Genomic DNA, 56397 nt, shown 5'->3' with positions numbered 1-56397 from the left:
AGGCGAGACCGTGACCGCCGCCAGACGCTCTACCACCACCTGGAGCCCGGTCTCCTCCGTGACCTCCCGCACCACCCCGGCGGCAGGGTCCTCGCCCGGATCCAGAATGCCGCTCAGCAGTGACCACTCCCCGGTATCCGAGCGACGGTGCAGCAGGACACGGCCGTCGCCGTCCTTGACGACCGCGTTCACTCCCGGCAGCCAGAGCAGATGATCCGGCCCGACGGCAGCACGCAACGAGGCGACGAAGTCAGGAGTCATGGGCCCGCCATCGGAATCACAGGGTCGAGTCAGGACAGGTCGGCTGCGCTGCGCGGAACTCACACGGTGCCGACCATCGACCAGCCCAACACCAGATGACCTCCCGTCCTAGTACGTCCCGACATGAACCTCATGACATCGCACGGCGGAACGTGAAGATCCGTGAAATCCCCCACCTCCCCATGTCGTGACCTAGCGTTATGACGTGGCGACTGAAAGTGTCCCCTCTCGCTCCGCCGTGCTCGCAGAAGCACTCACCCGCGCGACCTGGTCGGCCAGGGACCTGGCCAAAGCCATCAACCCACGTCTCCACGCGATGGGTCACCCCATCGTGGACCTCACCGCGGGCTATAAATGGCTCCGAGGTCATGTCCCTCGCACATCCGCAGTGCGCGACATCGTGGCCGTCGTCCTCTCCGAAACCACCGGCCACCGCTACACCTCCTCGCAACTGTGGGGCCGCAAGCAGGTCGCTACCGAGACCGGCGAGACCGGAGAACTACTCGGACCCCTGTCCCTTGAACACGTCCTGCGGACAGCGTCCGAGTGGACCAGTGACAACGTTCAACCTGCCCTCGTCCAAGCCTCCGCCGGCGAGCGGCTCACCACGGCCGTCTGGGACGCCACTCGTCAGGCTCCCGCTCCGCAGTTCACCGGCCAGGGCCGCGGGGAGACCGTCGCACCGGAGTTCGTCGACATGCTCTTCGAGCAACTCGCCGTGCTACGCCGCCTCGATGACCGCAGCGGCGGCGGCCCGCTCAGCCAGCGCCAAGCCCGGATCGCCCTCCACGAATCACTCGCCCTGATCCATACCAGCCGCTACACCGTCGCGACAGGCAATCGCCTCCTCCAACACGCCGCCGGCGCCGCACAGCTGGCCGGCTGGCTGAGCTTCGACGCCGGGCTTGCGCCCGCCGCCCACCGCTACCAGCTCCTCGCCATCCGCATCGCCCGCGCCGCCGACGACACCACCACCGTCTCCAACGTGCTCGGCATGCTCGCCTATCAGCACTCTGCTGGCGGGAATCCCCGCCGCGCCCTACGCTTCGCGCACGCTGCCGTCGAGCACTCCGCCACGGCAGTACCGCTGGTCCAAGCGCGGGCCTGGGGCCGTCTTGCCACCGCCCACGCCGGCGACGGAAACCTCGACGGCTTCCGACGTGCGACCGAGCACTGCCGACGCCTGATCCGGCAACCACACAGCGAGAACCCGCCCTCGCTGTACTACCTCACCTCCCAACAGATCGACGCCGAGTCCGGCCAGGCACTCGTCGATCTTGCTGCTCGCACTCCCGGGCGACGATCCCGTCTGCTCCGCGAGGCAGCAGAGCTCCTGGCGCCGATCGCCGCACACGGGCACGCTGCGGGCTTCCGCCGTTCCGGCGTACTCCACGGCATCCACCTGATCCGTGCCAGCATCGGTGCCCGTGACACCGATGCCACAGCGCACTGGATCAAGGCACTCGCCAGCCAGGTCCCCCACGTGCAGTCCGTTCGCTGCCGGACACTCCTAGCAGCAGTGCAGTCCAGGGCAGGCAGCCAACTCCGTGCCGCTGGCCGCAGTGATGCACTCGAGGTGCTCAGCACGGCACTATCGAAAGCATGACCGAGCTGTTCCCGAGTGCTATCCGGGCGTGGGCGATCACCGCCGTGCCCTACGACAGCCCGTCGGCTCGTAGGCTCACTCGGGCACTTCACCGCGAACAGGTCGCTACCTACGGAAGGGCCGACGCGCCTGAAGCCACCCCGGCTGAGGACTTCGCACCGCCCAACGGAGTGTTCCTCGTCGCCGCAGGCTCGGATGGGATCGCTCTCGCGTGCGGTGGGTGGCGTGCTGCCGGATCCACGACGGCAGAGGTGAAACGCATGTACGTCACACCGGCCGCCCGTGGCCGGGGTATCGGACGGCGGCTGTTGGCCGCGCTGGAGCAGGACGCATGCCTGCACGGCATGACCAAGGTGATCCTGGAGACCGGCGTCAGCAACCACGCTGCGCTCGCTCTGTACACCGCCTGCGGGTACGCCCGGGTAGAACCCTATGTCGCCGGCCGAGACCCCCGGATCAACCGGGCACTGAGCAAGGTCCTGCCCCGGTTGCGGGAAGCCAATGAGTGGCAAGGCGGGCTGACGGGCGACTTGTAACGCCGCGGGGGGCTCACCGGCGTCCCGTTTCCGTCCGTTCGTCAGGTCAACAAGCGGCTGTCGAAGCCGGATCTGACAAGGTGGTCGTACGCCGTGAGGACCTCTGTGGGGACGTTCTGCTCGATCGCGAAGCCCTTCTTCGGGTATTCGATGATCCGTTGCAGGTCGCCGATGAGCATGTCGATGACGAGTGCGCTGTCTCCGATGGACTGCACGTAGTCGAGGAGCCTGAGCGGTTCTGATGCGCAGACGACGTCGACTTCCGGCCAGGCCCGGCGACAGGTGGCGAAGGCGCGGCGCTGCATGTAGGGCTTGCAGATGAGCAGCACGGAACGCGGCCGGATGCCGTGCTCGGCGAGTACTGCCTGCGAGAACGTGATGTTCTGGGAGGTGTTGCCTGCCTGGGTCTCCACCAGGATGGCGTCCTGGGGCATGCCCAGGCTGACCGCGTGTTCGCGGTAATGGGCTGCTTCGCCGCGGGGGAAGCGTGCGCGGGTGGTCGGGCTGTTCCCGCCGCTGAACACCACGACCGGAAACAGTCCCGCCTGGTGTAGTTCGGCGGTGACGGTGGCGACGCCGAGGTCATGACTGCCCAGTCCGATGGCGGCGTCGCAGGCCCGGAGTTCATGTCCCAGCTGGTGGTAGTTCCAGATCGTCTCCGCTTCTCGCCATTGCTGCGCGGTGATGCCGTCCTGGGTCACGGAGGGTGGCTCCTTCTCGGGTATGCCTCGGGTTGAGGGACGTCTGTCGGATGTTCTCGATACTGGCGAGCTGGTGGGACATGCCGTAGGTGCGCGCGGTGTTCTCCGCCTGGTTCAAGAGTTGTGATCCGCTCTCCGTTGTCGCATCGTCGGTGAGCAGTATGTGGGCGTGTGCAGTGTCGAGCCGAACGTTCTGCATCGGCGACCCTGCCGAACGATGGGACAGCGCCACGTCGATGGCGCGCAGCGCGTTGCTGAGGTCGCCGGTCCCTCGGTGGGCGAGCGCTAGTTTCTGGTGCGCGACGGACCAGTCGTCGGGTTCGCCGAGATCGTCGAACCGCTGTGTCGCTTCGTTGATGACGTGTACGGCGTAGGCGTTGTCGCCCTCTTTGCTCAGCGCGGTACCGACCCACAGCCGAGCTCGTGCACGGTCTTGAGGACTGAGCCGTGCATCTCCTGCCAGCAGGTCGTATTTCTGGGCGGCCTGTTGCAGTCTCCCGGCCATCTCGTCGCAGACGGCGAGTGAGAGCTCGACCTGCGCGGTCCGCCGGGGCACGCCGAGATGGTGCAAGACCTGCTGGGCTTCGCGATAGGTCTGCCGCGCCGACAACGGCCCTCGGACGTCTCCCTGATCGCGCCGGATATCGCCGAGCAGAACCAGTGAACGGGCGTGCAGGTACAGCCCGTGGTGGTCCAAGCCGTGCGGATCGAAGCGCCGGAGCCAACGATCAACGAGGTTCGCGGCGAAGGCGAAGTCCTGGCGAGCCAGGCAGGCCGCTGCTCTGCCGAGGTCGTCGGTCCAGGTCTCGTAGTCCCACTCACGCGGGCCACTCTGATAGTAGGCCTGGACGGGCGGGCCGCCGTCTTCCCGGAGCAGCAACTCGAAGCGCAACTTGGCATCCGAGTCAGCCTGACCCAGCGCGGTATCCAGGATGGCCTGCGTATCCGGCCGAGGCGACGTCTGCGCCCCGAGGGATTCCCACTTGGTAACGGTGCGCACTGCCACCCCGAGGTGATCAGCGAAAGACCGCACGCTGAGACGCAGTGCACGCCGGAGCGCTCGAGCCTCCTTCCCGCTCCACTGCCGGACTGACGCCACCTACTGCACCTCCTTCGGCACCTATGCAACCACTCCTGCATCGGGAAGTGCATCGCAAGTGCAACAGAAGTGCCACACCCGTTCGTTCCCAGCCGGATGACCGCTGAGCAGGATCTTCCTTAGACGTCCGGTACTAGGGGAGTGACGGGTTCTGCTTCCGAGAGTCCTCTTCGCTGGAGTGGACTCGGTACGGGGCGTCTCCCAGCAGAGTCCGGTAGGCGAGGGGATGCGGAGATGGACAGATCGAAGCCCGTGGCGACAGCGGTCGATCCGGCGAATTTCAGGTCGGGCCCGTCTCGTTGTCGCGAACACCTCCGCCTGGACCGGCTGGAAGACGGAGCGTTCAACGCGGGGGATCTGATCACACCCTGCCTGCTCACCGCTGCCTTTGCTCTTGGGCTTGCCGACCCCAGCCCGCAGTCACTTCACGCTGGCGGCCCTGACGTCGTGGTTGGGGACCGACGAATCAGACGGCGGAAATTGGGCCACTCGAACGACCGAACCGCCAGCCTGTCATGACGGTTCTCTGGGTGGGTCTGGGCCTCACCGCGCTTGCTGAGATCGGGGTTGCGGCGTGGTTGCTTCGTCCGGTGTCGGTTGTTCGATCCAAGAAGGGAGACGACTGTGTCCGAAGGACATCATGAGGTTCCGCGCTGCCCGGATTCGATCGCGTTGTGGGAGGTGTGGTCCGCTGCGGGCAGGCACCTGGAGGAGACGTTGCGGCAGGTGCTTCGTGTCCGTTTCGAGAAGATGCCGTTGAGTGAGTATCGGATCTTGTCGTTGCTGGCGACGGCGTCGGAGCCGTTGAGCGTCGGGTATGTCACTGAGCGGCTGCTGCTCTCAGCTGCGGTGCACGACCGTGTTCGCAGGATGATGGCGAGCGGCTTCGTTCAGGGTGTTGGTGGTGGCCGCGACAGGATGCTGACGATCACCGTGTATGGCGTCGATCGACTCGTCGAGGCCCGCAGTGTCCTGGCGGAAGCGGCCGAGGCGCACCTCGCTGCGGTGGACGGGCCCGCGCGGCGGTGCCTGATCGCGCTTCTCGAACAGATGAGCCACGCGAGCACGTCGTTGCGTACGGCGTCCTGACTCGTGCTCGGTCGTCAACGTCACCGTCCACTTCACATCCGGGTGGATAGCGGAATCGATGGCAGGGGAGTTCGTCTCACCACCACGAGCAGTGATCTTGCCAGCGGCCGGGCACGGACCGGGCGTTCGGCCGGGGCCGACGAGTTCTCGGCCGGACGCCCATCCATAGCCGAGTGGTGGGAACGGGGCGGGCCACCTGGCGGGCCGCCCACCCCTTCCCACGGAAAGGAGCGACGAGATGACCGTCGCGTCACTGTCCGTAGCAAGAGTAGCCGGTGTCCTCGGGCGCCTGACGTTCTGGGTTCGACGAGTCGACCGACGGCGGGCGTCCCGCCTGCCACGGATCGCCGAGGAGCCGGTCACCTTCGGGATGGAGAACACCCTCGTCATCAGACGGGTGTCCGCGCGGGTGCGGCCCTACGTGCTGTCGAGCGGGGGCACGTGGTGAGCGTGGTGATCACGGCGGTGCTGCTGGCGACGGTGCTGCTCGTGCTCGATCTGATCGGCGAACGACAGGCGGCGAGGTCATGACGGCGGCCCACGCCGAGGAGGTGTGGCCCGGGGAGGAACCCCGTCTTCTGCGTGCTGTTGCCGATGAGCGGTCGGTGGTGTGGGCGGGGATGTTCCGTCGGCTGCGGCATACCTGGGATGGGTCCTACCGATCGGTGGGGGTCGCGGTGTGCGGGGCGGTGGTCGTCCGGATCACCACCGAGCTGATCACCTTGAACGACTGTCCTGCCTGTTTCCCGTCGGCGGTGGGCACATGACCGGAACTACTGGACCGGGGTTCTTCGTGGTGGGTGTGCCGTTGGCTGCGGGCCTGGTGGTGGAGCACCACCGCGTCGCGGGCGAACGTACCGAGCCGACCTCGGCGGTCGTGGCGTTGTGTGGGCTGTCGATGCCTGCGGCCATGCCCACCGCGCAGGTGTCGGAGGAGCGTCCTGTTCTGCTGGATCGGGACTGCTGGACGTGTGTCGCGGTGTCCGAGGGAAGGACGCTGCCGCCACCGCGTCAGCTGGAGGTTGAGGCGGTGTGGCTCGTGCAGCTCAGAGCAGATCGGGCTCCTGTGTCGCGGCGGGTGGTGCATGTGTGTCCCATCCCGGCAGCCACGTCGCCTCTGCTGCGGGCGAGGTGCGGAACGCCGATTCCCGTGTCCGATATCGACATCGTCGGTGTCGGTACGGGAATGCCGTGCGGGCCGTGCCTGGGGGCGTCGCTGTTACCGAGAACCGAGCATCGACCACCCGTGCTGTCGGCAGCGCCCACCTGCTGACAGCACGCTGCCGGGCCCGAGCTTTCCCCGATGCGGTGCTCCCGCCCGCACGCTCGGGCCGCAGGGGGCGCGGGCGGGCCTGGTGACCCGGAGGCCCGCTCGCGCCGCTCTGCCTCGGAGGAAAACCTGCGCCCGAGCGATGGAACATGCCGACGCTCCGGCGGCGGGAGTCCGAGCGTCGTGACTGTGCCGCCCCTGAACAGCTCGGCCATGGCGCTTCCTCTCGCCGCTTCCGGGCGACTCCGTTACGAACCTCAGGAGAACTGTTGACGAGTCAGATGTCGAAGAACGGGCCGGTGGACTGGAAACCGGTGTTGGTGTTGAGGCGAGTGCATCAACTCGTCGGCGGGCTGCGCTGGGCGCGGGTCGACGGTGCCGGGTTGTTGCGTGTCCGAGGAATCAGCCTCAGGGAGCTGGAGGTGCTGAGCCTCCTCGACCGCTCACACCAGACCCGCTTGTGGTCGGTGGCCGAGCACCTGGGCCGCTCACCATGGTCGGTGGTCCTGGTCGTGCTCCGGCTCTGGACGGCGAGCCACGTCAGCCTCGGGCTGGTCAGTGAACCGCGCGACGAACGTGCCCTGCTGGCCCGTGTCACCGCTCGCCTGACGGGTCGCGGCGCAGACCTGCTCGACCGCACCGCCGAGACTTACCTCTTCACGCTCTCCGGGATGTGCCACTTCGACGTCCACGGCACGGACACGCCCCGCGTCACCCTCGAGGGCACGACCTCCGACGCAGGCCTCACCCCGATCCCGCCCCTCACCTCCCCGGCTGCACAGGGATGAGCGCGTCGACGAGCACACCGCTGACGGTGCTGTCCGGGAAGACGGACCGGGCGGTGTCGGGACGCCGTTCCCTTGATCGGAAGTCCAGGTCGACGCGGAGCCCAGCAGGTTCGGTTCTGGTGGCGAGTGTCGTGGTGGCGCACGGCAACGCTCGGACACTCACCGAGTCTTGGGAGTGTCGGGACTTCGGCGACGGCGCCGAGCCGGCCATTGTCGACGGCTGCTCGACCTTTCGCGCGCCGCATGTCCTGGCCGGGACACGCAGCTCGTCAACACTCGTTGGTCACGAGCTGCTCCCAGGGGGAACGACGCTCTTCAGCGGGTTTGCTGCCGAGGTGTCCCGGTGAGTGGAGTCTTCGGTGTTGCCGCCGCGTTGCGTGCCACCACCTCGTCATTGCCCCGGGCAGTGATCGTCCGGCTGGACGAGGAACTGGGCGCGATCCTCGCCATGCTGGCCGAACTGCTGCGAACGAGCCGCCACGAACACGTCGTCGACGAGATACACGGCCTGCGCGAGCACCTCTGCGCCTCGTTGACCGCAGGCATCAGTGAGGTCGAGGCACTGATCTTGGCCAAGGCCGACGCGCTGGCCGACGAGCACGGACCGATCCCGTCGGCGACGACGACCGCGCCAACGCCGGTGGAGGGGTCGTCGGGTCGTAAGGTCGACGAGCTGCGGGGCATGCCGCCGCCCCGGGTCTCCGGCAAGGAGACGAACCACTATCTACAGGAGATCACCCGCCGCGGCTGGGTGGCTGAGAAGGGTGGCGGCGGCCACGTGAAGGTCTGGGGTCCTCATGGAGAAGCACACGTGTTCTCCTCCACCCCGAGCACTCAGGGCAGCGTGCGCAGGCTGCGGCGCCTGCTGGAACAGATCGACCACCAACGGAAGGACACCTCTGACGATGAATGACGCCCCCCAGACCCCGGTGACGACCCCCGACGCCAATGGCCACGATGCCGGCCAGGACGAGTGGCTCGTGGTCTCCACACATCCCGCCTCCGCAGCCGACGGCCACGACTTCGCGAACCTGGTGACCGCCGCCTACGGCGAGGAACCCAGCCCGCCGCCCGCCCTGCCGGACTCGACGTACTTCGTGCGCTTCACCTGCACCTTCCTCACCGAAGACGACCAGGTGTTCCGCGATTTCCTCGACGCCCTGGGCGACGCCTGGATCGACCACAGCGGCCTCGACCCCCACTTCGCCCACGGCACCGTGTCCGCCCGCCGCGTGATGTTCCACAAGGCGGTCGAAGGCGAAACCTCCGCGACCGAGGCCATCCGAGTGGTGCAGGACGGCGTCGACCGCGCACTCGCGACACTCAGCGAACACCCCGTGCGCCGCCGCGCGGCGTTCACCGCCACCGTGATCCCCGCCGCCGAGACCGGAAAGGGCTACGACCACGGTGACCTCTGACATCGGCGACGTGATCAGCCAACTCCAGACACTCAAGGAATCCCTGCCCACCACCTCCGCCGAGGAATACAGCGCAGGACTCGACGCCGTACACGCCCAAGCACAGGCAGCACTGAGCACCTCCCGGGACGAGGCCACGGTCCTGGCCAGGATCCAGCACACCCGCGACGAAGGCGTGGCGGAGATCCACACCACCCTCACCACCATCGACCAACTCATCGGCAACGTCATCACCTCCCTGTGAGGACCACTACCGACGACACAGCCGTGAACCGCATGACGGAGGGTTAGTGCTTTCACGGTGCTGCATGGCCTAGCCGCAAGTTTATGGCCGCGAAGCCGTCTGGTTTCGACAGAAGATTGTGAGTGCTCGGTTGGCAGCGCGATTGATGCGGAGACGGAACACCCACCAAATGGGGTGCCGCGCCGCCACTTGCGAGCGTGTGCTCAGGGACGACAGGTCCTCAGAAGAGTGCTGTATTGCTACCCCGGCACCGTCGGGGAGCGGTGGCCGGCGATGAGCGGTATTGCCGTGCATCGGACACAGCCGAGGATCCGCCGGGGCGCGGGCGGCTGATCCGTTCCTGGCCGAGAGCATCGTCCTGTCGAGTGCACTGCCCAGCGCAGGGGGCGGTAGCACCGCCGAGCCGCTTCTGCTCGCCCCGTTGTCTGAGCCGTTCGGCCCTGTAACGCCGTGCACTCGGCCGAAGATGATCCCAACATTGATCGTCTCGTCGCGAGGTCGCCATGTTCATTTCCGAAGTGCGGTTGACGAACTTCCGGGCGTGCCGCGAGGTGACGGTGCCGCTGCGGCCGGACGTCACGCTGCTGGCCGGTGAGAACAACAGCGGGAAGACCAGTGTCATCGACGCCGTTCGGCTGTTGACCGGGTCGGTGCACGGCCGGGTGCCCACACCGGACCGGCAGGATCTCTGCGGTGCCGCCGCCTCGGGCGAGGCGCTGCGGGTGGAGGCTGATCTGAAGGACATCGCCCCGACCATGGCCGGTGCTTACCTCGAAGGGCTGCTGCCCGCCGACGCTCCCGGTGGTTCCCGCAGCGCCCGGTGGGGCCTGACCTTCCGGCCGCCCGAGGATGATCGAGGTCGGGGTGCGACGACCTGGTCGGTCGGTCGGGATCACTTGGCTGCGGGAGAACCGGCACTGCGTCACGGGGTTCGCCACGTCTACCTACCTCCCTTGCGGGACGCGGTGCGGGAGCTGGGCAGCGGCAGCGGCGACCGGATCCGTCTGATGCTGGCCACGCTGCTGGGCAGCCGGGAGGCCGTCAAGGCGTTCGTCGACCACGCCGAGGCCAGGCTGGGGGAACTCACCGAGGAACCGGTGATCACCAACCTGCTGACGAAGATCAACGATCCGCTGCGGACGGTCACGGCCGGAGCGCATCCTCAGCAGGCCGCCGCTCGATTTGCCGAGCCCACCCTGGCGTCGCTGGCCAGGGCCGTCCACCTGCATCTGGGCGACACCGACGGCGCTCCCGCACCGCTGGGGTCCTCAGGTCTGGGCTATGCCAACGCCCTGTTCATCGCGACCGTGCTGGCCGAGCTCAGCACCGCCGGGCAGGCCGACCTGACCGTGCTGCTCGTCGAGGAACCGGAGTCCCACCTGCACCCGCAGCTGCAGACCCTGCTCATGCGTCATCTGCGCCGCCGCGCAGAGGACTCCCGTCGGGCGCCGCATGTCGATCCCGCCGAACCGGCAGGGCACATTCAGGTCCTGGTGACCACGCACTCACCGGTGCTCGCAGCGGCGGCTAGCGTGCGGGACCTGATCGTGTGCACCCGCCACCGCAGTCACGGCCCACAGTGGGAGAGCAAGGTCGTCGCCTTGGCCGACCTCGGGATGAGCGGGCGGGAGACACGCGAGCTGGACCGCTATCTGGACATCACCAAGAGCACGCTGCTGTTCGCGCCCCGAGCAGTGCTGGTCGAAGGATTGTCTGAGGCGCTGCTGCTACCGATCTTCGCCGAACTGCTGCTGCACACCGACGACCCCGAGGACCTCCCCGCGTCACAGGAGGCGGTGGAACGCTTCCACGGCGCTACCCTGGCCATCGTGGGCGGTGTCGCCTTCACACCGTATGTCACGGTCCTGCTGAAACCTGGGAGTGGGCAGGCCTCCGTTGCACAACGGGTGGCAGTGATCACCGATGCCGATGACTTCGCAGGGCGGCGGGCCGCCTCTCGGGTCGAGGAGATCCCCGCTCTGGTGTCAGGGTGGGGCGCCGCGGACCGGCTATTCATGGCCATCGGGCATCCCACCTTCGAATACATGCTCTGGAGTCAGGAGAACATCGGCTTTTTGGAGAAGGCTTTCCTCGCCTCCTGCTCGTCGAATCCTGCCGATCGGTGGAAGGCGGTCGTGGACGACGCGGATCCGGCGCAGGCATTCCTTGATCAGTTCGTGAAGAAGAAGAAGCGGCTGACCGAGGTGGTCGGTGCACCGGTGTCCAAACCGGCGTTCGCGCACGCCTTAGCCGACGAACTCTCGCCCGGATGCGGGTTCACCGTCCCTGACTACCTCGCCGAGGCGATCCGTTTCATCACTGACAATCCGGACACGGCGTCGTGACCGAACTGACCGACGAGCAACGCGACGCCGTCACAGCACCCGCCCCATTCACGCTGTATGCCTGTCCCGGAGCGGGCAAGACGCACGTCATCCAGGCCCGGCACCTCGCCGATCCGCCTGCCCTGCTGCGGGGCGGCCGGGCACTACTGTCGTTCACCCAGGTCGCGTCCGAGGAGATCCGCAGCCGCTGCGTCACCGCAGGCCGCCCCGACATGGTGAACCATCCGCACTTCGTCGGCACCCTCGACGGGTTCCTCTGGCAGTTTCTCGTCCGCCCGTATCTGCCGTCGGGAACGGAATGGCGCCGCCTGGACTCCTGGGCACGGCTGCCGGCCGCCAAGACCTCGATCCGCATCGGGTCGGATGTGATCGACCTGAACGAGGTCCCCTTCACCCTCGACCACCACGGCCGAGAGACGATCCGCTTCGACATCGCCGCCACGTCGGTGATCCAGAAGATCGGAGACGACGCCGACGTCAGGCGGGAATGGCAACGTCGTGCCCTCCGGGTGCGCAACGGTCTGCGTGGTCAGGGCTACCTCACCGGACATGACGTCCGCCAGCTGGCCCGACGCTACTTGCAGACGCGACCCGATGACGTCCTGCCCCCGGTCCGGTCCCGCTTTCGGGAGGTCGTCGTCGACGAGGCACAGGACTGCTCCCGCACCGATCTGTTCCTCCTTGACGCCCTCCACGGCGCTGGTGTCCCGCTGATCCTGGTCGCCGACCCCGACCAGGCGATCTATGCATGGCGTGACGCCGACCCGACCAGCCTGCAACAGCTGTCGGCCAAGCTGGGCCCGCCGATGCGTCTCACCCGCAATCACCGGTCCAGCCCCGTCATCTGCTCCCTCGCCGCCACCTTGCGCAGCGGCGGCCGCCCCGCCGACACGGCCGCAGGCCCGCACGCCGCCGAGGGCACCCCCGTCGTCATCCTGCCGACGACCTTCTCCACGTCAAGACGGGGGTTGGGACAGGACCAGCCGCAGCACACCACCTCGGAACGGCCCATAACGGAGGTGTTCACCGAACTGGCAGCGCAGGAGTCCATCGCCCCGGCTGACTGCGTGATCACCGCAGAGCGCCGAGCCGATCTTCCCGGAGGCAGTTCCCGCTCCTGGACCAGTGAGAACCCGGCCACCCTTCTCGCCCGCGCGTGGCGTACTGTCCGCGCCCCCCACGCCTCGGCCGCGGCCCTGCAGGAGGCCGCCCGCGCGGCGGCCTATCGGCTGACCGCGTACTGGTACCCCACGACCAAAGACAGTCTTGAGACGATCAGCACACGTCACCGGCTGCCCCTGCGCACCGCCTTGCGTCACGGCTACGCGCTGCTGCACCACTTGCCCGCGCCGACCTCGACCTGGACGGCACAGGTCAACACCGCAGTCCAGGCTTGGCCTGCGCCCGCCGACGCCACCCCGAACTCTCGCACAGGCCTGCTGAGAGGGGAACCCACCGTCCCCCGACCGTCACCGGCGGGCCTCGGCACACTCGGGGTTCGCATCGACAACGTCCACCAGCTCAAAGGCAGCGAAGCCGACGCCGTCCTGCTCCTGCTTCCGTCGAACGACGCCGTGCGACGGTGGCGGCACGGCGATGCCGCCCACGACGGGACCCTGCGCAACTGGTATGTCGCCGTCACTCGAGCCCGCAGACTGCTCGGCGTGGCCGTACCCGACGTCCTCACCCACGACCTGCAGGTTCTGTTGAGCGCAGCGGGAACGCCGCATCGCGTTCACCTCGGCGAGCCCGTAGGCCTGTGGTGACCTGGCCCTTACCAGCGGGCCTCCAACGACGACCCGCTGGTAGGGGAGGAACGACCACGCTCCTTACGGTGACGAGTGGTGGAGGCGAGCCGTTGTCACACGGTCTGAGAAACATCGCCGCCACATCTGCTCCGCGCTTCGTTCACACCGAAGAGTTCACGGGTTCGGTGAGGATGGTGTCGGCATCGGTCCTGGGCAACCAAGGTCAGTGATCTTCGTCGGCGGGCCGTCGAGCGGCTGGCGGGATTTGGGGAGTGCGCTCCCTGCGTGCCCCGGTCTGATCACGTGCTGGAAGGGTCTCTTGCCACTTCTCCGCCCCAACCCGCATCGGATACCGGGGGCAGGAGTGAACACGGGATCGTTGCCCGTTCGTGACCTGGCGTGCGTCGCTGGTGCGACCCCATATCGCGTCCGTCAAGCGGATCCTCCCAAAACCAGTTGCAAGCCGCCGAGCGGACCACAGTGGACGGACCGGGAAGATCGACATCAGAATGCAGAAAGCCCCGCTGACCTGGGCTTTCGCCTAGTTCAGCGGGGCTTCACGACCGTCGGAACGGCAGGATTTGAACCTGCGTCTCTTTGACCCCAGTCTGGGGTCAAAGAGACGCAGATCAGTGCCCTAGTGAGGTCTCCCGACAACTGTTCGCCGACGACGCTTGAGTCGCTCTCGTCCATGGTTGTTGCTTCAGTGTTGACAGAAAGAAATCCGCCAAGTGCCGGGCTTCCTGGTTGGCATTGATGTCGTTGTGGTGGTCATCGGCTGAGTGGGTGTGGTTCGTCGGTGAGGGCTGCAAGTGCGGTGGCGGTGTCGTGGGTGTCGGCGCGGACGTAGGTGGCGGTGGTTCCGGCGTCGCCGTTGGTGGTGGTGTGTCCGGCGTAGGCGCGGGCGGTGGCGTAGCCGAAGTTGCGTTCGACCCAGGTCAACGTGGTGTGGCGCAGCCAATGCGTCGAGATCTGTTGGGTGGCCACCCAAGACAGGTGTCGGCCAAGGCGGGTCCAGAGGTGGTCGTAGCGGCGGGTGGTGATGGGGCGGCCGTCGGCATAGCGCAGCAGCTGCTTCGCGGCTGGTGCGTGTCGGTCGTGGGTGTGTTGCTGGAGGTGTTCCATGAGGGTGGGGGAGACGGGTTGCCAGCGGGTCGTCTCGCCCTTCTCTCGCAGGAAGATGAGGCACTGGGTTGGGTCGAGGTCTTGGGGTCGTAGCGCGAGGGCGCCGCCCCTGCGGCAGGCGGTCTCGATGTGCAGCCGCAGGAGCAAGGTATCCAGAGCCGGATCGTTACCGGTGGTCGCGGCGACGTGGTTGATCTCAGCGAGTCGAGTGTCGGCGACCGCACGGCGGGTGGTGGGCAGGCGCCGTGGTTTGGGGACTTTGAGGGCGGGGTTGTCGGCTCGGGTGATCAGGCCGTCGTCTTCGGCATGTCGGTAGACACATCGCAGGGCGGCGATCAGATGTTCCCCGGCGCCTCGACCGCCTCGGGCGTTGCGGCGGGGGACGACATCGGCTCTGATGCGCACCACGAGCTGTTTGATCTCCGACGGGGTCGGCTCGTCCAACCGACGGTTGCCCCAGTGATGCAGGATTCGGTTCCAGTAGGAGCCGTAGACCCGCCGGGTGCCGTCGGTGACGGCGGCCGAGACGAGGGGGATGTACTCGGCGAACGTCGGTGACACCGACCGATTCGCCGGTGTCGCCATCAGGTCTTCCGGCGACAGCCCGAGGCGAGCCAGCAACAGCCGGGCGGCATCCACCTCAGCCGACGAGGCCGTGTTCGAGGAAGGCGAAGCGGAGACGGTCATCAGAGATCACCGCCGGACAACGCGGCGTGACGGGCGGCCAGCAGATCGTCCAAGACCGCCGGCGGGTGCACGACGAGTTGGTTTCTGCCGGGGTCGGCAGTCAACAGGACTCGATCGCCCGCGACCAGCCCCACCCGGTGCCGGATCGACGCCGGAACCCGAAGATGCCCTTGAACAGTGATCATCGACACGCCAGAAGCGGAGTGGTCGATCACTATCAGCCCGTCGCGGGCACACAGATCAATCCGCGTACCCGGCACCCAACCCAACGCCCGTAGGACAGAGCGGTCGGCAACACGACCCCGACTATCCACCGCAGCCATCCCGTACACCACGGTGCTACTACGCCGTACCGGAACAACCGGCAACGGAAACGCACGACGAACGCCCGACACGGCAGAACGAGAATCACAAGAAAGGGCACTCAACCCCGGAGACCCGAGATTCACCGGGCCGATCACAGCCCCACTCATGACGAACACCCCCGCCGAAAACGACGAGGGTGCGCCTCACAGACCACAACACAGTGCCCGAACACACTCAAACACTGAACACAAAACCTGGGCATAGCTGCCACAGAACTGTGTCCGAGGGGGGACTTGCGCACTAACCACACGGCTGTCTTTGGCCAGTTAGTCGGTGGTCCAGGGCGTTGCTGCCTCTACCTGGGTGGAGAGGCAGCTGTTTCTCCACGCGACTAGAGCGACGGACGACCGATGCCGGGTGACCACATGGAGTCATACGATCACTGTCTGCTACAGTCGGGTTAACTTGAGGCGAGTTTTATGGGGGTTTAAGTGGCTAAGAGATACTACAAAGCGGGTGTTCGGGAAGCGCTATTCATGCTAAGTCGTGGGCGATGCTACTTTCCTCAGTGCTCGAATCGAGTTATGAGCATCGTAGATAAAGAGCCTAGTATAAGTGTTCAAATTGCGCATATTAACGGCTTGAATCCGGGTAGTGCCAGATATGATCCGCTGCTGACGGTTCCTCAAAGAAATAGTTTCGGAAATCTCATTCTCCTGTGCTCGTCGCATCACGGCCCAGTGGATGACAAATCCAAGGAGCAAAAATATCCGAAAGCGCTCTTGATTGAATGGAAGCGTGCGCGTGAGGGGGACTACTCTACGCAACTGGCGGGTCTCGACGTGCTCGGAAAGCGCGACCTTGAGGAGATATTGGGAGGCGTCGTCGTAGAGGCAAAGGAGGATATTGCTAATTCCATCAATGAACTGGCAAAGATTAGTCAAAGTGCTGCGGAAAGTTTGAGAGAACTAGTTCGCGAAAGCTTCGAACGCCCGTACCTGGATTACGACGCAGTAGGTATCCTCGCTGAGTCTGCTTCCTACTTGCGGCATCTTCCCGACTCGGCTGAAATGCTTCTGGCTTCAGCGGGGGAACTTCGAAAGCTTGAGGATAATGTGGGCTCCTTGAATATGGCAGTTGAGAACTTCATGGAGATGCAACCATTCATCAAAGTCCTGAAAAATGCTTCCGAAGAAATGGCTGAATCTTCCTATGTTGCTGATCGAGTTCGGGAGGCAAGGGAGGAGTTAGAGGGGACTAGTGTAAAATTGACGTCCCTGGCTAGTGAAACGAGAGAATCTGTTGCCCTCATGGAGAGGAGCGGCGGGCCGATAATTCACCAGTACGATAATGGAAAGAATTGGAAGTATTTCAAGGCTGGTGTAATTGTGGGTGCCATAATTGTGGGCATCCTGGTGTATTTTGCAATGCGGGCGTTCGATGGTTCCCCGTGATGGATAAAGCGAGGGTTGACGTCAATTCATCTCTTGGAGATGAATCGAATGGGACGGATACGACATTTTCCTTCGAGCTGTCCTGCGTGTCCCGAGGCGTCGTTTGTAGCCGTGAGTGTGGCTGGTTGCTGATGGGACATGGCAACTCGGAGGCGGCTTAGTGGTGCTGATTGCCTGTAGGAAACATCTCCACCACTGGCACGCAGTCGCACTCCACGCCGCCCCGACATCGGCTGGTCAGCCAGGCGACGCAGCGTGCTCGTTGGGCGGCGGGGTTGTCCGGCGGGAGCAGTGGTGCCCACGGGTCGGAGGATCGATCGTCCGGGGTCTTCGCCATCGCGTCGGGCCTCCCGTCGAGTCGGGAGAACGCGGCCGGGGCGGGGTGTCGGTGTATGGCTGCCCGGCCGCGTTCCCGGTGCCCGACGGCTTGAGGCGGGCGCGAATGCCCTCCGTCGGTCACCTGTCCGACCAGCTCCTTTACAGCCCTGTCAGACTGAAATCATCATCACGTCAGCTCATGGTCAGCGGAATGACCTGAGTCGGACTTGATGACGACATCTACGGACCTACGGGGTGGGGTGGCTCGTGAGCGTGTACCGGACAGTGCTGGAGCAGAAGATCAAGGAGCGGCGGCAGTCCGTCGAAGAGTTCGCGGAGTTCGTCGAGACCTTCGCGCGTGAACACGGCGAGCCGGGCACGCTCAGTACACGGCACCTGCAACGGCTGCTCTCCGGGCACCGCGCGGATGGGGAGCCGCTCGGTCGGGTTCGCACGGTCACCGCACGCCTTCTCGAACGCATCTTCGGTCTTGACATCGATGTCCTGCTGTCCCCACCACGGGACACCCTCGGGACGGCCGACATCGTGGGTGGGACGGCGTTGCCGAGGACCGTTCACGTCCCCGAGACCGTGATGACTCGCTCCCACCCCGGTGATTTCGGGACCATCCCTGTGGATTTGTCCGCCGCGTTCGACTGGCTCGACACTCAATCCCGATGGACTCCGCAGACCACACAGGACCGGGTCACCGAGAGGCTGGCCGAACCGGGCGTGCGAACCGCGATCGCGGGGCGACTTCCCGCGCGAGTGGGACGTGGCGCACTGGCGGAGGCGATGGCGGCCTACTACGACCGGGCCGTTCCGGGGCACGGCTTCTATCGGACTCGGATTGACGGCCATGGAATCGACACAACCGTGTTCACCCGTCCGTCCTGGCTCGATCTGCGGTGCCCGCTCACACCGACCACGGACCTGCTTCGGCTGGATGCCGTGATGCCGGGGGCGCCCCGTGAACACGACGTGCCGCACTACGCCGTCGATCGGTTGGCCGAGGCCGTCATGGCGGGAGTCCGTGTCTCTGACCGCCCGGTGTATCGGCTGTTGTCCGTCGACGTTGAGCCCGCGCACATCGGCGGCTCGGTGGGGCTCGCCTCGTTCGTTGAATACGCCCTCACTCTGGACCTGTTGGAATCCGAGCTGTCCGACGCCGTCAGTCGCGGCGCGACGCCGTGTCATGGCAGCCAGCCGTTGCGGGACCGGTATCTTCCCTCGCTCGCCGGCATGCTTGACCTCGGTTCGCGGCTTTGCGTCGGCGGGGCCTTGGCGTTGTGTGCGATCGCGCGACCGGCCGATGCGTTTCGGGGACCCGCCGATTACGTGCTTCTCATTCAAGAACGCTCGACACAGGTGGTGAACGCCGCGCGTCGGCTGGCCGTCATCCCGAAGGGATTCCATCAGCCCTTGCGAGACTACCGGGCGGACACCCGCATCGGGGCGACGCTGCGTCGCGAGCTAGAGGAGGAACTGTTCGGGCACTCCGAGGTGGACAGTACCGAGGACGGCAATCGAGTAGCGAATCCGATGCACCCGAGCCGGCTGTCCGCGCCGATGCGCTGGCTGTCCGAGGAACCGGGACGGCTTCGGATGGAGTGCACGGGATTCGGCCTGAACACCGTCAGTGGGAACTATGAGTTCGCCAGCCTGCTTGTGATCGACGATGAGCGGTTCTGGACGCGCTTCGGTGGTGACATCGAGGCGAACTGGGAATCACGCAGCCTGCGGCAGTATTCCAGCCTGGATCGTGAACTGGTGGCCGTTCTCGCTGCTGACGAGTCGTGGAGCAACGAAGGACTCTTCGCGTTTGCCCAAGGGTTGCGACGGCTGCGGGAGATCGGCGGTGAGCGCGTCGATCTCCCGCAGATTGATGTCCTACCGGTGTGAGGATCAGGTGGGCAGCGACGGCCAGCGCACCGTGATGACCACGGAATCGGCGAGGGCTTCCCACGAGTGGTCGATGCCCGGTCCCCAGAGCACGTAGTCACCGGGCTTGGCCAGGGTGACACTGCCGTCGGTGAGATCCAGCCGGAATTCGCCCTGCACCATCAACAGCAGGGTCGTTCGCTGGTCGTCGGTGGTCCACTCGGCGCGCTTGTCGCCCGCCGGGTGGTTCGCCCATTTCACCTCGACGTCGGTCGTCGAGCGAATGTCCTTGGTGGGATTGATGAAGTGGCCGAGCAGCCAACCACGGGTCTCCTGGGTGTCATCGTTGGCGTTTCCGTGTTGCCAGCGGGCCGTCACTCCCGCACCTCCCAGTTCATCGCGGGCAGGTTCACGCGGTCCCCGCCGATCTCACTCAACCTCCGAAGGCCTTGCAACATTGCGAACAGGCCCTCATTGCTCCACGCTACCTCACCGATCAGCTCCGAGATCAATCCACTGTCCAGGCTCGAATACTGCCGAAGACCGTGCGATTCCCAGTTGGCCTCGATCTCACCGCCGAAGCGTGTCCAGAAATCTTCGTCATCCACGACGATCACTCCGGCGAACTCGAAATTGCCGCTGACGAGGTTCAGACCGAACCCCGTGCACTCCATCCGGAGCCGCCCGAACTCCTCCGACAGCCAGCGCATCGGGGCGGACAGTCGGCTGGGGTGCATCGGATCGGCTCGCCGTTGATCGGACACCGTGTTGTCGATGTCCTCTCGGCCGAACAGCTCCTCTTCCATCTCCCGCCGCAGCGTGGCACCCAGCCGGGCATCCGCCCGCACGTCGGTCATGGGCTGGTGGAAGCCCTTCGGGATGACGGCGAGCCGCCGAGCGGCGTTGACGACGTGGCCGGAGCGTTCCTGCACCAGCAAGACGTAGTCGGCCGGTCCGCGAAACGGGTCGGCTGGTCGCGCGATCGCGCACAACGCCAGCGTGCCGCCCGCGCAGAGACGTCCGGCGAGATCGAGTACCGAGGCGAGATCCGGCAGGTGTCGATCCCGCAGGGGGAGGCTGCCGGGCTCTACCGGTGCCCCGGTGGCGAGGGCGTCGACCAGTTCGCCTTCCAGAAGGTCCATGGTGCAGGCGTACTCGACGAAGCGGGACAGGGCGAGTGTTCCGCCGATGCCGCCCTGGTCGACGGCGGTCCCGGTCAGGCGATACAGCGGCATGTCGGTGAGCCGGATGTCGAGCGCCAGTGTCTCCGCGAGTCGGCGCACCCCGTGGTCAGCAGCCTCGGCATCCAGGCGAAGCGCGGCAGCCGGGGTGCCGTCTACGGCGAGGCGGTCCCCTCCGGTGGTCAGGGAACAGTTCAGGTCCAGCCAGCCCGGTCGGGTCAGGATGCTCGTCTCGGTCTCGGCGCCGCCGTCGTGTCGGACGGTGTAGCGGCCGTGATCCTCGACGACATCGCGGTAGTAGGCGGCCAGCGCGTGGGCGATGCGGCGCTGGTCGACCCTGCCGCGTCGGCTGCCTCGGTCCCGAAGCTCCCGGACGTCGAGTGCTGCCAGCCGCTCGGCGACCGCACGGCGTGCCGTGCCGGGTTCCCACCCCGCATGGTCGTCGAGCCATGCGAGCGCGTCGTTGATGCCGTGGTCGGAGTCCAGCCGCCGCAGCGCCTCGGCGGAGACCGGTTCGGCCTGTCGAGCGGGCTCGGCGGGAGAGAGCTGCGCGGGGGTCTCCGGCCGGGCGCTGAGCGCGGCGAAGCGCTCCCGCACGGCCTGGTCTGCTTGTTCCAACGTCGTGTCGAGGAGCTGTTGCATCTCCGGGCGGGGGCGAGTCGTCGACTTCTGATGCCAGCCCGCGACCGTGCGCACGGCGATTCCCAATCGGGCGGCGAACGACTCGTTGCTCAGGCGCAACGCGGCCTGTAAGGCGCACGCGCTCGCGCCGGTCCAGCCGGTCGGCCGCGCCATCAGCTCGTCCCCCCGAGATAGCCGTTCTGCGCTGCTTCTGCACTGGTCATGCATCGGAGTTGCACTGTCATCGCATGGTTTCGCAGGCGCATTCCGAGTGGAATCAATGGCATGAGAGAAACCCGATTCCGCCGCTCGAATTCACGGTCATTTCTTCGAGTCGCGGACGTGCTGTACCACCGTCGACAGATCGGTGTGCAGATCGTCGAGTCGTTCGGTGATCTCGGCAAGCCGGGTCTCGATGCCTTCCAGGCGCGACCAGACCGTGTCGGCCGGGTCGGTCACGGGTTCGTCCACTTCGGACGGCGTGCGGCCGTGAACGACGGCGTCCAGGTGTTGCGGGTGCCAGCCCAGCGTCACCGACAGGGATTCGAGGGTGCGCGGGCTGCGTCTGCGCTCGACGGTGTGGTGCTGAAGCTCGCGGACGATCGCCTGCGAGACGTGCGAACGCTCCGCGAGTTCCCGCTGGCGCCAGCCCAGCTCGTGCACACGCTCGTCAATCGCCTTGGCGACTGCCGCCCAGTCTTCCGACACCTATTCCTCCGCGCTCCGCCTCAGCGCCGAGATTAGCCGCTCCACGGTGATTCGCGAGACGACAGGGCGTTGTTCGCCAGCGCCCGTGACCTAGCGCTGCCTATTGCGCGCTGAAATCAGCACTATGTTGCTGATTTCAATACATCAGACTTCGTTGAGAGGTTTTCTCGTGGCTATTCGCCTGCCCGAATCCGGGCGAGAAACGCACTACTCCGTCCGTCAGACCGCCTGGGTTCTGAACGTCCAGCCCGCCCAGGTATCGCGCGCCGTTCGACTCGGCGCACTGCGTGCGCGGTGGCGCGACGGCTGTCCCCGAATCCCCGCGACCGAACTCGTTCGGCTGCTCGGCGAGCGCCACCTCTCCACAGACGGCGGTGACGCCTGATGACCGGCGACCAGTGGGACGACGTCCTTCGCTGCCTGGCCGAGTTCGACCCGGTGCCCTCCGACGTCCTTCGGCACGCCGTTGAGCGCGACGGCCTCTGCCACACGACGCACCGCGAAGGCGACCCGCCAGAACCCGACACCGCCGACGACCCGGATCGCGCGCTGGCCGCCCACTTCTGCGCGGGCTGCCCGGTCCAGGACGAGTGCCTGGCACTCGAACTTCACACCGCCGGGGCCGAGACCCACGGCATCTGGGGCGGCTTCGCCGAGGACGACCGGCGCGCGCTGCACCACATCTGGGCTCGACACCGCTTCGCCGACTCCGAGACCTCCGACCACGAAGGGGGATCACTGTCATGACCGCTCTCACCCTGACGCCGATCGAGGTCATGGCCGGACTCGGTGTGCTGATCGCATTCGCCTCGGTGTGGCGGGCGGGCGCACGACGTGCCCGTGTTGCGGCGGAGAAGGCCCAGACCGGCGGACGCCTGCTGTCCCTCACCGGGCGGGTGTTGTTCAACGCCGGGCTCATCGTGGCCGTGCAGTGGGTCGTGATGTCCAGCCGGGTACATGACGGCGTGGTGCTCGCGGCTCTGGCCGTCCCGGCCCTGTTCGCGGCCTACAGCCTGACCCGCGCCTTGACGGTCACCACGAAGGACCTGCCCCGCCGCCGGGGTGGTCGTCGATGAACGGAGAGAAGGAGAGGAAGCCGGGCGCCGCGCTGGACCGAACCTCGGCGGCCGGCCCGCCGGTTCCGTTTCGGGCTCGCGGTCGTCTGCTGGTCGCGCGGCTGGTCGACCGCACCCGCACTTCCCGACTGTTCCGGAGAATCCTCCCCACCCGGCGGGTGGGATGGCAGGCGGTCAAGGATGCCGTGACGTGGCTGCTTCGGTTTCCGCTGCGGATCGCCGGGGCGGTCGGCCGAGGCCTGCTGGCCGCGCTGCGGGCGTGGCGCCGCTGGGTACGGGTGCAGGACTACCGGGACGCGGTCGAGCAGGCCGAGAAGCTGGCAGAGAAGTTCGTCGAGATCCGCGCGCTGACGCTGTATCGCTGGCGCGTCACGGGGATCACGGCGCTCGCCGCTGTCGGCGGCCTGGTGGTCGTCGACCTCGTGGCGGGGCCGCCGGCGCTGTGGAGTGCGGTCGGGGCGGGCCTGCTCGCCCTGGCCGTGGCCGGCCGTCGGAAGGACGGCGCACCGGGCCGCACGGCGGCGCTGGGCGGACCGCGCACGCTCGCCTGGACGATGGATCCACAGGTGTTGGTCGACGCCTTCCGGGACGCGAAGCTGATCGGCCGAGACGAGTCGCTGCGGCTGGTCGAGCGCGCCACCCATAGTGGCGGCGGGTGGTCGATCACGGTCGACCTGCCCGCCACCCGCAAGGCGGCCGACGTGCTCAAGCATCGGGACGCGCTGGCCTCGGCGTTGGCGGTGGACGAGGTGCAGCTCGTGGCCGAGCGAGTGCGCGGCCGAGGCGGCCACGCCGGGCGGGTGTTCCTCTGGGTCGCCGACGTCGACCCTTACAGCGGTCCGCCGTTCTCCTCCCCGTTGGTGCGGGCGGAGACCTGGGACGCCTGGCGGCCGGTGCCCTTCGGGCGGGACGCGCGACGGCGCAAGGTCGACCTCCCGTTGGTGTGGACGTCGCTACTGGTCGGTGCGATTCCTCGACAGGGCAAGACGATGGCGGTCCGCCTGGCCGCAGCGGGGTTCATCCTGGACGCCTTCGCCCGGCTGTACGTCTTCGACGGCAAGGGCGGGAAGGACTGGCGGGCGGCCGAGGCCGTCGCCCATCGGTTCGTCTGCGGCGACGACCAGGCGCACGCCGAGGCCGTGCGAGACGGCCTGGTCGAACTCGTGGCGGAGGTGCAGTCCCGCTACGCGCGCATGGCCGAACTCGACGATGAGACGTGTCCCGAGTCGAAGATCACGCCGCAGCTCTCCCGTGATCCCGCCCATCGGATGCCGATCACGGCTGTGGTCCTCGACGAGGTGCAGGTCTTTCTCGACAACCCCACGAAGCTGACGATGGGGGAGCGGGGGACGACGCTCGGCGAGTACATCGCGGACCTGCTGGCCTACCTCGCTCGGAAGGGGCCTGCCGCCGGGATCATCGTCGTACTCGCCACGCAGCGACCCGACTCCCAGACCATCCCGTCTCGACTCCGGTCGGTGCTCGGCACTCGGTTCGCCCTGCGGGTGATGGACTGGCGGGACTCCAACATCGTGCTCGGCGACCAGATGAACACCCGTGGCTATGACGCCTCCACGCTGCTGCCGAGTCACAAGGGAGTCGGCATCCTCCGGCCGGGCGGGGAGACCGACGCGGGTGCGGACGCCGTCGCGTTGACGGTGCGGACCTTCTATCTGACGAACGCCGAGTGGCGGGCCGTCTGCACACGCGGCCGGGTGCTGCGGGAGATCGCGGGCACCCTGTCCGGTCACGCGGCCGGAGAGGACACGGTGCGCGGGATCGACTCGGCGGCCGTGACGGACGCACTCAGCGCGGGGCCGGTGAGCTGGAACGCCGAGCGGCTGCCCGAACCGTTGCGGGGTGTCGTCGAGTTCCTGGGCGAGGAACTTCGCCCCGGCGGTCGACGCTTCGTGCCGACCGCCGAACTCACCGACGCACTCGACGTGGAGCCGAGCGTGTTCGCCCGGCAGATGGGCGAACTGGGCTGCCGACCCACCCGGCAGTACGTCCCGGAGGGGGACGGCGTGCGGCGGGTGCGCGGGTACCTGACGGCGGAGATCCGGGACGCGGTCGACCGGGTACGAGCTGGTGAAATCAGCCCGACCGAGGATGATGTGGACGGTGAGGCGTGACCAGGTCGACGTCAGGCAGCGAGCCCGGATCTCCGCTCACGGTTCGGGTTCCCGCCGATCTACCAGTGCTGACGGCGCCCGCAAGTCGCGTCCTGCTTGCCATACTGGTCGAGTTGACGACGATTCCGGTCCTCGAAGACCGAACCGATGAGGTGATCAGATGACAGATGAAATCAGCAATCCATGGGCTGTCCTGGACGATCTGTTGGGCGTGGACGTCGTCGAGTCGACGGACGTCGGTATCGGGCCGGTGGCCTTCTACGGCCGGTGCTCGACAGAGGACAACCAGGACCCCGAGACGTCGCACGGCTGGCAGGTCGGCACCGCGCGGAAGTTCGTCGAGCCGCTCGGCGGGGTGGTGGCGGCCGAGTTCTTCGACATCGGGCAGTCCCGGTCGGTCCCGTGGGAACGCCGGACCGACGCGGCCCGCCTGCTGGCCGAGCTGAAGAACCCGAACCGTGGTTGGTCGGCGGTCGTGGTGGGGGAGGGGACCCGGTGTTGGTTCGGCAACCAGTTCTCGTTGATCGCGCCGAAGTTCGCCGCCTACGGGGTTGACCTCTGGGTTCCCGAACTCGGTGGCAGGTTCGACCCGCGCAACCCGTCACACAAGATGCTCATGAGCGTGCTCGGCGGCATGAGCGAATCCGAGCGGCAGCATGTTCAGGCTCGGGTTCGGGCGGCGATGGACGCGCAGGTGCTCAATGAGGGACGTCACCAAGGTGGGCGCACCCCGTTCGGGTACACGGTGGTGAACGCGGGTCCGCATCCGAACCCGCGTAAGGCGGTCGAGGGTTACCGCCTGCGGGTGCTGGAGATCGACGGGGATGCGGCCGAGGTCGTGCGGCGGATCTTCGCCGAGTACTTGGACGGGAAGGGGGATCGGGCGATCGCGAACGGGCTCAATCGTGCGGGCATTGCGTGTCCTTCGGCGCGACGACCGGAGCAGAATCGGCATCGGCTCGCGGATGGTTGGCAGGGAAGTACGGTCCGCGCGATTCTCGACAATCCGAAGTACACCGGTTATGCGGTGTTCGGCCGGTGGACTCGGCAGGAGACGCTGATCGATCCCGAGGACATCGCGGCCGGGCATGTCACCCGGTTCCGGCGGGCCAGGCCCGATCAGGTCGTGCGGTCACGCAGCATGGCGCATCCGCCGATCGTCACCGTGGCGGAGTTCACCGAAGCACAGGTGAAGCGCCGGGCCAAGTCCGTCGGCGGGCTGCGCACCGCCCGCAAGACCGAACGATCCGGCCGGGCGACGACACGGACCTACCTGTTCCGGGGGCACATCCGGTGCGGGATCTGCTCTCGGAAGATGGAGGGCAGTCCCCGCAAACACGGCATGTACTACCGGTGCCCGGCGCGCACGCTGGCTCCCGGCTCGCCCGCTCTCGCCGAGCATCCGCCCACGATCTACGTGCGAGAAGACGCCATCAGGGACGCGGTCAACGGGTGGATCGGCGAGCTGTTCGCCCCGGCCAACATCGGCCGCACGATCCGAGCGCTGGTCGACTCGCAAGGCGACCGCCGACAGCGAAGTGATCATGAACACGTTCGCCGGCGTCTCGCCGAGGCCGAGGCGAAGCTACGTCGGTTCCAGGACGCGATCGGCGCGGGAATCGACCCGGCCGCGCTGGTCGAGCCGATCAACCAGGCACAAGCCGAACGAGCAGCGGCACACGCGGAGCTGACCGACACCCCGGCACCGAGCACGATCACCGACGCCGAGATCCACGCCATGATCGACTCACTCGGCGATGTGGGAGCGGCCCTGTCCGAGGCGAACCCGGACCGGCTCGCCGATCTGTACCGGGAGCTGCGACTCGAACTTCGGTATGAAAACGAGAAAGAGGCCGTCTATGCGACGACCTCTCCACGGGTGAATAGTGATTGTGTCCGAGGGGGGACTTGAACCCCCACCTCCTTATCGGAGACTAGCACCTCAAGCTAGCGCGTCTGCCATTCCGCCACTCGGACCAACTTCGGCTTCCGCCGTGCTGATGGACATAGGTTAGCTGATCGTCCCGCCAGATCCCAAATCGGCCCCCTGAAACTGCCGTCGGCCCGGTGGTCAGTGGTAGAAAGTGCTGGTGAGCACCCATGGAGACATCACCAGCGGGCTCGGCGTCGTCGAGGACGATGCGGTCCGGCTGACGAGCGAGCTGATCCGTATCGACACCACCAACACGGGCGATCCTGACACCGTGGTGGGGGAGCGGGCCGCGGCCGAATACGTCGCCGAACAGCTGGGCGAGGTGGGTTACGACCCCACCTATGTCGAGTCGGGGGATCGGCCGGGGCGGGGCAACGTGTTCGTACGGCTGCCGGGCGCTGATCCGAGTCGGGGAGCGCTGCTCGTTCACGGCCATCTCGACGTCGTGCCCGCCGATGCCTCGGAGTGGTCGGTGCACCCGTTCTCCGGCGCTGTGCAGGACGGCTACGTCTGGGGCCGCGGCGCGGTGGACATGAAGGACATGCTGGGCATGTCGCTGGCGCTGGCCCGCAGGTTCAAGCGGGAGAACATCGTTCCCCCGCGCGACATCATCTTCGCTTTCCTCGCGGACGAGGAAGCCGGCGGTCTCCAGGGCTCCCAATGGCTGGTGGCGAATCGACCCGACCTCTTCGAGGGTGCCACCGAGGCGATCAGCGAAGTCGGTGGTTTCTCGGTCACCTTCAAGGACGGGGTGCGGAGCTATCTCGTCGAGACGGCGGAGAAGGGCATCGCCTGGCTCAAGCTGAAGGTGCGGGCCCGAGCGGGCCACGGCTCGATGATTCACGAGGACAACGCGGTCACCAAGCTGGCCGCTGCCGTCACTCGGCTGGGCACCCACCGCTTCCCGATCGTGTTGACCGACTCGGTGCGGGAGTTCCTCGCGGGCGTCACGGAGATCACCGGCTGGGACTTCCCCGAGGACGACCTCGACGGCGCGATCGGCAAGCTCGGGGCGATCTCGCGGATCGTGGGGGCGACGCTGCGGGACACCGCCAACCCCACCATGCTCACGGCGGGTTACAAGGCGAACGTGATTCCCTCGGTGGCCGAGGCAACGGTGGACTGCCGGGTTCTGCCGGGCAGGCAGGAGGCTTTCGAGAGGGAGCTCGCGGAGATCCTCGGCCCGGACGTCGAGCGAGAGTGGGTCAGCCTTCCTCCGGTGGAGACCTCGTTCGACGGGGCGTTGGTCGATGCGATGACGGCATCGATCACTGCGGAGGACCCCGGCTCGCACGTGCTGCCCTACATGCTCTCCGGCGGCACCGACGCGAAGGCCTTCCAGAAGCTCGGCATCCGGTGCTTCGGGTTCGCCCCGCTCCAGCTCCCCGCCGATCTCGACTTCGCCTCGCTGTTCCACGGGGTGGACGAGCGGGTGCCGGTGGACGCGCTGAAGTTCGGCACTCGGGTGCTCAACCGCTTCCTGCTCTCCAGCTGAGCGAGCTGCCTGCCTGTGATGCAGGCAGGCCTCGGGGGAATCCCCGCCGGGCCGTCGTTGCGGCTCTCTCGGTGTGCGGGCCTGCCGCCGTCGTCAGGATGGACGGCGGCAGGCCTCGCCGAGTTCCTGCGCGCGGACGTTTCGGCGATTCGCCTGCGCGGGTTTTGGGGGAGAGGAGACGACGGATCACGTCGACGTTCGGCGGCTGCGGCCGGGTGGACCCTGGCATCAGCCCAGGGACCCGGCTACTCGGCAATTCCTGCGGACGAGCGCCGTGCCTCGGTCGAGAGGACGCCTGCTTGTGGGCAGGTGAGTCGCCCGCCCGGCGATGCGCCGCACAGGCCCGGGCGCGGTTCGGACAGCTTCTCGTGCGGCGGTGTCGACACCGTGCCGGCGCGGGTGCGTGCGCGGACCATGCACGGTGTCGTCCCCACGGGAGACCGTGCACCACCGTGGGGGTGCGCCGCCCGAGCGGGAGATCGACCTCGCCGCCATCGTCGGGCTCCGCCTGCACTCGAACCGTTCGTCCACCCCGAGCCTTCCGACGGGCCGCCTCGGCAGGGGAGACCACGTGCGGTGCGGCCAGGTCAGGCCAGGCCACCGCGAGGCCGCCTCAGGTGAACAGGCCGGGAATTCCCACTGCGCTGCGTCGCCGCCGTAGCCAGACCTTGCGGGTGCCGTCACCGAACAGCAGCACGCGGGCCAGTTCCCAGCCCGCGAACTCGGCATGGATGGCGAGTTGGACGGCTGCGGTGCGCCGGGAGACACCCGGCGGCAGGCGCAGCGGCCGATACTCCCAGTCTCCCTCGATGACGGCCTCGTCGCTCACGGACGCACCACCTGTATCCCTTCTCCGGTGGCGGAGCCCACCACCACTGTTCCGGTGTCCTGATCCACGGTGACGGAGTTCGGTTGGCCCACGCTCGGGAAGCGGTGGCGCTCGACCGGCTCCCCGCCCGCGACGTCGTAGCCGACCAGTTCGTTGGTCTCGGTCAGCGTCACCCAGGCCAGGTCGCGCTGCTCGTCGTAGGCCACTGCATAGGGTCCGCCGGGGACGGGATAGCGCTGCCTGAGCAGGAACGGGTCCGTGGAGAACACCAACAGCTCACCGGATCGAGTCTCGGTGACGATGACCCGGTCGAATCGGTCGACGACGGCGTTCGTGGCGCCCTCGCCCGCGCGCAGGGCCAGCCCTCGCCGAGTCTCTGGCAGATTCACCTCGACCAGGGAACTCTCCACCCGATCGAGGGCGAAGACGGTGTCGCCGACCGTGAGGACGTCGGTGACGCCCGCGAAGCCGGGGACCTCCCGATGGTCGCCCGCCTCGTCGAGGAGCCCGACCGTGCCCTCCTGGTGCGCCAGGATCGTCGTCCCGGCCGACTCGGCGGTCGAGACCGCTGCGGGGGCCAGCGGAGCCTCCTCGGCCGTGCCGGTGTCGAGATCGACCCGCACGAGTGTCTCCGCATCGGGGATCGGGGCCTGCAGGCCGCCGTCCTCGGCGGGCTCGAGGCTCGCGGCCGGTCCGGGGAGCGCGATCTCGCGCGGCTCGGCCTCGAGGTCGTCGAGGTCGTGCAGCAGCAGACGCGGCGGGTCGGGCAGCGCGGCGGTGAGCGTCCTGCTCGAGGCGTCGACACGCAGGGCGGTGACGACGCCGTCGTCGAGGGGGAGCACCTCTCCCGCAGGCGTGCCGGTCTGGTCGGGGGAGTCCGCCGGGCCTGCCGTCGCCGAGACTGGCAGCGGGTCGTCGCCGACGATCTCGTCCGCCATGCCGAAGGAACAGCCGGTCAGCAGGGCCGTGCCGGCAGTCAGAGCCGCGACGAGCCGACGCGGTGCGGCGGTGGTCTTGACTGATCGGGCGGGCCGGATCGAGGGCGGAGCTGGTCGCATCTGTCCAGCATCCCTCATCCACTCCGATGCTCGAGGCCCGAGGGGCCGCCCTCCTCGGATGGTGGACCCCGGCGCTGCCTGCCTGCACAACGGGGTCGTCCTCATGGTCAGTCGAGTCGTTTGACCTCGCCTGTCTCCAGCTCGTAGACGGCCGTGACGACCTGCACGCCGTGGTGCTCGACGGCGTCGCGGACGATTTCGGACCGCTCCAGGAGCATCGTCGCCACCCGGCGTGCCTGGGTCGCCACGCAGGCGGCGAGGAAGGCGTCGGCGTCGGAGTCGGCGGGGGTCGCACGGACGGAGGCCTCCACGTCGCGCACCAGGGAGCTGATGTCGCCCTCCAGGTGTCCTTCGCCGTTCACGGTGTCGATCGCGGCGGCCACTGCTCCGCACTGGGCGTGGCCGAGGATCGCCACGAGCGGGGTCCCGACGTGTTCGACGCCGTACTCGATGCTGCCGACCACCGCGTCGTCGAGAACCTCGCCTGCCGAGCGGACGGTGAAGAGATCACCGAATCCTCGGTCGAAGAGGACCTCCGGGGGGACTCGCGAATCCGCGCAGCCCAGTACCGTCACGAACGGGTTCTGACCTTCGATGAGAGAATCGCGCCAGGCTTCATCCTGATGGGGATGCTGCGGTTTTCCCCGAACGAACCGGGCATTTCCCTCGGATAGGAGTCGCCAGGCTGCTGTGGCGTCGGCGGGGCGGTCGGATCGCGGCGTCATCCCTGGTGGAGCGGTCTGTCCCGCCACGGGTGCTGCGGCGGCAAGTGAGGCGAAGGCGAGTCCGGCGGTGGCGGCCGCGCCTAACCCGAAGAGTCGACGCCGAGTCATTCTCATCGCCGTATCGGGCAGTTTCTTTCCCCCAGATGTATTAACCATAAGGCGATTGTAATCACTCCGGCCGTCCATCCAGGAGAGATTGGAAACGGACACCGTGGACAATGGTCGACAAAGGCGCGGCAAAGGGATTGTGATGCGCATCACTTGGCCGATCGTGGGCCGTTCGACCGTCGAATCCGGGCCGCCCGGGGCTGAGTGTTCCGGTCGCCGAGGTGCCCTCGGCAACCCAAGGCGGGAGCCGAGGAGAGATCGCGACAGACTCGCCGGAGCGTGGACTGTTCCCGCTGGTTACCCGCCGGTAGGGTTCGGTGGGTGCGACTTGGGCTGAATCTCGGGTACTGGGGAATGGGCAACGATCACCACAACCTGGAGCTGGCCGTGGAGGCGGACCGGCTCGGGTACGACGTGGTCTGGGTGGCGGAGGCCTACGGGTCGGACGCACCGAGTGTGTTGTCGTGGATCGGCGCGCAGACCACCCGGATCGGGCTCGGCAGCGCCGTCATGCAGATTCCGGCACGGACGCCTGCCGCCACCGCGATGACCGCCGCGACGCTGGACACTTTGTCGCAGGGGCGCTTCCGGCTCGGCCTCGGGGTGTCCGGGCCGCAGGTGTCGGAGGGCTGGCACGGTGTCCGGTTCGCCAAGCCGCTGGGTCGGACCCGCGAATACGTGGAGATCGTCCGTACGGCACTGGGACGCGGGCGGCTGCGCTACGACGGCGAGCACTATCGGCTGCCGCTGCCGGACGGTCCGGGAGCCGCACTCAAGCTGACCGTGCACCCGGTGCGCGAGGACATCCCGGTGTACCTGGCGAGCATCGGCCCTAAGAACACCGAGCTGGCCGGGGAGATCGCCGACGGCTGGCTGGCGGTGTTCCTCTCGCCGGAGCATGCGGGGGAGCAGCTCGGGCACCTGAGCGTCGGTCGAGCCCGTGCGGGCCGGGATCTGAACGGCTTCGACGTGGTGCCCTCCGTGCCGGTCTGTCCTGGCGAGGACTGGCGGGTGTGCGCCGACGCGATCCGCGGCTATGCCGCGCTCTACGTCGGGGGCATGGGCAGCCGCAAGCAGAACTTCTACAAGGACCTCGCGACGCGCATGGGGTTCGGTGCGGCGGCCGAGGAGGTGCAGCGGCTCTACTTGGAGCGGGACTACACCGGGGCGATGGCCGCCCTGCCGGTGGAGTTCCTGGACGCGATCGCCCTGCTGGGTCCCGTCGAGCGGATAGCAGACCGGATGCAGGCCTTCTCCCAGGTGGGGGTCACCACCTTGTCCGTCGTTCCGATGCTGCAAGATCCGACACGGGGAGTCGAAACCCTTCGTCTTGCCGTCGAGGCTCTTGACCTTGCAGGAGTGAGTTAGTGACGTGGATGGAAGCCCTGGTCCTCGGACTGGTCCAGGGTCTGACGGAATTTCTTCCGGTCTCCTCCTCCGGGCATCTTCGGATCGTCTCGGAGCTTTTCTTCAGGGAGGACGCAGGCGCCTCCTTCACCGCCGTCACCCAGCTGGGTACCGAGGCGGCGGTGTTGATCTACTTCGCCAAGGACATCGGCCGCCTGTTCATGGTGTGGTTGCGGGGTTTCCGTGACCGGAGCCTGCGACAGACGCCCGACTACAAGCTGGCGTGGTACGTGGTGATCGGCACCATTCCGATCGGTGTGCTGGGACTGCTCTTCGCCGATCAGATCCGCACCACCGCACGGAATCTGTGGCTCATCGCCACCATGCTCATCGTGTTCGGCATCCTCCTCGGACTCGCCGAGTACCTGGGCAGGCAGCGCAGGACGATGAGCCAGCTGACGCTCAAGGACGGCATCATCATGGGCTTCGCCCAGTCGATGGCGCTGATTCCCGGCGTGTCTCGGTCCGGCGGGACCATCACGGCCGGCCTGTTCCTCGGGCTGGACCGGCCGACTGCGGTGCGATTCTCCTTCCTGCTCGCCATTCCGGCAGTGGTGGCCTCCGGGCTGTCCGAACTGCCGGAGGTGTTCGAGACAGGCGGGCCCGGTCTGCAACCGTCCGGGGCTCAGATGCTGGTCGCGACGCTGGTGGCGGGCGCGGTCGGCTACGCGATCATCGCCTGGCTGATGAAGTACGTGGAGCGGCACAGCGTGTACCTGTTCGTCTGGTACCGGATCGCGCTCGGCGTGCTGGTGCTCGGTCTGCTCACCACCGGGGTGATCAGCGCCGGTTGACGTGGCATCGTGAACGGGGGTCGACACTTGGTGTCGACCCCCGTTCATGTTCGCAGTGGCGTCGGCAGTCGGCACGGCGTGCGGCGGTCACGATGATCAGCAGCACGGAATGTCCTCGCCGGTCCGGTAGCGTGGGCCGACCCGAACAGACGTCGCGCACAGGAGGACAGGACGCCGGATGTCGACGGAGCAGCCCGCAGACCCCGGCCTGAGCTCGGACGACGCGATCCGGGCCATGCTGTTGCTGATGCCCAGGGTCGCGGCGCGGCTCAAGCGAATCAGCGTCCCCGAGCGACTCCGGTCCTTCAACCTCGCCCCTCGGCACCTCTCATTGCTGTCGTACCTGTTGTTCGACGGCCCGACTCCGGTCAGTCGGCTCGCCGCCTGCCTGGAGGTCGCTCCGACGACGGTCAGCCTGATGGTCAGCGACCTGACGAAGCAGGGCGTGCTCCAACGGCGTGCCGACCCCGACGACGGCAGGCGCACGATCGTCTCGATCACCGAGGACGAGGAGACCCGTTCGGCGATCGAGGGCTGGCTCGCCGGCGGCGCCGACGCCTGGCGGGCGGCGTTCGAGCCGTTGTCTCCCGAAGAACGCGCCGTGGTCGTCCGGACCATCGGCGTCTACGAGAGCGGCACCGTCGGCGACGCCGACTGATCGACAGCGGTCGGGGCTGCACACCTGCTCCGGCGCGGCCTGCCGACGGCGTCTTGGCCGTGCGCACGGGCCTGCGTAGCCAGGGAGGTCGGACCGCGCGGGCCTGCCGGACCCGTCGGGAGAACCGGCGCGTCAGTAGGCTTGTGTCATGGCCACTGTGATCCTGCTTCGGCACGCCCGGTCCACCGCGAACGGGGCGGGTGTGCTCGCGGGCCGGACCCCCGGTGTCGGGCTGCACGAGGTCGGTGCAGGTCAGGCCACCGAGTTGGTCGCCAGACTCGCGGACGTCCCGCTGGTCGGGGTGGTCACGTCTCCGTTGCAGCGCTGCCAGGACACGCTGCGGCCGTTGCTCGGCGACCGGGACGTCGAGCCGATCATCGAACCCCGGCTGGCCGAGGTCGACTACGGGGCCTGGACCGGACGATCGCTCACCGACCTCGCGAAGGATGACCTCTGGTCGGTCGTGCAGCAGCACCCCTCGGCCGCGGTGTTCCCGGAAGGGGAAGGGCTCGCCCAGGTGCAGACCAGAGCCGTCGAGGCGATCCGGGAGCACGACAGGAGGATCACCGCGGAACACGGCGCCGACGCGGTGTGGCTGGCGTGCAGCCATGGGGACGTGATCAAGGCGATCCTCGCCGATGCGCTGTGCACCCATCTGGACGGCTTCCAGCGCATCGTGGTCGATCCAGCGTCACTGAGCGTCGTGCGTTACACGGCCCTGCGGCCGTTCGTGATCAGGGTGAACGACAACAACGGAGACCTCTCCGCCCTGCTGCCCGCCGAACGCGCGGACAAGAAGGTCGGCGAGGAGACCGACGCCGTGATCGGCGGCTCCACCGGTCCGTGACCGGGCCTGCTGCGATACGTGATATCCACGCGCCTTCCGGTTACGATTACCTCCATTGTTTCAGTGTCAATTGAAAAGAATCCATCCGAAACACAAAAACAAACCCCGCCAGGAAGACGCGGCGCAGCGATGACGTCAGCGCGCCTGCCTGCCGACGAACCGGCCGCACCAGACGCCTCAGCGGGGGCGACCGTTCTGGATCTGCGTGCGTGCCGTCGATCCACCAGGTCGGCGAGGCGGGTCCCGTCGCGGGAAAGGCGACCATGCCTGTCCGGAGGCATGAGCATGTCCCGGACAGGCTTGTCGTTCGCCGGGCTGACGGCCGCAAGCCCGACGACGCGCAATGCGACCGGATGTGAGCCCGAATTTCTGTCCGCAGCCGGTGTTGCGGGGGTCGTGCCGCAGTGGTCACGGGCAGGCCCCCGCTCACCGACGTCGGCCCGATTCCAACGGTGCGGATTCAGGGACCTACCGGGCCTGCGCGCGGACACGGCGATGCCGTCCAGGGCGCAGGGTGGCGGCAGGCGCCCTGGCGGCGGCCGCGCCGATCCCGACGAGGAGCCGGTGATGATGACGGTCTTGCCCTGTCCGTTGCTCATGGTGGGCACTTAAGCAGTGTCAGTCCTGTTGCTTGCTGCGCCTGACCGCGTAGCCGTACTGCTCGGGCCAGGAGGAGTCCTTGCCCAGTTCCTCGGCGGCGCGGTGTGCCCAGTAGGGCTCGCGGAGGAGCTGTCGCCCCAGGAACACGGCGTCGCTGCGACCGGAGGACAGGATCTCCTCGGCCTGGGCGGGTTCCAGGATCAGGCCCACCGCAGCGGTGGGCATGCCGGTCTCCTGACGCACCTGTTCGGCGAAGGGGACCTGGTAGCCGGGCGCGGCAGGGATGGCGGCGTCGTGGACCAGGCCGCCGGTGGACACGTCGAGCAGGTCCACGCCCCTGGCCTGGAGCTCCTTGGCGAGTCGCACCGTGTCCTCGCCGGTCCAGCCCTCCCTGGCATCGTCCTGGTTCTCGGAGAGCCAGTCCGTCGCGGAGGTGCGGAAGAACACCGGGAGGTGCTCAGGCCAGACCTCGCGTACGGCGTCGACGACCTCCAGCGGGAACCGCATGCGGTCCTCCACGCTGCCGCCGTAGGCGTCGGTGCGGTGGTTGGTGGCGGGGGAGAGGAAGGAGTTGAGCAGGTAGCCGTGGGCGCCGTGCACCTCCACGATCTGGAACCCGGCGGCGAGTGCCCGCTTCGCCGATGCACGGAAGTCGCGCACGAGCTGCTGGATCTCATCGACGGTCAGTGCGGTGGGCGCGGGGTGGTCGTGGAAGGGCTCGTCGCCGGGGCCGACCGTGGTCCATCCGCCGTCAGCCGGAGTGACGGGCCGGTTGCCGAGCCAGGGCTTGTCGACCGAGGCCTTGCGGCCGGCGTGCGCGAGCTGGATGGCAGGTACCGAGCCGTGGGCGCGGATGGCTGCGGTGATGCGCGCGAACGCGTCCTGCTGGCGGTCGTTCCACAGGCCCAGGTCCCACGGGCTGATCCGGCCGTCGGGGCACACTCCGGTGGCCTCGACCATGACCATGCCGAGGCCACCGGCCGCGCGGTCGGCCAGGTACGCCAGGTGGAAGTCGGTCGGCGCGCCAGTGTCGGGGCCTTGGGCGTCTGCGGAGTCCATGCACATCGGGGACATCCAGGCCCGGTTGGGAATCACCAGTCCCCGCAGCGTCAGCGGGGTGAACAGGGTGCTCACAATCGTTCCTTCGTATAGACGGTCTGAGGTGCCAGTCGGGGACCGACCCTTTGTACGGTACGTGTCGTACTACGCTGCTTGTCAAACTACGACAGTGCTCGTACATTGTGAGGTGAGCCGCAGGGAAGGAGGTCGGAGCATGGACAAGACCGCCCGCGCTACCCAGGGGCGACAGCTGGAGCACCCCGAGACCGCTCAGATCAGCCTGGAGGACGTGCTCAGCGCGCTGGCCGACCCGATCCGGCTGCGCATCGTGCACGACCTGGGGCAGGGCCACGACGACATGGCCTGCATCGCCTTCGAGCTTCCGGTGAGCAAGTCGACATCGACCCATCACTTCCGGGTACTGCGGGAGGCCGGGATCATCCGTCAGTACTACGAGGGCACTTCCCGCATGAGCCGATTGCGCACCGAAGACCTGGAAGAGCGTTTCCCCGGGCTGCTGTCGGCCGTGCTGCTCGCTCGAAGCGTGGATGCAGTGGTTCCCGGCCGGACGGCCTGAGCGGCGGTCCGGCCGGGATCACCTCTTAGCGCGCGTTCTCGATCCCCGCTTCCTGTTGCGCGGGGCCGGCGTGGCGATCTGCGGCGTTGTCGTCGGTCACCATGGCTCTCTCCTCCGTCTGGCAGCTCAGCCACGCTGATCACCGCGTACGACGGAGGAGGATCAGAAACAGGCTCTCAGGCGCGAGGCTGATCGGCCAGCCTGCTCACGGCCCGCCCGATCGGTCCTCGCCACGGGTCAACTCCACGATCTGGCGATTCACCTCGGGTTCGGACAGGGCCCCGGCGATGAATGCGGCCACGTCATCACGGGGCACGTCGCCATAGACGACGGCAGGTCCGGCGGTGACCAGGCCGGTGCCCTGTTCGTGGGTCAACGTGCCCGGACGAACGATCACCCAGTCCAACCCGGTGCCAGCCAGGTAGGCGTCTGCCTCCTTCTTCGCGGCGGCGTAGTGCTCGAACCCCGCAGAGGGCTCTGCGGCCCCGCGCAGCGCCTCGGGGAACACGGAGACCAGGACGAACCGCTTCGCCCCGGCGTGCTCGGCGGCCTGGGCGGCCTTCTGCAAACCCGTACCGTCGATGGCGGTGGTCTGGTCCATGTCGGTGCCGTGAGCTCTGGCGGAGAAGGCCACCGCGTCGTGGCCGATCATCTTCTCGGCCAGTTGTTCGACCGTGTCGGAGATCAGGTCCCCTGCGATCGGCGCGGCGCCGGAGTCATGCACGGTGTCGGCCTGCTCTGGCCGACGGTACATGCCGCTGACCTGGTCTCCGCGCTGAACGAGCAGGCAGGCCAGCCGCCTGCCTACGCCCCCGGCAGCACCGATCTGGAACACCTTCATGATCGACTCCTCCGCTTGGTGCGAGTGGACAGCCCCGGCCTCCGCCGAAGTCGGCTCACGCTGCGAACACCTGGGAGTCGTCGGCGAAGGCCTTGAACTCCAGGGCGTTGCCTGCCGGGTCGAGCAGGAACATCGTCCACTGCTCCCCGGGTCGGCCTTGGAAACGGACATAGGGCTCGATGACGAAGTCGGTGTTCGCGGCTCGGAGGCGCTCGGCGAGCTCTTGGAACCTGGCCACGGTCAGGATCAGCCCGAAGTGGGGGACCGGCACGTCGTGGCCGTCGACGGGGTTGTGGATGCGCTTCTGCCGTTCGGGGGCGAGGTGGGTCACGAACTGGTGGCCCTGCAGATCCCAGTCGATCCAGGTGTCGCTGGAACGTCCCTGGTTCAGGCCCAGCACTTCGCCGTAGAAGTGGCGGGCAGCGTCCAGATCGTCCACCGGCATGGCCAGGTGGAAGCGGGGGATCGGCGAGTCGAGCACGGTCATCGTCGGATGCTCCTTGTCTTCTCGGTGTCGCTTGGGCACGGGCCAGCCTGACCCTCAATGTCCTAATGTTAACATTAGGACATTGAGGAGGGTGGAATGCGATGAGTGAACCGACACGGGTGGCGCCCGCACGCCGCAGGGGCCTGGCCGACGAAGTTGCCGACCGGGTGCGCGACGCGATCTTCGACGGCTCCTATCCGCCCGGAACTCAGCTGCGAGAGGCGAACCTGTCCGCCGAACTGGAGGTGAGTCGGGGCCCGGTGCGCGAGGCGTTGATGCGCCTGGAGGCCGAAGGGTTGGTGCGCAGCGCCTGGCATCGCGGTGCCACCGTCACCGAGCTCTCCGCCGACGACATCGCCGAGCTCGACAGCCTGCGCGGTGCACTGGAGAACCTGGCGGTGGGGCTGGTGGCCCGAGAGGCGAGCCAGGACGATCTGGCGGCCGTCGAGGCTGCCGCGCGTCGCATGGAGCGCGCCGAGGACGAATACGAGATGGCAGCCTGTGACATCGCCTTCCACGACGCGATCTACCTCGCAAGCGGTCATCGCCGCGTGCACCAGGCGTGGGAGGCCATCCGCTGCCAGGTGCACCTCTTCCTGATCAATCGGATCCGTGCCAACAGCGTCGGCTATCTGGAGCACCTTCCCGGCGAGCACGCCGACCTCGTGGCGGCCCTGCGCACCGGAGACGCCGTGACCGCGGTGCGGCTCTTCGCGGAGCACCGACAGCACGCCATCGACGTGCTCAGCAAGGATGTTCCCCCGGTCCGGTAGGGACACAGGTCTCGTTCTCGGGCACTCCGCCCAAGCTCCAGTCGCCCGTCCAGGTCCAGCACAGTTCGTCCCGATGCCAGAGGAACCGCGCTGCGGAGCAGTCTTCGGTCAGCCCGGCCGGTCCGTTCCCTGCCGCCGAAGCACCTCAGCATGAGCAGATCGATCGCGATGGCTGCCACGTGCGGCTCGATCACTACCACCGTGGCGTTCGGCGCGACGGGCCGCTGACAGTTGATCAGGATCGATCCGGAAGGGCGCTCAACGGTGCGTTGTGAAGCGGTCGGGCACCGTCTCGGATTTCGCTCGGTTCGGGTCCTCAGGAGTCGAACCTGACGACGGAGCTCCACGCCTGCTACAACGGGAGCGGGTTATGATCAACTGGCACGTTGACGGCCGATCAGCGGTGCGACGTCGAAGACCAGCAGGGTCCGGTCCACACCGATCGGGACCCCGTCCGCCCCCTGACGCAGTGTGCCAGGGCGTGTGAGCGATGTTGCGCTGCACAGGGCGATCGAGGCATCGCTCTCTCACGAGGAAAGGTTGATGAATGGATTTTCGCGCGCTCGGAGTATCCGGCCCCCTGGTCTCGGAAGTGGGATTGGGGTGCAACAACTTCGGGACGAAGATCGACGCCGGACAGGCGGCCGCTGTCGTCGGCACCGCCCTGGACCTGGGCATCAACCACTTCGACACCGCCGAGGTGTATGGCGGCGGCACGTCCGAGGAGTATCTCGGCGCGGCCCTGGGTGCACGCCGTGACGATGCGGTGATCGCGACCAAGTACCGGTGGCGTGAACCGGCGGACACCTACCGATCGGGAGAGCTGTCCGCATGGATCACCGACGCGGCCGAACGGAGCCTGCGCAGACTGGGAACGGACCGCATCGACGTCTACTACCAGCACGCCCCGGACCCGCAAGCGCCGGTGGAGGAGATGCTGGAGGCGTTTCAGGCGCTGTTCGCCGCAGGAAAGGTACTGCATTTCGCCCTCGCCAACGTCGACGCCGCGCGGATCGACGCGACCGTGGCGGCGGCGGCCCATCATGACGGCTTCCCGTTACGAGGCGTGCAGATGGAGTGGAACCTGCTGGCGCGGGAGGTGGAGGAGCAGGTCGTGCCTGCCGCCCGTCGGGCGGGGCTGGGCGTCGTGCCCTATTTCCCCCTGGCCTCGGGACTGCTGACCGGGAAGTACAACGGACGCGACGATCTCCCCGAGGGGTCGCGGCTGGCGGTCGTTCCCGGGTTCGCACAGCTGGCGAGCGCGGAGAACCTCGCCAGAGTGGATCGTCTGCTTGACGTCGCCGCTCGACACCGGCGTTCCGTCATCGAACTGGCGATCGGCTGGCTCCTGGCCCAGCCGGACGTGCCCTCGGTGATCGCCGGTGCGACCACCCCGGAGCAGGTCGAGGTCAACGCCGCGTCCCGGGGTTGGATTCCTGGGGCCGCCGAACTGGAGGAGATCGACAAGGTCCTGTCCGACTGAGGTGTCGAGGGCACTGCCTCGGCATCGGGGAACCTCCGAGTGAGAATCCGCGCGCTGAGCACCGGGTTCGGTCCATGCCCGGAATCCCCGGCGCCGAGCTAGCAGGCCGAGGCTGTTCGACCTGCTTTAACTCGAAATTATCTATCACTTCAGTGTCAACTAAAGGCAATACTCAATAAACAACAAACCAAAAACCGCCCAGACCCACCGAGCCGCACCCGTGACGTCGTTCTTCCCTGGCCTGACATGGGCGATGTCAGGCCAGGGAAGAAGGAACGACGTCACGTCGTCTGGTGCACGCTCAGCCCTCGGCGTCCCGCTGCCAGATCGGGACGCAGGACACCGTTGTCGTAGTCGCCGTGGTTCTGGCGGCGGAACGGGATCGGCGTGGCCGTAGCCAAGGTGCGGAGGCGTTCCCGCAGCTCGGCTGCGGCATCGGCGTACTCCGCGTCGGGAAGACGATCCGCCCCGTAGACGGCCAGCGGCGGCAGCACCGACAGGCCGGTGTACCAGAGCGTGCCGTGCTGGATCGGGAACAGGAGTTCGTCGAGATCGCCGTTGACGCCGCGAGGGCCGAGGGCGGCCTCGCCGGAGCCTGCGCTGGTGATGATCATCGCTCGCTTGCCTGCCATCCTGCCCTCGCCGTACCGGAGGGTGCGGCCGTCGGGCCCTGGCTCGCGGACTCCGTAGGCGAAGCCCTTGACGAAGACCCGGTCGAACCAGCCCTTGAGGATCGCGGGCATGCCGTACCACCAGAGCGGGAAGTGCACGATGACGGCGTCGGCCCAGTCGAGTTTCTCCTGTTCGAGGCGGATGTCGGCGCTGAGTGTTCGATTCTCGAAGGCCCGCCGGGAGGTGGAGCCTACGACGAGTCGGCTGGTCGGGTCGTGATCGAAGTCGGCGGCGTCGACGACGGGGTTCCAGCCCATGGCGTAGAGGTCGGACTGGCGGTGTTCATGTCCGAGTGCGGTGAGGGTGCGGAGTCCCTCGTCGCGGAGTGCGCCGTTGAGGGACCGGGGTTCGGGGTGGGCGAAGATCCACAGCACCTTCATGGACTCGTCTCCTGTCGTCGTCGGGACCGGTGGCATTCCGGCCCGCATGAGCGGGCCCGGGGCTGGCGCCGTGACTGCGACAGCGGCGCCGCCGTGGTCACGACAGCGACTCTGCCGCTGCGGGCCCGGCGAGACGAGTGGCCTGTTGGCCATCATGTGAAAGAATCGGGCCATGCAACGCGTGAGCCATCCCGCTCGGCACCTGGTCGCCGTGTTGGTGCGTCCGGGTCTGTTGTCGATGGAGCTGGGGATCGTCCATCGACTGTTCGGGCAGGCCGTCTCAGCCGAGGGTGAGCGCCTGTACGAGGTCGTGACCTGCGCTGTCGTACCGGGTGATGTTCGAACGGATGCCGATTTCACCATCGCCGTCACGCGGGACGCCTCGGTGCTGGCGGCGGCCGACACGGTGGTCGTTCCTGCTTCGGACGAGGATTACGGGCCTGCCGAGGGCGGCCGGATCAGTGCTCCGCTGGCGGCGGCGTTGGCGAGCGTCCGGCCGGGCACGCGGATCGCGTCGATCTGCACGGGTTCGTTCGTGCTGGCGGCGGCGGGTCTGCTCGACGGTCGGCGGGCGACGACGCATTGGCGGTCGTGTGACATGTTCCGGGAGATGTTCCCTGCGGTGGAGTTGGATCCTGACGTTCTCTACACCGATGACGACGGCGTCCTGACGGCGGCCGGGGTGGCCTCGGGGATCGATCTGTGCCTGTACATGATCCGCTGTGATCACGGTGCCGCGGTGTCCAACGAGGTCGCCAGGGGAACGGTGGTGTCGCCGCATCGCGAGGGCGGGCAGGCGCAGTTCATTCGCAGGCCGGTTCCCCCGTCGCGGTCCTCGTCGACCGGTCCGGCTCGTACGTGGGCGTTGGAGCGGTTGGATCGGCCGTTGACGTTGCGGGAGTTGGCGGCTCAGGGGTCGATGAGTGTGCGGACGTTCACCCGGCGGTTCCGGGAGGAGGTGGGGATCTCGCCGGTGCAGTGGCTGACTCAGCAGCGGGTGGAGGCCGCGCGGCGGCTGTTGGAGGAGACGGACCTGTCGGTGGATCAGATCGCCTCGGCCTCGGGCTTCGGGACGGCGACGTCGATGCGGCAGCACCTGCAGGCCGTGGTGGGGGTCTCGCCGACGGCGTACCGGATGACGTTCCGGGGCGCGGTGGTGGGCGCCTGAGGTGTCGCGGCGGTTCGTGGGGAGCCTGAGCGTCGTGTCGGCGGGCGGGTCCGTCGCCCGCTGGGCGCGGCGTCGGAGAGTGCCACGGACCCGCCTGCGGGGAGTGTCTCCCGGTGGTCACGGCGCTGGTGGTGTGGGGTCTTCGTGGTTGTCAGAGCCCGAGGCGGGTGACGGCGTTGTCGTCGAGGGGGTTGGCGACGCGGATGTAGCGGTGCACGGTGCGGGGGTTCGACCAGCGTCCTTGGCGCATGATCTCGCGGTCGCCTGCTCCGCCGAGGGCTGCCTGGGTGGCGAAGCCTGCGCGGAGGGAGTGGCCGCCGAACAGGTTGGGGTCGAGGCCTGCGCGGAGTGCATAGCGTTTGACCAGTTCGGACACTGCTCGGCCGGACAGGGGGCGGTCGGCGACTCCGCCGTGGCGGTTGACGGCGGGCAGCAGGGGGGTTGCGAGGTCGTGCAGGGCGGTGGCGGGGGTGAAGCGGTGGCAGCGGTGTACGCGGTCGTCGGGGCCGGGGGTGTCGAGGAGGGTTCGGACGGCGTCCTGGCCGCCGCGTCGGTGGGTCTCGACGAGTTCGGTCCAGTCGGCGAAGGCGCAGACGGGGCAGGTGTGTGGTCGGGCTCCTCGGGGGAGGACGACCTGGTGGTGTGCGGTGGCGGTGGTGTCGGTCTTGGTGACGCCGAGGTGGACGATGAGTAGGGGTTCGCCGGTGGCGGGGTCGGTCTCGGTGGCGATGTCGGCGAAGGTGAGGGCGGCGAGTTCGCTGCGGCGGAGGGCGCCTGCGAAGCCGACGAGCAGGAGGAGGGCGTCGCGGCGGCGGGTGACGCCGCCGGGCCAGGTCGCGGGGGGTCGTTCGGCGAGGAGTGCTTCGAGGGTGTGCAGGAGTATGGGGCGTTTGCGGGCGGGTCTGGCGCGGCGGGCGCGGCGGATGCCGCGGAGGGTGAGTCGGACGACGTCGGCGCGGGTGGGGGAGGGCAGGCCGTTGGCGGCGTGGACGGCGGCGATGGCGGCGGCCTTGCGGTCCAGGGTGGCTGGGCTGAAGGCCCAACGGGGCGGGTCGGTGCCGTCGCGGCGGGTGTCGGCGGCGAGGGCGAGGTAGACGGCGAGGTCGACGGGGTCGGCGGGGAGTGCCTGTCGGTTCTCGCGGGTGCACCAGGCGGACCAGGCGACCCAGTCGGTGCGGTAGGCGCGCAGGGTGTTGGGTGACTGGGAGGCTTCGAGGTAGCGGGTGAGGGCGTCGGCCTGTTCGGTGTCGAAGCGGGCTCGGACGGTGGCGAGGGCGCGGTGGTCGACCAGGACGCTGCGGTCTGTTCGGTGGCGGAGGGCGGTCTGGACGGGGGCGGGGAGGCGGTCTTCGGGCAGCGTGGTGGGGTGGTCGGTCACCGTCTCATGATCCAGCATGGGGCGGGTCGGCGACTGCGCGCATCTCGCCGCTCTCGTAATCTCATTCTTTAGGGTGGTAAGGCTGCCGCTTCTCCGGCAATTCAGTGACGGTGAGTCGCAATTGGCTCGGGGGGTGGTTCGGCGTCCTCGGCCTAGGGAATGCGGGGCTGGATCTTTCGTCGTCGGCGGGGTCGTGGGGATCGGCGGACGTCGTGTTCCTGGCGAACAGGAACTTCTCGGCAACCGGTCGCCAGTTGGCGATCTCCGTGGCGTAGTTGATCCTCTGACCTGCAGTGATGTTTTCGTTAAATGACATTCATCAATTCCGTGCACCTCGTTCTCCGGTGCTTTCTTTGATCTCGGATCGGTGTCTAACGTGACTCCATCCACAAAACCTGTGGGCCGGGAAGTTTTCGAGGAGGAACGATGCGGACGTTCGACACCACCAGGACACCGATCGCCCCCAGTGCCGAAGAGATTCGGGCGGTGACCGAGCTGATGGAGGAAGTAGAACTTCAGGTCGCCGACCCGCCGCTGTTCGAGCCGAAGGCGGCGGGGCTTCTGCTGCTGGGTCTCCTCCTGGCTCTGTCCCACGGCGTGCCGAAGGAACCGACGGCGCCGCGCAGCTGACAGGGACCGCCGAGGGGAGAGGAAGCCGAAACGGTGTCTCAGCTTGAGATGGAGCCGTCACCCCGTGTGCGCCTGACGGCGTTGACGGACGCACTGGCTGAGAGCGTCGTCCGGGCCCTGCGGGGCCCGGACGACGCGTTCACGCTCAGTGAGTTGGTGGTGTCGTCGGAGGACGGCGGTGGGCTGGCGGCGATCCGGGTGCTGGGGATGGATGCGATGGCGCCGCATCTGCTGGGTGGGCGTCGGCCGAGTCGTGCCGATGTGGAGCTGGTGCTTGCGAGTGTTCGGGCGTTTCCGGTGTTGAGCGTGGATCGGGAGCTGCCTGCGATCCCGAAGGTGCGGGACTGGCTGGCTGCCAGGGCGTTGACCTCGTTGGGTGTGGCGGGGTTGGAGGTGTCCTGGCCGGTGGAGGTCGGGGCCGGGTTCGGCAGGCAGCCGGGGTGGGTGTCGTGGTGTTCGGTGATGGCCCGGTTGTCCACGTTGGCGTTGCCCGGCGTGTACTGCCCGTTGCATGAGGATGCCCGTCGGTTCTCCGCGGATCTGGAACGTGGCGTGACGCGGTCGATGCTGCGGCGTGATCATCGGACGGCGGCTCGGTTGGCGCGGTGGCTGGCGGCGGGGGATGGTGCGGGGTCGGAGTTGTCGCTGTCTGCGGTGTTGCGTCATCTGGAGCTGGTGGCCGGTGGTGATCCGAGGGTGTCGCTGGACGTGGTGGTGGCGGGTCGGATGCTGGAGGGGAGCCGACGATGAACAAGGAGTTGGTGGCGCTGGGCCATCACGTGGCGGGTGCCGCCTTGGGCTGGTTGAGCGCGGCCGGTCCTCATTTTCGGATTCCTCGGGGGCCGGTGAGCGAGATCGACATCGGCGAGTCGATGAAGCCGCTGTGTGAGTTGGCGTTGGCGGGGTCGTTGGCGGTGCGGGAGTCGGTGACGGGCACCAGGGAGGCGCAGATCGCTCCGGAGTTGATCGACTTCGCGTGGAGTGAGTTCGACTCTGGTCGGGTGCTGTTGGAGTTGCAGCGTCGGAGTTCGGCGGAGACCTATCCGTTGGAGACCTATGCGCCGTTCGTGCGGGCGGGCAGGCGGAATGCGGAGCTGGACGAGCTGCTGGTTCATCTGGCGGGGTTGCGGTTCACTCGGGTGATCGAGCAGGTGCCTAATCGGTTGCTGGCGATCGCCGCTGCTCAGCGGGTGATCGGTCTGCCGGAGACGTTGGATCGGGTGGAGTTGACGGCGCGGACGTGGTTGGGCGGCCGGTCGGAGCCGTGGACGGTGGACTTCATGACTGCCTATGCGGTGACGCATACGGTGTTCCATCTGACCGACTGGGGTGCGCACCCGAAGGAGCTGCCGAGTCCGTTGCAGAACTATCTGCATCGGTGGCTGCCCGCGTGGGTGGAGGTGTACCGGGAGGCCGAGCAGTGGGATCTGGTCGGTGAGCTGTTGATGGTGGACCTGTGTCTGGAGGCGCCGAGTTATCCGGTGGCCGCGTGGGTGGCGCTGGCCGGGGCGCAGCGGGAGGACGGGCTGCTTCCGTATGGTGCGGTGCCTGCGCCGGAGTCGATGGCGGAGGCGTTTCGGAACTTCTATCACCCGACGGTGGTGGCGGCGATCGCCGGGACGCTGCTGGTGTCGCGGGGCATGGCGGCGTTGGCGGAGGTGCCTGCGGCCCCGACGCGGGTCGGTGCGCTGTGACGCCTCGGCCTGCTGAACGGCTTGCTGCGGCTCTGCCGGTGTTGCGGCGGTCGTTTCAGGGTGGGGCGTTGGTGGTCGGCACGGTGGTCCGGGGCCGGCGGTCGGTGGTGTGTCATGGCGTGCTGGACCGGGAGGGGCGTCCGCCGGTGGACGCGCGGACGTTGTTCGAGCTGGGCTCGGTGACCAAGACCTTCACGGGGGTGCTGTTCGCCGACATGGTGGAGCGCGGTGAGGTGGGGTTCGACGATCCGATCAGTGCGTATCTTCCTGATGCCGGGCGGTTGCGTCCTGCGACGGCGGCGATCACTCTCGGGCAGTTGGCGTCGCACACCGCCGCGTTGCCTCGGCTGCCTGCCAATCTGTATCGGCGGGCGGCGTCGGCGTGGAGCACCAATCCGTACGCCGGGTACGGGTTGGCGGATCTTCATGCCGCGTTGTGTCGGTTGACTCCTCGGGGGACGCCGGGGGTGACCTGTCGTTATTCGAATCTGGGGATGGGTCTGCTCGGGGTGTTGTTGGGGCGGGCGGTGCGGCAGGACTTTCGGCAGCTGGTGATCGAGCGGGTGTGTCTGCCGTTGGGTCTGCTGCAGACGTGTGTCGATGAGCGGGACCGGCCGGAGCTGCTCAGTGCGGTGGGGCATCGTGGGGGCAGGCGGGTGCCGCCGTGGCGGATGGGGGTGTTGGCGGCGGCCGGGGTTCTGCGTGCCACGCCGGGGGATCTGCTGCGGTATCTGGACGCGCATCTGCGGCCGCATCGCACGGTGTTGGAGCGGGCGTTGTGGCGTACTCATGAGCCGCATGGTCGGGCGCGTGGGGGTGACGAGTCGTGTCTGGACTGGACGCGGCGGGTCAACGCGTCGGGGGAGACGGTGTTCCTGCACAGCGGCGGCACGCGGGGGTGTACGACGTTCTTGGCGTTCTGTCCTCGGTTGGGGACCGGGCTGATGCTGGTCGGGGATTCGACGCCGGGGGTGAGCGGTCGGGTGATCACCGAGGCCTACCGGTTGTTCTCCCAGGTCACCGTCGACGAGGCGGCGTGCCGTGCGGAGGCGCAGACTCGGGTGTGGGCGGCGGCGCCTGCCTATGCGGGTCCGGTGGAGATGCCGGTGCAGCGGGGGGTTCTGCTGCCCGACGGTGTGTCGTTCTGACGTGCTGTCGTCTGGCGGGGCGCTGCGCCGGGTCTGATGTCTCTTCTTCGTCGTCGCCGAGGCGGGCCTGGAGGTCTGCGCGGGCCGCCGGTGTGAGTGACGTCGTCCGTGCGGTCGGCCCGTGTGACGTCGTCGAGACGCCGGCACACGGGCGGGTGTCCGCGGGGTCGGTGGGTGGATCACGACACGACGGCCGGTGTCGGGGGCGCGTTGGGGGTGTCGGGTCTAGCGGGTGGCGAGCCGGGCGTAGCCCGATGATCCGTGTCCGGCGTCGATGGCCTGTTGTACCTCGGCGCGGGCGGCGCTGAGCACGCCGTTGTCCAGGTCGTGGGACCGCACGGTGTCGAGGATGTGGTCCATGGCCGCTGCCGCAGTGGTGATGGCGGCGTCGTCGCCGGGGAAGCGGCCGGTGGTGACCTGGTCGGCGACCTGGTCGATCAGGTCGGGGAACATCCCGACCATCGCCTTGGCGTGTTCCGCGATGTCGGCGGGCTTGATGCCTTCTGCGGTGGCGAGGGCGAAGGTGTGGACGATGCCGCTCATGGCCGTCCAGAACAGGTCTTGCAGGGCCGCGTCGAACCCGGCGGCCCGGCCGGCGTCGTCACCGAGGTAGATCCCGTTCTCGCCGAGGGCGGTGAGGACGGCCTGGTGTTTGGCGTAGACGTCCTGCGGGCCGCTGAAGAACAGTGCGGCGTCGGGGGTGCCGATGGCGTCGGGGGTGGCCATGATCACGGCGTCGAGGTAGTCGATGTCGTGTTCTCGGGCCCAGGCGGCCAGTGCACGGGCCTCTCGGGGGGCGCCACCGCTGAGGTTGACCAGGGTGCGGCCCCGCAGGGCGTCGACGTCGAGGATCGACTGCGCCACCGTGTAGTCGCGCACACACACGAGGACGAGCGGGCTGGCGGTGGTCGCCTCGGCGGCGGTGTCGGCGACGTCGGCGTCGAGGTCGGCTCCTCGGCCCGGGGTGCGGTTCCACACGGTGGTGGGGTGGTCGGCGGCGGTGCAGGCTGCGGCCAGGGCGTGTCCCATGGGGCCGAGTCCGAGGACTGTCACGGAGGTCATGCCGGCTAAGCTAAACCTTCACGTCAACGTGAGAGTCAACCCTGGAGTGGTGATGCGGATCGGGGAGTTGGCGCGGCGCGCGGGCGTCAGTGAGCGCGCATTGCGGTATTACGAGGAGCAGGGTCTGCTGGCTCCCGAGCGCCGTCCGAGCGGTTATCGCGTCTATCGCGCTGAGGATGTCGCGCTGGTGGGGCGGATCAGGGTTCTGCTCGCGGCCGGTCTGAGCACGGCGCAGATCGTGGAGGTGCTGCCGTGCATCGTCGACGACGGCGGGCTGTTGACGCCGGACTGCCCGGAGCTGGTCGACGGGCTGGTGCAGCAGCGTGATCGGATCGACGAGGCGATCGGTGAGCTGGCAGCGACTCGCACCAATCTCGACTCGATCATCACGAGCAGGCGCCGCCCCGGCTGATTCATTCCGGGGTCCGGGGTGTGGGCGGCGGGTCGGGCGGGGCGAATCCACGGGGGTGTCGGCGACTGGGCTTGCGGTCATGACGATCTCGGTCGTCCGATGACGACCGTGGCGTGGAGGTCGTCGGAGGTCGTGACCTCGGGGATCAGGCCGTGGTCGGCGAAGGCGGCGACGGCGCTGGGTGCCTGCCGTTGGCTCGTCTCGACCAGCAGGGCGCCGCGTGGTGCCAGCCAGTGCGGGGCGGCGGCGGCCACCCGTCGCAGGACGTCGAGTCCGTCGGCGCCGCCGTCCAGGGCCGTCCGGGGCTCGTGGAGGCGGGCCTCGGGCGGCAGCAGGTCGAACTCTTCGGTGGGGACGTAGGGGACGTTGGCGACCAGGACGTCGACGCGGCCGCGCAGTGTCGCGGGCAGCGGTGCGTACAGGTCGCCCTGGTGGACTCGGCCGCCGCCAGCCTGGGCGACGTTGCGGCGGGCGCAGGCCACTGCGGCGGGCTCCACGTCCACCGCGTGCAGGTCGACGTGGTCCAGCACGCTCAGCAGGGCGGCGCCCACCGCGCCCGAGCCGCAGCACAGGTCCACCACGACGGTCGCCGGTGGGCTCGGCGCCGCCGGGCCTGGTGTGTGGTGGGCGGCGGTGCGGGCGACTGTGACGGCCTGGCCGACGAGGAACTCGGTGCGTCGGCGGGGGACGAACACGCCGGGGTCCACCGCGATGCGCAGGCCGTGGAACTCCGCCCAGCCCAGGACGTGTTCCAGTGGCAGTCCGGCGGCCCGCTGTTCCACCATGTCGGTCAGTTCGGCGGCGGTGGCGGCTGCCGAGACGAGCAGTCCGGCCTCGTCTTCGGCGAAGACGCATCCTGCGGCGCGAAGTCGGGTGGTGATCGCGGAACGGGTGAGGAGGGAAGCCGACATGGGAGTGAGCCTTTCGCCGATGACGACGGGCGTCGCTCACCTCGGCTACGCCGGGTGGACCGCCCGGCGGCGAGGTGGGAGCACCCGACCTGATCTGGTGGTAATGACTCGCACCTCCTTCTCTGGCGTGTCCACGACCTGCGGCGCCCCACCCTACCGGAGGCTTGATCCGTGGCCGCGACAAGATCATGACGCGGCGGGCGGCCTGGTCGGCGGCGGTGGCGTCGAGCGGTACCGGCGCGGCGGCCGAGGGGCCCGGTCGGGTCTCGAGTGCGACGGTGAGTGTCGAGGAGACGAGGAACACCATCGCCACCGCGGTGAGTTTCGGCCGTCTCGCCGGTCTGTCTCAGAGTCCGGCACGGTGCCGGGTATCGCCTACACAGCTGGGAAGGATGAGAAATGCGCGACGTTGTCTATTCGTTGTCGGTCTCGTTGGACGGATTCATGGAGTCCGCCGACGGCGACATCTCCTGGAGTCTTCCCGACGCCGAGCTGCACGAGTTCCACAACGAGCAGGCTCGTGGCGTGGACACCTCGCTGTACGGGCGTCGCCTGTACCAGGACATGGCAGGCTACTGGCCCTCGGTCGTCGATGACCCGACGGCGAGCAGTCAGGAAGCCGACTTCGCCCGGATCTGGCTGGCCACGCCGAAGGTCGTGTTCTCCCGGACCTTGGAGAAGGTCGAGCACAACAGCACGCTCGTCCGTGACGACCTTGCCGGGGAGGTGGCGCGGCTCAAGGCGCTGCCGGGCGGCGATATGGATCTGGGCGGTGCGGGCATCGCGGCGAGCTTCCTGCGCGAGGACCTGATCGACGAGTTCCGTCTGTTCGTCCATCCCGTGATCCTGGGCGGCGGCACGCCGTACTTCCCGACGCTGCCCGCGCCGTTGTCCCTGCAGTTGGCGGACACCCGCGTGTTCGGCTCCGGTGTGGTGTTCCTGCGGTATCGGCGTTCGGCACGGGACTGAGGCACGCGGCTCGGCGGGCGACCTCGGCCGTCGACCTCGGTGGGCGGGCCGTGCTCGGGCGAGGTCGCGCGCCGTGCAGCGGGGGACGGCGGCTCACCGGCGGGCGGCCACGGGCAGGGTTCGCTCCCCGAGCGGGAGAACCGGCACCGGACCGCCACGCCTCCGTGCCGCAGCCGGGCGATGACGTCGCAGGAGACGGATCAAGGTTCGCTCGTGGCCGGTGCCGTCGGACCGCGCCGCGCGCGGGGGGCAGGCGGTCCCCTGCGGGCGAGGCGGTCCGCGCGCCGGTCAGCCTGCGAGGAGGTCCGCCAGCGCCGCCGTCGGGTCGGTGCCGGGTGCGGCCGCAGGCTGCCAGGAGTCGCCGACCCGGTGGAAGGGGTACCACCGGTCGTCTCGGCCCAGCCGCAGCTGCAGGCCCCGGTCGTCGGCGGTCCACCGGTTGCGCCAGGCTCGCAGCTCGGGAACGTGACCGGGGCGTTCCTCGTCGCGGTAGGCGGTGAGGGCGTCCCGCGCGCGGGCGGCCTGCGCGGCGGTGGGCGTCCACACCGTCTCCAATGCGGCCAGTCCGGCGGGTCCGCCGAGCTGCCAGGCGCGGACCGCCGTGGCGAACGCGGCGGGGTCCTCGGTGGTGGCGTTCAGTCGGGTGTGCAGCGCGGGATCGTCGTAGGTGGCGGCGAGTCGGATTGCGTCGGTGCGTCGATCCAGTGCCGGAGGCGGGGTCGTGGCGGTGAGCAGGGCGGCGGCGCGGTGGGCGGCGTCGGCGGCGAGGAAGGTCAGGGCCGCCGGGGGGATGCCGGGGGCCGAGCCGAACATCGGCGTGGGCGGGTTGTCCCGGATCGGGGGCGGTGGTGGTGGCATCCGGGACACCGGGCGGGCGTAGGACTGGGCGGCGGGGACTCCGCCGGGCGGCGGTGCGGTCGGGTCGGGTCGGCTGTGCCGGTCGGCGGGTCGGGGTTCTGTGGCGGTGCGGGTCTGGAGTTCGTCGAGCAGTTCGGCTCGTTCCCGGCCACGCAGCAGGAACAGCACGAACGGATCGGCGTCCACGAGCCAGCCTGCCTGATAGGACAGGGCGGCGGCGTGGCGGCACGGGTGTTCGAAGCCCACACAGTCGCATTCCGGCTCGAGGTCACCCGGTCCGGGCAGCAGGCGGACGCCCGCGTCGTCGGCAACGTCCACCAGTTCTCGGGGCATGTCCCGGTCCACCAGGGCGGCGACGTGTCCGGCGGTGACGGCGACCTGGTCGAGGAACCGGTCCCAGTCGCGGTCGCTGAGCTGTTCCAGGTGGACGACGCTGTGGTGGGTGCTGCCGTCGGTGTCGTGGACGAGGGCGGCCAGCCTGCCGGGGCTGACGGTGATCGACTCGACGCGGCCGCCGATGGCGTGGCGGCGGCCTCGGCGCAGCTGGTCGACGTCCAGTGAGGTGTCCTCCATGGCCTTCGTCCAGGCGGTGCCCCACCAGGTGCGGGTTCTTCTGATGCGGCCGGGCGGGAACGGGGGGAAGCCCAGTGCGGGTTCGGCTCGACGGGGTGTCACGGTCGGCTCCTCAGTTCGATCGCCTCGGCCAGTTCGCTGTCGGTGAGTTCGGTGAGTGCCTGTTCTCCGGTGGTGAGCACGGCGTCGGCCAGGTCGCGTTTGGCCGCCAGCATCGCGGCGATCCGGTCTTCGAGGGTGCCTTCGGCGATGAGTCGGTGCACCTGGACGGGGCGGGTCTGGCCGATGCGGTGGGCGCGGTCGGTGGCCTGGGCCTCCACGGCGGGGTTCCACCACCGGTCGTAGTGCACGACGTGGTCGGCGCGGGTGAGGTTGAGGCCGGTGCCTGCGGCCTTCAGTGACAGTAGGAACACCGGCACCTCGCCGTCCTGGAAGCGGCGGATCTGTTCTTCTCGTCGGTCGACGGGGGTGCCGCCGTGCAGGAGCTGCACCGGGATGCCTCGGCCGGTGAGGTGGTCGCGGAGCAGTCGTGCCATCGCGACGTACTGGGTGAAGACGAGGACTGAACCGTCGGCGGCGGTGATGGCGTCGACGAGTTCGTCGAGGACGGCGAGCTTTCCGGATCGGTTGTGCAGCCGGGGTCGGGTCTCCTTGAGGTACTGGGCGGGGTGGTTGCAGATCTGTTTGAGGGCGGTGAGCAGGCCGAGGATGAGGCCTCGGCGGTGCATCGCCTCGGCTGAGGCGATGCGGTGCAGGGTCTCGCGGACGACGGCTTCGTACAGGCCTGTCTGTTCGGTGGTGAGGGGCGCCGGGTGGTCGGTCTCGGTCTTGGCGGGCAGTTCCGGGGCGATGCCGGGGTCGGATTTGTGTCGGCGTAGCAGGAAGGGGCGCACGAGTCGGGCCAGGCGGTGTGCGGCCTGGTCGCGGGGTGCGTCGGGGCCGGGGGTCGGCGGGCGGTGCAATGCGGCGGTGTCGCGGCGGAATGAGGGCAGCGTCCCGAGCAGGCCGGGGGTGGTCCAGTCCAGGATCGCCCACAGTTCGGTGAGGTTGTTCTCCACCGGGGTGCCGGTGAGGGCGACGCGGGCGCGCGTGGGGATGCGGCGGAGTGCCGTGGCGGTGCGGGAGCGGTGGTTCTTGACGTGTTGGGCCTCGTCGGCGACGAGGAGTCCCCAGGTGACGGTGGACAGGGCGGTGGTGTCCAGGCGCATGGTGGCGTAGGTGGTCAGGACGATGCCGTCGGTGACGTCGTCGAGGGTGCGGGTGCCGCCGTGGAAGCGGCGCACCGGGGTGTGGGGGGCGAAGCGGGTGATCTCGCGTTCCCAGTTGCCCAGCAGCGACGCGGGGCACACCACGAGGGTCGGTCCGGTGTCGGGGTGGCGGGTTCGGCGGTGCAGGTGCAGGGCGATCACGGTGATCGTCTTGCCCAGGCCCATGTCGTCGGCCAGGCAGCAGCCCAGGCCGAGGGAGGTCATCCGGTCCAGCCAGCGCAGGCCCCGGAGTTGGTAGTCCCGCAGGGTCGCGGCCAGGGCGGCGGGAGCGGGGACGGGCTCCGTGTCGTGTTCGGGGTCGGCGATCCTGGTGCGGAGGGTCTCCAGGGCGTCGACGGCGACGACTTCGACGTCGGTGCCGTCGACGACGGTGTGTCCGGCCAGGGCGAGGCGTAGGGCGTCGACGGCGGGCAGCGGGGGAGTGTGGGTGCGTCGGGCGCGGTCGAGGAGGTCGGGGTCGACGAGCAGCCACTGGTCGCGGAGGCGGACCACGGGGCGGTGGGCTTCGGCGAGGAGGTCGCGTTCGGCGTCGGTGAGGGGGTGGCCGCCCAGGGCCAGCTGCCAGTCCAGGTGCAGCGGCTGGAGGTCGTCGAAGTGGGCGGTGGTGTCGGGGGCCGTGGACCCGCCGCCCGCGACCAGTCGGGTGGTCAGGTCACGGCCGAGGGCGCGCGGCAGGTGCACGTCCACTCCGGCGGCGGCCAGCCTGCGGGCTGCGGAGCCGAGGAGGTCGAACACCTCGTCGTCGGTGATCGCCGTCTCGGCGGGCACGGTCTGCGACAGCAGCCTGCCCAGCGGTTCCCAGTGCAGTGCGGCGCGACGGATCGCCAGGACGGCGTCGACGCGGGTGCGGCCGTCGAAGCCGGTGGGGACGGCGTCGGTCGCGGCCCAGCAGGCGGCGGCGTCGATGACGCGGGTGGGGTCGGCGAGGCTGTGGAGTTGCACGACGACCCGGAAGGAGCCGGGCCCGACGTCGGCCCAGTCCTCGACGGGGTCCTCGGTGTCCAGGCGCAGGGAGATCCGCACCCCGGAGTCGGCGCCTGCGGCGATCTCCTCGGCCCAGCCGCGCAGTGCGGGCAGTCGGCGGGGCGGGGCGGCGGCGAAGGCGGGTGTGCCGGTGGCGTCGGCGGCGGCCGGGCTGCGGGGCAGGGTGTCGGCCACGGCGTCGAGGAAGGCCCGCACCAGCGTGCGGGGGTCGGGTAGCAGGTTCGGGTCGGCACCGGTCGAGGGGAGGGGGACGGCGTGGGCTTCGGGGGGCATGGCCTCGGCCAGTGCGGTGATCTGCTCGGCGTCGTCGGCGTCCAGCGGGCCGACCCGCCAGGCGTCGAGGTCGCCGGGGGACAGGCCGGGCAGCAGTCTGCCCCTGGCGATCAGGTGCAGTGCGAGCCGTAGGGCCGACCGCCAGAACACGGCGGCCGGGTGGGTCGGGCGTTCGGTGTCGCCCAGGAGGGTGAGGGCGTCGCCGATGTCGATCCAGTGGACGGCGACGGTGCGGACGTGCACGGCGCCGTCGACCGGGTCGAGCAGTGCCCAGGGGGTCTGGCCGGGCAGGCCGACGGCGGGTGCGGGCGGGGTCTGGTCGGGCGCGGTGGCGAGGTCAGGAGGAGCGGTCGGGTCCGGGGCGGTGCGGACGGCGAGTCTGCCCGCGCGGGGCGGGTCGGCGGCGACGAACGCGACCGGGCTCGCCCACGGGTTCGGTGTCTCGGGTGCGGCGGCAGGCACGGCATCACGCTCCTTGTCGAGGCGGACGGTTCAAGGGCGGGGAGAAGGAGTCGCGGGGAGACGACACAGCGGTACGGGTTGGCCTGCGAGACGATCCTGCCCCGGTGCGAGGGGCGGCGGGTGTCGCGGTCGACGTCGGGGGAACCGGGTCCGAACCGGCCCTGGTGCGGCGGTGGGTGTTTCATCGGCTCAGGTGTCGGTAGCGGCGTAGGGACAGTGGGATGAAGACCGCCGACAGCAGCACGGGCCAGCCGACGGCCATGGCCACGGCGTGTTGGGCGGCCCAGGACTGCTCGCCCCAGCCCGGATTGCCGAACCGTTCCCGCGCGGCGGCGGCGGTGGCCGACATCGGGTTCCACTCGGCGATGAGCGCCAGTGGTGCGGGCATGGTCTCCGGGGCGACGAAGGCGTTGGAGAGGAACCCCACCGGCCAGACGAGGATCTGCACCATGGCGGCCGACTCGGGGGTCTTGAGCAGCAAACCCAGATACACGCCGACCCAGATGAAGGCGAACCGCAGCAGCAGGAGCAGGGCCACCGCGGCGGCGGCGGCACCGAGTCCGTCGTGCCACCGCCAGCCGACGACCAGGCCGCAGAGCAGGACGACGACCAGCCGGAGCGTCGAGTCGATCACGTCGGCGACGGCGCGGCCGCCGAGCACGGCGGACGAGGCGATCGGCAGGGAGCGGAACCGGTCGGTGACGCCGCGTGCGGTGTCGGCGGTGACGGCCAGCACGGTGGACTCCAGGCCGAAGAGCATGGTCATGGCGAACATGCCCGGCAGGAGGAATTCGCGGTAGTCGCCGCCGCCGGGCACGGTCATCGCTCCGCCGAACAGGTAGCCGAACACCAGCACGAGCATGATCGGGAACAGCAGGTTGATGACGACCGGTGCGGGGTCGGCGGCCCAGCGCAGCAGGTCGCGTCGGGTGACGGCGGCGATGTCGGTGACGGCTCGGCGGGCTCGGTCCGCCGGTCCGCCGGTCCGCCGGTGGTGGTCTCGGGGCGGTCCTCGGCGGTGCGGGGTGTGGTCATGCGGCGGTGTCCTCTCCGGTTCGGCGGGCCGGGTCGGTACGGTCGGTGAGGCTGAGGAACACCTCGTCCAGGGTCGCGCGGCGGCGAGCGACGTCGTGCACGGCGAGGTCTTCGGCGTCCAGGGCGCACAGGACGGCGACCGTGGTGGCCGCCGTGGCCGTGGTGCGGGCGGTGGCGCGGTGGGAGTCCTCGTCGACGGTGACGGCGGTGCCGGTGATGCGGCCGAGGATCTCGGCGGCCCGGCCCAGTTCG

Annotated in this window: 56 protein-coding genes and 1 tRNA gene (2 of these 57 cut by a window edge); 34 read left to right on the top strand and 23 right to left on the bottom strand. The window is 68.4% G+C overall.

The window, feature by feature from the left end:
• Window positions 1-261, bottom strand: the 5' portion of a protein-coding gene (locus tag UA74_RS15850; RefSeq protein WP_075764643.1) for an NUDIX hydrolase. Its footprint begins 222 nt before the window's first position; only the first 261 of its 483 coding nucleotides appear in the window; it begins with the start codon at window positions 259-261; the stop codon falls past the left edge of the window.
• A 205-nt stretch (window positions 262-466) separates the two neighbouring features.
• Between UA74_RS15850 and UA74_RS15845 the strand changes: the two genes are divergently transcribed.
• Window positions 467-1867 carry a hypothetical protein gene (locus tag UA74_RS15845; protein WP_075764641.1) on the top strand — a complete coding sequence of 467 codons (1401 nt, stop codon included), beginning with the start codon at window positions 467-469 and terminating at the stop codon, window positions 1865-1867.
• Complete coding sequence (locus UA74_RS15840) at window positions 1864-2403, top strand: GNAT family N-acetyltransferase (protein ID WP_075764639.1); 540 nt, start codon at window positions 1864-1866, stop codon at window positions 2401-2403. The genes UA74_RS15845 and UA74_RS15840 overlap by 4 nt, the downstream gene beginning before the upstream one ends.
• A gap of 41 nt (window positions 2404-2444) precedes the next feature.
• On the opposite strand, the gene UA74_RS15835 is transcribed toward UA74_RS15840, so the two are convergent.
• Together UA74_RS15835 and UA74_RS15830 are read right to left on the bottom strand one after the other, a co-directional pair.
• On the bottom strand, window positions 2445-3104 hold the full coding sequence (locus UA74_RS15835) for a YdcF family protein (protein ID WP_075764637.1): 660 nt from the start codon (window positions 3102-3104) through the stop codon (window positions 2445-2447).
• Window positions 3028-4203: a helix-turn-helix domain-containing protein gene (locus UA74_RS15830; protein WP_075764635.1), complete on the bottom strand. Its 1176-nt coding sequence runs from the start codon at window positions 4201-4203 to the stop codon at window positions 3028-3030. Before UA74_RS15830 ends, UA74_RS15835 begins: the two co-directional genes overlap by 77 nt.
• 624 nt (window positions 4204-4827) lie before the next feature.
• On the opposite strand from UA74_RS15830, the gene UA74_RS15825 reads away from it, so the two are divergent.
• The 10 genes from UA74_RS15825 (at window position 4828) to UA74_RS15780 (ending at window position 13123) form a co-directional block, all read left to right on the top strand.
• Window positions 4828-5292: a MarR family transcriptional regulator gene (locus tag UA74_RS15825; RefSeq protein ID WP_157442232.1), complete on the top strand. Its 465-nt coding sequence runs from the start codon at window positions 4828-4830 to the stop codon at window positions 5290-5292.
• Window positions 5293-5530: 238 nt separating this feature from the next.
• Window positions 5531-5740 carry a hypothetical protein gene (locus UA74_RS15820; protein ID WP_075764631.1) on the top strand — a complete coding sequence of 70 codons (210 nt, stop codon included), beginning with the start codon at window positions 5531-5533 and terminating at the stop codon, window positions 5738-5740.
• 79 nt (window positions 5741-5819) lie between these two features.
• The gene (locus UA74_RS31845; RefSeq protein ID WP_157442231.1) at window positions 5820-6059 is read left to right on the top strand and encodes a hypothetical protein; all 240 of its coding nucleotides are present in this window, start codon (window positions 5820-5822) and stop codon (window positions 6057-6059) included.
• Window positions 6056-6565, top strand: coding sequence for a hypothetical protein (locus tag UA74_RS15815; protein WP_075764629.1), 510 nt, complete (start codon window positions 6056-6058; stop codon window positions 6563-6565). Before UA74_RS31845 ends, UA74_RS15815 begins: the two co-directional genes overlap by 4 nt.
• A 266-nt stretch (window positions 6566-6831) precedes the next feature.
• Window positions 6832-7350, top strand: coding sequence for a hypothetical protein (locus UA74_RS15810; protein WP_157434221.1), 519 nt, complete (start codon window positions 6832-6834; stop codon window positions 7348-7350).
• A gap of 343 nt (window positions 7351-7693) precedes the next feature.
• The gene (locus UA74_RS15800; RefSeq protein WP_157434220.1) at window positions 7694-8263 is read left to right on the top strand and encodes a hypothetical protein; all 570 of its coding nucleotides are present in this window, start codon (window positions 7694-7696) and stop codon (window positions 8261-8263) included.
• On the top strand, window positions 8256-8768 hold the full coding sequence (locus tag UA74_RS15795; protein ID WP_157434219.1) for a hypothetical protein: 513 nt from the start codon (window positions 8256-8258) through the stop codon (window positions 8766-8768). The genes UA74_RS15800 and UA74_RS15795 overlap by 8 nt, the downstream gene beginning before the upstream one ends.
• Window positions 8758-9012, top strand: a complete 255-nt coding sequence (locus UA74_RS15790; protein WP_075740965.1) for a hypothetical protein — start codon at window positions 8758-8760, stop codon at window positions 9010-9012. The genes UA74_RS15795 and UA74_RS15790 overlap by 11 nt, the downstream gene beginning before the upstream one ends.
• Window positions 9013-9515: 503 nt before the next feature.
• A complete protein-coding gene (locus UA74_RS15785; RefSeq protein ID WP_075740964.1) occupies window positions 9516-11357 on the top strand; it encodes an ATP-dependent nuclease in 1842 nt (613 codons plus the stop codon).
• Window positions 11354-13123, top strand: coding sequence for a UvrD-helicase domain-containing protein (locus UA74_RS15780; RefSeq protein WP_075740963.1), 1770 nt, complete (start codon window positions 11354-11356; stop codon window positions 13121-13123). Before UA74_RS15785 ends, UA74_RS15780 begins: the two co-directional genes overlap by 4 nt.
• Window positions 13124-13876: 753 nt before the next feature.
• Here the strand turns inward: UA74_RS15780 and UA74_RS15775 are convergent.
• Window positions 13877-14917 carry a tyrosine-type recombinase/integrase gene (locus UA74_RS15775; protein WP_075740962.1) on the bottom strand — a complete coding sequence of 347 codons (1041 nt, stop codon included), beginning with the start codon at window positions 14915-14917 and terminating at the stop codon, window positions 13877-13879.
• Window positions 14917-15108 carry an AbrB/MazE/SpoVT family DNA-binding domain-containing protein gene (locus UA74_RS33605; RefSeq protein ID WP_232237783.1) on the bottom strand — a complete coding sequence of 64 codons (192 nt, stop codon included), beginning with the start codon at window positions 15106-15108 and terminating at the stop codon, window positions 14917-14919. Before UA74_RS33605 ends, UA74_RS15775 begins: the two co-directional genes overlap by 1 nt.
• 699 nt (window positions 15109-15807) lie before the next feature.
• Between UA74_RS33605 and UA74_RS31840 the strand changes: the two genes are divergently transcribed.
• Window positions 15808-16677 (top strand): hypothetical protein, encoded by an 870-nt coding sequence (locus UA74_RS31840; protein ID WP_157434218.1) that lies wholly within the window; start codon window positions 15808-15810, stop codon window positions 16675-16677.
• 585 nt (window positions 16678-17262) lie between these two features.
• A complete protein-coding gene (locus UA74_RS15765; protein WP_157434217.1) occupies window positions 17263-18897 on the top strand; it encodes a transcriptional regulator in 1635 nt (544 codons plus the stop codon).
• A 3-nt stretch (window positions 18898-18900) separates the two neighbouring features.
• Here the strand turns inward: UA74_RS15765 and UA74_RS15760 are convergent, their stop codons facing one another.
• The 3 genes from UA74_RS15760 to UA74_RS15750 form a co-directional block, all read right to left on the bottom strand.
• The gene (locus UA74_RS15760) at window positions 18901-19254 is read right to left on the bottom strand and encodes a signal peptidase I (RefSeq protein ID WP_075740960.1); all 354 of its coding nucleotides are present in this window, start codon (window positions 19252-19254) and stop codon (window positions 18901-18903) included.
• A complete protein-coding gene (locus tag UA74_RS15755) occupies window positions 19251-20852 on the bottom strand; it encodes a transcriptional regulator (RefSeq protein WP_075740959.1) in 1602 nt (533 codons plus the stop codon). Before UA74_RS15755 ends, UA74_RS15760 begins: the two co-directional genes overlap by 4 nt.
• 147 nt (window positions 20853-20999) lie before the next feature.
• Entirely contained in the window at window positions 21000-21386 is a 387-nt protein-coding gene (locus UA74_RS15750) for a helix-turn-helix domain-containing protein (RefSeq protein ID WP_075740958.1), read from the bottom strand.
• 169 nt (window positions 21387-21555) lie between these two features.
• Between UA74_RS15750 and UA74_RS31835 the strand changes: the two genes are divergently transcribed.
• The 5 genes from UA74_RS31835 to UA74_RS15730 all read left to right on the top strand — a co-directional run bounded on the left by UA74_RS31835 (window position 21556) and on the right by UA74_RS15730 (window position 26506).
• Window positions 21556-21771, top strand: coding sequence for a helix-turn-helix domain-containing protein (locus tag UA74_RS31835; RefSeq protein ID WP_157442230.1), 216 nt, complete (start codon window positions 21556-21558; stop codon window positions 21769-21771).
• A complete protein-coding gene (locus tag UA74_RS15745; protein ID WP_075740957.1) occupies window positions 21771-22133 on the top strand; it encodes a WhiB family transcriptional regulator in 363 nt (120 codons plus the stop codon). The genes UA74_RS31835 and UA74_RS15745 overlap by 1 nt, the downstream gene beginning before the upstream one ends.
• A complete protein-coding gene (locus UA74_RS15740; RefSeq protein ID WP_075740956.1) occupies window positions 22130-22462 on the top strand; it encodes a hypothetical protein in 333 nt (110 codons plus the stop codon). Before UA74_RS15745 ends, UA74_RS15740 begins: the two co-directional genes overlap by 4 nt.
• Window positions 22459-24594 carry an FtsK/SpoIIIE domain-containing protein gene (locus UA74_RS15735; protein WP_075740955.1) on the top strand — a complete coding sequence of 712 codons (2136 nt, stop codon included), beginning with the start codon at window positions 22459-22461 and terminating at the stop codon, window positions 24592-24594. The genes UA74_RS15740 and UA74_RS15735 overlap by 4 nt, the downstream gene beginning before the upstream one ends.
• Window positions 24595-24754: 160 nt before the next feature.
• The gene (locus UA74_RS15730) at window positions 24755-26506 is read left to right on the top strand and encodes a recombinase family protein (protein WP_075740954.1); all 1752 of its coding nucleotides are present in this window, start codon (window positions 24755-24757) and stop codon (window positions 26504-26506) included.
• Here the strand turns inward: UA74_RS15730 and UA74_RS15725 are convergent.
• Window positions 26488-26571: transfer RNA gene (locus UA74_RS15725), tRNA-Leu, on the bottom strand. The two genes, UA74_RS15730 and UA74_RS15725, sit on opposite strands and share 19 nt — an antisense overlap.
• 113 nt (window positions 26572-26684) lie before the next feature.
• Here UA74_RS15725 and UA74_RS15720 point away from each other — a divergent pair.
• Entirely contained in the window at window positions 26685-28022 is a 1338-nt protein-coding gene (locus UA74_RS15720) for a M20/M25/M40 family metallo-hydrolase (protein WP_075766161.1), read from the top strand.
• A 613-nt stretch (window positions 28023-28635) separates the two neighbouring features.
• Here UA74_RS15720 and UA74_RS15715 read toward each other — a convergent pair.
• The 3 genes from UA74_RS15715 to UA74_RS32860 all read right to left on the bottom strand — a co-directional run bounded on the left by UA74_RS15715 (window position 28636) and on the right by UA74_RS32860 (window position 30484).
• Window positions 28636-28851, bottom strand: coding sequence for a DUF5703 family protein (locus tag UA74_RS15715; protein ID WP_075740953.1), 216 nt, complete (start codon window positions 28849-28851; stop codon window positions 28636-28638).
• Window positions 28848-29909 carry a YncE family protein gene (locus tag UA74_RS15710; RefSeq protein ID WP_075764627.1) on the bottom strand — a complete coding sequence of 354 codons (1062 nt, stop codon included), beginning with the start codon at window positions 29907-29909 and terminating at the stop codon, window positions 28848-28850. The genes UA74_RS15715 and UA74_RS15710 overlap by 4 nt, the downstream gene beginning before the upstream one ends.
• Window positions 29910-30016: 107 nt before the next feature.
• Window positions 30017-30484: a carbonic anhydrase gene (locus UA74_RS32860; protein WP_198043049.1), complete on the bottom strand. Its 468-nt coding sequence runs from the start codon at window positions 30482-30484 to the stop codon at window positions 30017-30019.
• Between the two features lie 579 nt (window positions 30485-31063).
• Here UA74_RS32860 and UA74_RS15700 point away from each other — a divergent pair.
• The 4 genes from UA74_RS15700 (at window position 31064) to UA74_RS15685 (ending at window position 34448) form a co-directional block, all read left to right on the top strand.
• Window positions 31064-32110, top strand: a complete 1047-nt coding sequence (locus tag UA74_RS15700) for an LLM class F420-dependent oxidoreductase (protein ID WP_075764623.1) — start codon at window positions 31064-31066, stop codon at window positions 32108-32110.
• Window positions 32110-32943, top strand: coding sequence for an undecaprenyl-diphosphate phosphatase (locus UA74_RS15695; protein WP_232237782.1), 834 nt, complete (start codon window positions 32110-32112; stop codon window positions 32941-32943). The genes UA74_RS15700 and UA74_RS15695 overlap by 1 nt, the downstream gene beginning before the upstream one ends.
• A 178-nt stretch (window positions 32944-33121) precedes the next feature.
• A complete protein-coding gene (locus tag UA74_RS15690; protein WP_075764621.1) occupies window positions 33122-33601 on the top strand; it encodes a MarR family winged helix-turn-helix transcriptional regulator in 480 nt (159 codons plus the stop codon).
• 148 nt (window positions 33602-33749) lie between these two features.
• On the top strand, window positions 33750-34448 hold the full coding sequence (locus tag UA74_RS15685) for a histidine phosphatase family protein (protein WP_075764619.1): 699 nt from the start codon (window positions 33750-33752) through the stop codon (window positions 34446-34448).
• Window positions 34449-35066: 618 nt separating this feature from the next.
• Here the strand turns inward: UA74_RS15685 and UA74_RS15680 are convergent.
• Window positions 35067-36182: an NADH:flavin oxidoreductase/NADH oxidase gene (locus UA74_RS15680; RefSeq protein ID WP_075764617.1), complete on the bottom strand. Its 1116-nt coding sequence runs from the start codon at window positions 36180-36182 to the stop codon at window positions 35067-35069.
• Between the two features lie 139 nt (window positions 36183-36321).
• Between UA74_RS15680 and UA74_RS15675 the strand changes: the two genes are divergently transcribed.
• Window positions 36322-36684: an ArsR/SmtB family transcription factor gene (locus UA74_RS15675; RefSeq protein WP_075740946.1), complete on the top strand. Its 363-nt coding sequence runs from the start codon at window positions 36322-36324 to the stop codon at window positions 36682-36684.
• A gap of 205 nt (window positions 36685-36889) precedes the next feature.
• Here the strand turns inward: UA74_RS15675 and UA74_RS15670 are convergent, their stop codons facing one another.
• Together UA74_RS15670 and UA74_RS15665 are read right to left on the bottom strand one after the other, a co-directional pair.
• A complete protein-coding gene (locus UA74_RS15670; RefSeq protein ID WP_075764615.1) occupies window positions 36890-37525 on the bottom strand; it encodes an NAD(P)H-binding protein in 636 nt (211 codons plus the stop codon).
• Window positions 37526-37580: 55 nt separating this feature from the next.
• Window positions 37581-38012: a VOC family protein gene (locus UA74_RS15665; protein WP_075743875.1), complete on the bottom strand. Its 432-nt coding sequence runs from the start codon at window positions 38010-38012 to the stop codon at window positions 37581-37583.
• A 101-nt stretch (window positions 38013-38113) separates the two neighbouring features.
• Here UA74_RS15665 and UA74_RS15660 point away from each other — a divergent pair, with 101 nt between their 5' ends.
• Both UA74_RS15660 and UA74_RS15655 read left to right on the top strand, forming a co-directional pair.
• Complete coding sequence (locus tag UA74_RS15660) at window positions 38114-38785, top strand: GntR family transcriptional regulator (RefSeq protein ID WP_075740944.1); 672 nt, start codon at window positions 38114-38116, stop codon at window positions 38783-38785.
• A 547-nt stretch (window positions 38786-39332) separates the two neighbouring features.
• Window positions 39333-40268, top strand: coding sequence for an aldo/keto reductase (locus UA74_RS15655; RefSeq protein ID WP_075740943.1), 936 nt, complete (start codon window positions 39333-39335; stop codon window positions 40266-40268).
• A 281-nt stretch (window positions 40269-40549) separates the two neighbouring features.
• On the opposite strand, the gene UA74_RS15650 is transcribed toward UA74_RS15655, so the two are convergent.
• Window positions 40550-41320, bottom strand: coding sequence for an NAD(P)H-dependent oxidoreductase (locus UA74_RS15650; protein WP_075764613.1), 771 nt, complete (start codon window positions 41318-41320; stop codon window positions 40550-40552).
• 172 nt (window positions 41321-41492) lie between these two features.
• Here UA74_RS15650 and UA74_RS15645 point away from each other — a divergent pair, with 172 nt between their 5' ends.
• A complete protein-coding gene (locus tag UA74_RS15645; protein WP_075764611.1) occupies window positions 41493-42488 on the top strand; it encodes a GlxA family transcriptional regulator in 996 nt (331 codons plus the stop codon).
• Between the two features lie 151 nt (window positions 42489-42639).
• Here the strand turns inward: UA74_RS15645 and UA74_RS15640 are convergent, their stop codons facing one another.
• Complete coding sequence (locus UA74_RS15640; RefSeq protein WP_232237781.1) at window positions 42640-43866, bottom strand: site-specific integrase; 1227 nt, start codon at window positions 43864-43866, stop codon at window positions 42640-42642.
• 426 nt (window positions 43867-44292) lie between these two features.
• Between UA74_RS15640 and UA74_RS15635 the strand changes: the two genes are divergently transcribed.
• From UA74_RS15635 to UA74_RS15620, 4 genes are all read left to right on the top strand, one after another.
• Window positions 44293-44496, top strand: a complete 204-nt coding sequence (locus UA74_RS15635) for a hypothetical protein (protein WP_075740939.1) — start codon at window positions 44293-44295, stop codon at window positions 44494-44496.
• 33 nt (window positions 44497-44529) lie between these two features.
• Complete coding sequence (locus UA74_RS15630) at window positions 44530-45246, top strand: hypothetical protein (protein ID WP_157434215.1); 717 nt, start codon at window positions 44530-44532, stop codon at window positions 45244-45246.
• Window positions 45243-46190 (top strand): DUF6895 family protein, encoded by a 948-nt coding sequence (locus tag UA74_RS32855; RefSeq protein WP_075764607.1) that lies wholly within the window; start codon window positions 45243-45245, stop codon window positions 46188-46190. Before UA74_RS15630 ends, UA74_RS32855 begins: the two co-directional genes overlap by 4 nt.
• Window positions 46191-46261: 71 nt before the next feature.
• Entirely contained in the window at window positions 46262-47338 is a 1077-nt protein-coding gene (locus tag UA74_RS15620; RefSeq protein ID WP_075740936.1) for a serine hydrolase domain-containing protein, read from the top strand.
• A 225-nt stretch (window positions 47339-47563) separates the two neighbouring features.
• Here UA74_RS15620 and UA74_RS15615 read toward each other — a convergent pair whose 3' ends face one another.
• Window positions 47564-48400, bottom strand: coding sequence for an NAD(P)-dependent oxidoreductase (locus tag UA74_RS15615; RefSeq protein WP_075764605.1), 837 nt, complete (start codon window positions 48398-48400; stop codon window positions 47564-47566).
• A gap of 52 nt (window positions 48401-48452) precedes the next feature.
• Here UA74_RS15615 and UA74_RS15610 point away from each other — a divergent pair, with 52 nt between their 5' ends.
• Window positions 48453-48812: a MerR family transcriptional regulator gene (locus UA74_RS15610; RefSeq protein ID WP_075766157.1), complete on the top strand. Its 360-nt coding sequence runs from the start codon at window positions 48453-48455 to the stop codon at window positions 48810-48812.
• 77 nt (window positions 48813-48889) lie between these two features.
• Here the strand turns inward: UA74_RS15610 and UA74_RS15605 are convergent, their stop codons facing one another.
• Window positions 48890-49723 carry a putative protein N(5)-glutamine methyltransferase gene (locus tag UA74_RS15605; RefSeq protein WP_075764603.1) on the bottom strand — a complete coding sequence of 278 codons (834 nt, stop codon included), beginning with the start codon at window positions 49721-49723 and terminating at the stop codon, window positions 48890-48892.
• A gap of 399 nt (window positions 49724-50122) precedes the next feature.
• On the opposite strand from UA74_RS15605, the gene UA74_RS15600 reads away from it, so the two are divergent.
• Window positions 50123-50692 carry a dihydrofolate reductase family protein gene (locus tag UA74_RS15600; protein ID WP_075740932.1) on the top strand — a complete coding sequence of 190 codons (570 nt, stop codon included), beginning with the start codon at window positions 50123-50125 and terminating at the stop codon, window positions 50690-50692.
• Window positions 50693-50980: 288 nt separating this feature from the next.
• Here UA74_RS15600 and UA74_RS15595 read toward each other — a convergent pair whose 3' ends face one another.
• The 4 genes from UA74_RS15595 to UA74_RS15580 all read right to left on the bottom strand — a co-directional run.
• The gene (locus UA74_RS15595) at window positions 50981-52225 is read right to left on the bottom strand and encodes an SWIM zinc finger family protein (protein ID WP_157442228.1); all 1245 of its coding nucleotides are present in this window, start codon (window positions 52223-52225) and stop codon (window positions 50981-50983) included.
• Window positions 52222-54855 (bottom strand): DEAD/DEAH box helicase, encoded by a 2634-nt coding sequence (locus UA74_RS15590; RefSeq protein ID WP_232237846.1) that lies wholly within the window; start codon window positions 54853-54855, stop codon window positions 52222-52224. Before UA74_RS15590 ends, UA74_RS15595 begins: the two co-directional genes overlap by 4 nt.
• A 436-nt stretch (window positions 54856-55291) precedes the next feature.
• Window positions 55292-55993 carry an ABC transporter permease gene (locus UA74_RS15585; protein ID WP_404799993.1) on the bottom strand — a complete coding sequence of 234 codons (702 nt, stop codon included), beginning with the start codon at window positions 55991-55993 and terminating at the stop codon, window positions 55292-55294.
• Between the two features lie 148 nt (window positions 55994-56141).
• Window positions 56142-56397 carry the final stretch of an ABC transporter ATP-binding protein gene (locus UA74_RS15580; RefSeq protein ID WP_075740929.1) on the bottom strand. It continues 725 nt past the right edge of the window, so the window shows 256 of its 981 coding nt (coding positions 726-981); the start codon falls outside the window, past its right edge — the gene reads right to left on this strand; it ends in the stop codon at window positions 56142-56144.

Origin of the sequence: Actinoalloteichus fjordicus (assembly GCF_001941625.1) — a bacterium.
GTDB lineage: Bacteria > Actinomycetota > Actinomycetes > Mycobacteriales > Pseudonocardiaceae > Actinoalloteichus_A > Actinoalloteichus_A fjordicus.
Note: the sequence above shows the minus strand (reverse complement) of the source record. Positions and strands in the feature narration are given on the sequence as shown.

Coding starts and splice junctions, on each gene's coding strand:
- UA74_RS15840 (WP_075764639.1), top strand. CDS start 1,864: ATGACCGAGCTGTTCCCGAGTGCTATCCGGGCGTGGGCGATCACCGCC.
- UA74_RS15820 (WP_075764631.1), top strand. CDS start 5,531: ATGACCGTCGCGTCACTGTCCGTAGCAAGAGTAGCCGGTGTCCTCGGG.
- UA74_RS31845 (WP_157442231.1), top strand. CDS start 5,820: ATGACGGCGGCCCACGCCGAGGAGGTGTGGCCCGGGGAGGAACCCCGT.
- UA74_RS15815 (WP_075764629.1), top strand. CDS start 6,056: ATGACCGGAACTACTGGACCGGGGTTCTTCGTGGTGGGTGTGCCGTTG.
- UA74_RS15795 (WP_157434219.1), top strand. CDS start 8,256: ATGAATGACGCCCCCCAGACCCCGGTGACGACCCCCGACGCCAATGGC.
- UA74_RS15785 (WP_075740964.1), top strand. CDS start 9,516: ATGTTCATTTCCGAAGTGCGGTTGACGAACTTCCGGGCGTGCCGCGAG.
- UA74_RS15775 (WP_075740962.1), bottom strand. CDS start 14,917: ATGACCGTCTCCGCTTCGCCTTCCTCGAACACGGCCTCGTCGGCTGAG.
- UA74_RS31840 (WP_157434218.1), top strand. CDS start 15,808: ATGAGCATCGTAGATAAAGAGCCTAGTATAAGTGTTCAAATTGCGCAT.
- UA74_RS15755 (WP_075740959.1), bottom strand. CDS start 20,852: ATGGCGCGGCCGACCGGCTGGACCGGCGCGAGCGCGTGCGCCTTACAG.
- UA74_RS15745 (WP_075740957.1), top strand. CDS start 21,771: ATGACCGGCGACCAGTGGGACGACGTCCTTCGCTGCCTGGCCGAGTTC.
- UA74_RS15740 (WP_075740956.1), top strand. CDS start 22,130: ATGACCGCTCTCACCCTGACGCCGATCGAGGTCATGGCCGGACTCGGT.
- UA74_RS15735 (WP_075740955.1), top strand. CDS start 22,459: ATGAACGGAGAGAAGGAGAGGAAGCCGGGCGCCGCGCTGGACCGAACC.
- UA74_RS15730 (WP_075740954.1), top strand. CDS start 24,755: ATGACAGATGAAATCAGCAATCCATGGGCTGTCCTGGACGATCTGTTG.
- UA74_RS15710 (WP_075764627.1), bottom strand. CDS start 29,909: ATGCGACCAGCTCCGCCCTCGATCCGGCCCGCCCGATCAGTCAAGACC.
- UA74_RS15690 (WP_075764621.1), top strand. CDS start 33,122: ATGTCGACGGAGCAGCCCGCAGACCCCGGCCTGAGCTCGGACGACGCG.
- UA74_RS15685 (WP_075764619.1), top strand. CDS start 33,750: ATGGCCACTGTGATCCTGCTTCGGCACGCCCGGTCCACCGCGAACGGG.
- UA74_RS15675 (WP_075740946.1), top strand. CDS start 36,322: ATGGACAAGACCGCCCGCGCTACCCAGGGGCGACAGCTGGAGCACCCC.
- UA74_RS15670 (WP_075764615.1), bottom strand. CDS start 37,525: ATGAAGGTGTTCCAGATCGGTGCTGCCGGGGGCGTAGGCAGGCGGCTG.
- UA74_RS15665 (WP_075743875.1), bottom strand. CDS start 38,012: ATGACCGTGCTCGACTCGCCGATCCCCCGCTTCCACCTGGCCATGCCG.
- UA74_RS15660 (WP_075740944.1), top strand. CDS start 38,114: ATGAGTGAACCGACACGGGTGGCGCCCGCACGCCGCAGGGGCCTGGCC.
- UA74_RS15655 (WP_075740943.1), top strand. CDS start 39,333: ATGGATTTTCGCGCGCTCGGAGTATCCGGCCCCCTGGTCTCGGAAGTG.
- UA74_RS15650 (WP_075764613.1), bottom strand. CDS start 41,320: ATGAAGGTGCTGTGGATCTTCGCCCACCCCGAACCCCGGTCCCTCAAC.
- UA74_RS15645 (WP_075764611.1), top strand. CDS start 41,493: ATGCAACGCGTGAGCCATCCCGCTCGGCACCTGGTCGCCGTGTTGGTG.
- UA74_RS15635 (WP_075740939.1), top strand. CDS start 44,293: ATGCGGACGTTCGACACCACCAGGACACCGATCGCCCCCAGTGCCGAA.
- UA74_RS32855 (WP_075764607.1), top strand. CDS start 45,243: ATGAACAAGGAGTTGGTGGCGCTGGGCCATCACGTGGCGGGTGCCGCC.
- UA74_RS15615 (WP_075764605.1), bottom strand. CDS start 48,400: ATGACCTCCGTGACAGTCCTCGGACTCGGCCCCATGGGACACGCCCTG.
- UA74_RS15610 (WP_075766157.1), top strand. CDS start 48,453: ATGCGGATCGGGGAGTTGGCGCGGCGCGCGGGCGTCAGTGAGCGCGCA.
- UA74_RS15605 (WP_075764603.1), bottom strand. CDS start 49,723: ATGTCGGCTTCCCTCCTCACCCGTTCCGCGATCACCACCCGACTTCGC.
- UA74_RS15600 (WP_075740932.1), top strand. CDS start 50,123: ATGCGCGACGTTGTCTATTCGTTGTCGGTCTCGTTGGACGGATTCATG.